62 protein-coding genes (1 of these 62 running past the window's edge) are annotated in these 57376 nt (G+C 50.7%); 59 read left to right on the forward strand and 3 right to left on the reverse strand.

Annotation, left to right across the window (positions count from 1 at the left end):
* Positions 1-313: 313 nt before the first annotated feature.
* The 35 genes from spoIVA (at position 314) to AC6ESO_RS10955 (ending at position 30820) form a co-directional block, all read left to right on the forward strand.
* Complete coding sequence (gene spoIVA, locus AC6ESO_RS10785; protein ID WP_494818943.1) at positions 314-1792, forward strand: stage IV sporulation protein A; 1479 nt, start codon at positions 314-316, stop codon at positions 1790-1792.
* 286 nt (positions 1793-2078) lie between these two features.
* Entirely contained in the window at positions 2079-2354 is a 276-nt protein-coding gene (locus AC6ESO_RS10790) for an HU family DNA-binding protein (protein WP_090976740.1), read from the forward strand.
* A 248-nt stretch (positions 2355-2602) separates the two neighbouring features.
* The gene (mtrB, locus tag AC6ESO_RS10795) at positions 2603-2824 is read left to right on the forward strand and encodes a trp RNA-binding attenuation protein MtrB (protein WP_091219013.1); all 222 of its coding nucleotides are present in this window, start codon (positions 2603-2605) and stop codon (positions 2822-2824) included.
* Between the two features lie 80 nt (positions 2825-2904).
* Entirely contained in the window at positions 2905-3438 is a 534-nt protein-coding gene (locus tag AC6ESO_RS10800) for a hypothetical protein (protein ID WP_497091339.1), read from the forward strand.
* Positions 3439-3693: 255 nt separating this feature from the next.
* On the forward strand, positions 3694-4563 hold the full coding sequence (locus AC6ESO_RS10805; protein WP_494818945.1) for a heptaprenyl diphosphate synthase component 1: 870 nt from the start codon (positions 3694-3696) through the stop codon (positions 4561-4563).
* Between the two features lie 10 nt (positions 4564-4573).
* On the forward strand, positions 4574-5293 hold the full coding sequence (locus AC6ESO_RS10810; RefSeq protein WP_494819233.1) for a demethylmenaquinone methyltransferase: 720 nt from the start codon (positions 4574-4576) through the stop codon (positions 5291-5293).
* Complete coding sequence (locus AC6ESO_RS10815; protein WP_497091340.1) at positions 5290-6165, forward strand: UbiA-like polyprenyltransferase; 876 nt, start codon at positions 5290-5292, stop codon at positions 6163-6165. Before AC6ESO_RS10810 ends, AC6ESO_RS10815 begins: the two co-directional genes overlap by 4 nt.
* A 29-nt stretch (positions 6166-6194) precedes the next feature.
* The gene (locus AC6ESO_RS10820) at positions 6195-6821 is read left to right on the forward strand and encodes a UbiX family flavin prenyltransferase (protein ID WP_497091630.1); all 627 of its coding nucleotides are present in this window, start codon (positions 6195-6197) and stop codon (positions 6819-6821) included.
* Entirely contained in the window at positions 6784-7650 is an 867-nt protein-coding gene (locus AC6ESO_RS10825) for a menaquinone biosynthesis protein (RefSeq protein ID WP_497091341.1), read from the forward strand. The genes AC6ESO_RS10820 and AC6ESO_RS10825 overlap by 38 nt, the downstream gene beginning before the upstream one ends.
* Positions 7647-8621: a heptaprenyl diphosphate synthase component II gene (hepT, locus tag AC6ESO_RS10830; RefSeq protein WP_497091342.1), complete on the forward strand. Its 975-nt coding sequence runs from the start codon at positions 7647-7649 to the stop codon at positions 8619-8621. Before AC6ESO_RS10825 ends, hepT begins: the two co-directional genes overlap by 4 nt.
* Before the next feature lie 21 nt (positions 8622-8642).
* Positions 8643-9086: a nucleoside-diphosphate kinase gene (gene ndk, locus AC6ESO_RS10835; RefSeq protein WP_494818949.1), complete on the forward strand. Its 444-nt coding sequence runs from the start codon at positions 8643-8645 to the stop codon at positions 9084-9086.
* Between the two features lie 45 nt (positions 9087-9131).
* On the forward strand, positions 9132-9914 hold the full coding sequence (locus AC6ESO_RS10840; protein ID WP_497091631.1) for a CheR family methyltransferase: 783 nt from the start codon (positions 9132-9134) through the stop codon (positions 9912-9914).
* A gap of 67 nt (positions 9915-9981) precedes the next feature.
* Positions 9982-10149, forward strand: a complete 168-nt coding sequence (locus AC6ESO_RS10845; protein ID WP_497091343.1) for a hypothetical protein — start codon at positions 9982-9984, stop codon at positions 10147-10149.
* A gap of 201 nt (positions 10150-10350) precedes the next feature.
* Positions 10351-11520, forward strand: a complete 1170-nt coding sequence (aroC, locus tag AC6ESO_RS10850) for a chorismate synthase (RefSeq protein ID WP_090976721.1) — start codon at positions 10351-10353, stop codon at positions 11518-11520.
* On the forward strand, positions 11520-12629 hold the full coding sequence (gene aroB, locus AC6ESO_RS10855; RefSeq protein WP_497091344.1) for a 3-dehydroquinate synthase: 1110 nt from the start codon (positions 11520-11522) through the stop codon (positions 12627-12629). Before aroC ends, aroB begins: the two co-directional genes overlap by 1 nt.
* Before the next feature lies 1 nt (position 12630).
* A complete protein-coding gene (aroH, locus tag AC6ESO_RS10860; protein WP_091218988.1) occupies positions 12631-12999 on the forward strand; it encodes a chorismate mutase in 369 nt (122 codons plus the stop codon).
* Positions 13000-13351: 352 nt separating this feature from the next.
* A complete protein-coding gene (gene trpE, locus AC6ESO_RS10865; RefSeq protein ID WP_494818951.1) occupies positions 13352-14902 on the forward strand; it encodes an anthranilate synthase component I in 1551 nt (516 codons plus the stop codon).
* A gap of 8 nt (positions 14903-14910) precedes the next feature.
* Positions 14911-15963 (forward strand): anthranilate phosphoribosyltransferase, encoded by a 1053-nt coding sequence (gene trpD / locus AC6ESO_RS10870; RefSeq protein ID WP_497091345.1) that lies wholly within the window; start codon positions 14911-14913, stop codon positions 15961-15963.
* Complete coding sequence (trpC, locus tag AC6ESO_RS10875) at positions 15953-16747, forward strand: indole-3-glycerol phosphate synthase TrpC (RefSeq protein ID WP_497091346.1); 795 nt, start codon at positions 15953-15955, stop codon at positions 16745-16747. Before trpD ends, trpC begins: the two co-directional genes overlap by 11 nt.
* On the forward strand, positions 16747-17460 hold the full coding sequence (locus AC6ESO_RS10880) for a phosphoribosylanthranilate isomerase (protein ID WP_497091347.1): 714 nt from the start codon (positions 16747-16749) through the stop codon (positions 17458-17460). Before trpC ends, AC6ESO_RS10880 begins: the two co-directional genes overlap by 1 nt.
* Positions 17457-18662, forward strand: a complete 1206-nt coding sequence (gene trpB / locus AC6ESO_RS10885; protein WP_497091348.1) for a tryptophan synthase subunit beta — start codon at positions 17457-17459, stop codon at positions 18660-18662. The genes AC6ESO_RS10880 and trpB overlap by 4 nt, the downstream gene beginning before the upstream one ends.
* The gene (trpA, locus tag AC6ESO_RS10890; protein WP_497091632.1) at positions 18658-19467 is read left to right on the forward strand and encodes a tryptophan synthase subunit alpha; all 810 of its coding nucleotides are present in this window, start codon (positions 18658-18660) and stop codon (positions 19465-19467) included. Before trpB ends, trpA begins: the two co-directional genes overlap by 5 nt.
* 193 nt (positions 19468-19660) lie before the next feature.
* A complete protein-coding gene (hisC, locus tag AC6ESO_RS10895; RefSeq protein ID WP_497091349.1) occupies positions 19661-20758 on the forward strand; it encodes a histidinol-phosphate transaminase in 1098 nt (365 codons plus the stop codon).
* A gap of 4 nt (positions 20759-20762) precedes the next feature.
* Positions 20763-21854 (forward strand): prephenate dehydrogenase, encoded by a 1092-nt coding sequence (locus AC6ESO_RS10900; RefSeq protein ID WP_497091350.1) that lies wholly within the window; start codon positions 20763-20765, stop codon positions 21852-21854.
* Between the two features lie 579 nt (positions 21855-22433).
* Complete coding sequence (locus AC6ESO_RS10905; RefSeq protein ID WP_090976703.1) at positions 22434-23030, forward strand: RNA polymerase sigma factor; 597 nt, start codon at positions 22434-22436, stop codon at positions 23028-23030.
* Positions 23027-23629, forward strand: coding sequence for an anti-sigma factor family protein (locus tag AC6ESO_RS10910; RefSeq protein ID WP_494818958.1), 603 nt, complete (start codon positions 23027-23029; stop codon positions 23627-23629). Before AC6ESO_RS10905 ends, AC6ESO_RS10910 begins: the two co-directional genes overlap by 4 nt.
* A gap of 50 nt (positions 23630-23679) precedes the next feature.
* Complete coding sequence (locus tag AC6ESO_RS10915) at positions 23680-24270, forward strand: histidine phosphatase family protein (RefSeq protein WP_497091633.1); 591 nt, start codon at positions 23680-23682, stop codon at positions 24268-24270.
* A gap of 146 nt (positions 24271-24416) precedes the next feature.
* Positions 24417-25673: a hypothetical protein gene (locus tag AC6ESO_RS10920; protein WP_497091351.1), complete on the forward strand. Its 1257-nt coding sequence runs from the start codon at positions 24417-24419 to the stop codon at positions 25671-25673.
* A 292-nt stretch (positions 25674-25965) separates the two neighbouring features.
* Entirely contained in the window at positions 25966-26148 is a 183-nt protein-coding gene (locus tag AC6ESO_RS10925) for an IDEAL domain-containing protein (protein WP_090976696.1), read from the forward strand.
* 163 nt (positions 26149-26311) lie between these two features.
* Entirely contained in the window at positions 26312-26734 is a 423-nt protein-coding gene (locus AC6ESO_RS10930) for a DUF2487 family protein (protein ID WP_497091352.1), read from the forward strand.
* Between the two features lie 254 nt (positions 26735-26988).
* Positions 26989-27519 carry a QcrA and Rieske domain-containing protein gene (locus AC6ESO_RS10935; RefSeq protein ID WP_497091353.1) on the forward strand — a complete coding sequence of 177 codons (531 nt, stop codon included), beginning with the start codon at positions 26989-26991 and terminating at the stop codon, positions 27517-27519.
* 16 nt (positions 27520-27535) lie between these two features.
* On the forward strand, positions 27536-28207 hold the full coding sequence (gene qcrB / locus AC6ESO_RS10940; RefSeq protein ID WP_090976689.1) for a menaquinol-cytochrome c reductase cytochrome b subunit: 672 nt from the start codon (positions 27536-27538) through the stop codon (positions 28205-28207).
* A 22-nt stretch (positions 28208-28229) separates the two neighbouring features.
* A complete protein-coding gene (locus tag AC6ESO_RS10945) occupies positions 28230-29111 on the forward strand; it encodes a c-type cytochrome (RefSeq protein WP_494818962.1) in 882 nt (293 codons plus the stop codon).
* Positions 29112-29288: 177 nt separating this feature from the next.
* Positions 29289-29861 (forward strand): DUF1405 domain-containing protein, encoded by a 573-nt coding sequence (locus AC6ESO_RS10950; protein ID WP_497091634.1) that lies wholly within the window; start codon positions 29289-29291, stop codon positions 29859-29861.
* A gap of 44 nt (positions 29862-29905) precedes the next feature.
* Positions 29906-30820: a hypothetical protein gene (locus AC6ESO_RS10955; RefSeq protein WP_497091354.1), complete on the forward strand. Its 915-nt coding sequence runs from the start codon at positions 29906-29908 to the stop codon at positions 30818-30820.
* A gap of 6 nt (positions 30821-30826) precedes the next feature.
* Here AC6ESO_RS10955 and AC6ESO_RS10960 read toward each other — a convergent pair whose 3' ends face one another.
* Positions 30827-31654 carry a YitT family protein gene (locus AC6ESO_RS10960; protein ID WP_494819239.1) on the reverse strand — a complete coding sequence of 276 codons (828 nt, stop codon included), beginning with the start codon at positions 31652-31654 and terminating at the stop codon, positions 30827-30829.
* A 203-nt stretch (positions 31655-31857) separates the two neighbouring features.
* Between AC6ESO_RS10960 and AC6ESO_RS10965 the strand changes: the two genes are divergently transcribed.
* From AC6ESO_RS10965 to AC6ESO_RS11080, 24 genes are all read left to right on the forward strand, one after another.
* On the forward strand, positions 31858-32178 hold the full coding sequence (locus AC6ESO_RS10965) for a MazG nucleotide pyrophosphohydrolase domain-containing protein (RefSeq protein ID WP_494819240.1): 321 nt from the start codon (positions 31858-31860) through the stop codon (positions 32176-32178).
* A 53-nt stretch (positions 32179-32231) separates the two neighbouring features.
* Entirely contained in the window at positions 32232-32777 is a 546-nt protein-coding gene (locus tag AC6ESO_RS10970; protein WP_497091355.1) for a tetratricopeptide repeat protein, read from the forward strand.
* Between the two features lie 7 nt (positions 32778-32784).
* Positions 32785-33591, forward strand: a complete 807-nt coding sequence (gene dapB, locus AC6ESO_RS10975) for a 4-hydroxy-tetrahydrodipicolinate reductase (RefSeq protein ID WP_497091356.1) — start codon at positions 32785-32787, stop codon at positions 33589-33591.
* A 64-nt stretch (positions 33592-33655) separates the two neighbouring features.
* Entirely contained in the window at positions 33656-34075 is a 420-nt protein-coding gene (locus AC6ESO_RS10980) for a methylglyoxal synthase (RefSeq protein ID WP_494818966.1), read from the forward strand.
* Entirely contained in the window at positions 34072-34770 is a 699-nt protein-coding gene (gene bshB1, locus AC6ESO_RS10985) for a bacillithiol biosynthesis deacetylase BshB1 (protein ID WP_497091357.1), read from the forward strand. Before AC6ESO_RS10980 ends, bshB1 begins: the two co-directional genes overlap by 4 nt.
* Before the next feature lie 121 nt (positions 34771-34891).
* Positions 34892-36052, forward strand: coding sequence for an N-acetyl-alpha-D-glucosaminyl L-malate synthase BshA (gene bshA / locus AC6ESO_RS10990; RefSeq protein WP_494818968.1), 1161 nt, complete (start codon positions 34892-34894; stop codon positions 36050-36052).
* A gap of 46 nt (positions 36053-36098) precedes the next feature.
* The gene (locus AC6ESO_RS10995) at positions 36099-37430 is read left to right on the forward strand and encodes a CCA tRNA nucleotidyltransferase (RefSeq protein ID WP_497091358.1); all 1332 of its coding nucleotides are present in this window, start codon (positions 36099-36101) and stop codon (positions 37428-37430) included.
* The gene (locus AC6ESO_RS11000) at positions 37427-38410 is read left to right on the forward strand and encodes a biotin--[acetyl-CoA-carboxylase] ligase (protein WP_497091359.1); all 984 of its coding nucleotides are present in this window, start codon (positions 37427-37429) and stop codon (positions 38408-38410) included. Before AC6ESO_RS10995 ends, AC6ESO_RS11000 begins: the two co-directional genes overlap by 4 nt.
* A 399-nt stretch (positions 38411-38809) precedes the next feature.
* Positions 38810-39778 carry a 3-methyl-2-oxobutanoate hydroxymethyltransferase gene (gene panB, locus AC6ESO_RS11005; protein ID WP_497091360.1) on the forward strand — a complete coding sequence of 323 codons (969 nt, stop codon included), beginning with the start codon at positions 38810-38812 and terminating at the stop codon, positions 39776-39778.
* Positions 39775-40743, forward strand: coding sequence for a pantoate--beta-alanine ligase (gene panC, locus AC6ESO_RS11010; protein WP_497091361.1), 969 nt, complete (start codon positions 39775-39777; stop codon positions 40741-40743). The genes panB and panC overlap by 4 nt, the downstream gene beginning before the upstream one ends.
* A complete protein-coding gene (gene panD / locus AC6ESO_RS11015) occupies positions 40658-41041 on the forward strand; it encodes an aspartate 1-decarboxylase (RefSeq protein WP_497091362.1) in 384 nt (127 codons plus the stop codon). Before panC ends, panD begins: the two co-directional genes overlap by 86 nt.
* A gap of 129 nt (positions 41042-41170) precedes the next feature.
* Entirely contained in the window at positions 41171-41959 is a 789-nt protein-coding gene (locus AC6ESO_RS11020; protein WP_497091363.1) for a hypothetical protein, read from the forward strand.
* 24 nt (positions 41960-41983) lie between these two features.
* Positions 41984-44890, forward strand: a complete 2907-nt coding sequence (dinG, locus tag AC6ESO_RS11025; protein ID WP_497091364.1) for an ATP-dependent DNA helicase DinG — start codon at positions 41984-41986, stop codon at positions 44888-44890.
* Positions 44887-45543, forward strand: coding sequence for a redox-sensing transcriptional repressor Rex (locus tag AC6ESO_RS11030; RefSeq protein ID WP_494818976.1), 657 nt, complete (start codon positions 44887-44889; stop codon positions 45541-45543). The genes dinG and AC6ESO_RS11030 overlap by 4 nt, the downstream gene beginning before the upstream one ends.
* The gene (locus AC6ESO_RS11035; protein ID WP_497091365.1) at positions 45524-46825 is read left to right on the forward strand and encodes an amidohydrolase; all 1302 of its coding nucleotides are present in this window, start codon (positions 45524-45526) and stop codon (positions 46823-46825) included. The genes AC6ESO_RS11030 and AC6ESO_RS11035 overlap by 20 nt, the downstream gene beginning before the upstream one ends.
* A complete protein-coding gene (locus tag AC6ESO_RS11040; protein ID WP_497091366.1) occupies positions 46825-47349 on the forward strand; it encodes a cell wall elongation regulator TseB-like domain-containing protein in 525 nt (174 codons plus the stop codon). The genes AC6ESO_RS11035 and AC6ESO_RS11040 overlap by 1 nt, the downstream gene beginning before the upstream one ends.
* A gap of 158 nt (positions 47350-47507) precedes the next feature.
* Positions 47508-48044 carry a hypothetical protein gene (locus AC6ESO_RS11045; protein WP_497091367.1) on the forward strand — a complete coding sequence of 179 codons (537 nt, stop codon included), beginning with the start codon at positions 47508-47510 and terminating at the stop codon, positions 48042-48044.
* Positions 48037-49557 carry an AAA family ATPase gene (locus AC6ESO_RS11050; protein ID WP_497091368.1) on the forward strand — a complete coding sequence of 507 codons (1521 nt, stop codon included), beginning with the start codon at positions 48037-48039 and terminating at the stop codon, positions 49555-49557. The genes AC6ESO_RS11045 and AC6ESO_RS11050 overlap by 8 nt, the downstream gene beginning before the upstream one ends.
* Before the next feature lie 158 nt (positions 49558-49715).
* Positions 49716-50591 carry a 3-hydroxyacyl-CoA dehydrogenase family protein gene (locus AC6ESO_RS11055; RefSeq protein WP_497091369.1) on the forward strand — a complete coding sequence of 292 codons (876 nt, stop codon included), beginning with the start codon at positions 49716-49718 and terminating at the stop codon, positions 50589-50591.
* On the forward strand, positions 50588-51787 hold the full coding sequence (locus AC6ESO_RS11060; protein ID WP_497091370.1) for an acetate/propionate family kinase: 1200 nt from the start codon (positions 50588-50590) through the stop codon (positions 51785-51787). Before AC6ESO_RS11055 ends, AC6ESO_RS11060 begins: the two co-directional genes overlap by 4 nt.
* A gap of 50 nt (positions 51788-51837) precedes the next feature.
* Positions 51838-53133 carry an asparagine--tRNA ligase gene (gene asnS, locus AC6ESO_RS11065; RefSeq protein WP_494818983.1) on the forward strand — a complete coding sequence of 432 codons (1296 nt, stop codon included), beginning with the start codon at positions 51838-51840 and terminating at the stop codon, positions 53131-53133.
* Positions 53134-53157: 24 nt separating this feature from the next.
* Positions 53158-54006: a DnaD domain protein gene (locus AC6ESO_RS11070; RefSeq protein ID WP_497091371.1), complete on the forward strand. Its 849-nt coding sequence runs from the start codon at positions 53158-53160 to the stop codon at positions 54004-54006.
* A 146-nt stretch (positions 54007-54152) separates the two neighbouring features.
* The gene (rfbG, locus tag AC6ESO_RS11075; RefSeq protein ID WP_497091372.1) at positions 54153-55232 is read left to right on the forward strand and encodes a CDP-glucose 4,6-dehydratase; all 1080 of its coding nucleotides are present in this window, start codon (positions 54153-54155) and stop codon (positions 55230-55232) included.
* 179 nt (positions 55233-55411) lie between these two features.
* Complete coding sequence (locus AC6ESO_RS11080) at positions 55412-55879, forward strand: Fur family transcriptional regulator (protein ID WP_497091373.1); 468 nt, start codon at positions 55412-55414, stop codon at positions 55877-55879.
* 25 nt (positions 55880-55904) lie between these two features.
* Here the strand turns inward: AC6ESO_RS11080 and AC6ESO_RS11085 are convergent, their stop codons facing one another.
* Both AC6ESO_RS11085 and AC6ESO_RS11090 read right to left on the reverse strand, forming a co-directional pair.
* Positions 55905-56663 carry an MBL fold metallo-hydrolase gene (locus AC6ESO_RS11085; protein ID WP_497091374.1) on the reverse strand — a complete coding sequence of 253 codons (759 nt, stop codon included), beginning with the start codon at positions 56661-56663 and terminating at the stop codon, positions 55905-55907.
* 219 nt (positions 56664-56882) lie between these two features.
* Positions 56883-57376, reverse strand: the final stretch of a protein-coding gene (locus AC6ESO_RS11090; protein ID WP_497091635.1) for a hypothetical protein. Its footprint extends 850 nt past the window's final position; only the last 494 of its 1344 coding nucleotides appear in the window; its start codon lies beyond the right edge, outside the window — the gene reads right to left on this strand; it ends in the stop codon at positions 56883-56885.

Below are 57376 nucleotides of genomic sequence, written 5' to 3' on the forward strand. Positions count from 1 at the left end.
CTCCTGTCCGTCCTGCGGCAGGAGTTTTTTTGTCGTTCAGGCATAGCTTCGGTCTTTCTCTCATATATCTCAATCTTGGAAGGCCGGGAGCGGAGAAGCTCATCGAAATCGAAAGATTTCATGGTTGCAGTCGTCATAATCGGGCTATGGACGCAATAAGCTATTACTAGTCCAAAATCATGTACGAGTTGCGTCGCTTGTTTGCAACTGTGGCAGGCGGGTAGCGGCGAACCCTGACGACGAACAGCAGGAGGAAAGCAGCAGTAACGGTACGTCCATGTACAGGCGAAATACGATTGGGAGGGGATATTCAGTGGAGAAAGTGGACATTTTCAAGGACATTGCCGAACGAACCGGCGGGGATATTTACCTCGGCGTCGTTGGTGCAGTCCGCACAGGCAAATCAACCTTCATCAAGCGGTTCATGGAGACGGTTGTGCTGCCGAACATCACGAACGATGCCGATCGGGTGAGAGCTATCGATGAACTGCCGCAAAGCGCAGCAGGCAAGACGATTATGACAACGGAGCCTAAATTCGTGCCTAACCAAGCTGTTCAGCTTCGTGTGGCCGAAGGGCTTGATGTGAATGTCAGACTCGTTGATTGCGTTGGTTATGCGGTAGTAGGCGCGAAAGGCTATGAGGATGAGAATGGCCCGAGGATGATTACTACGCCGTGGTTCGAGGAGCCAATTCCATTCCAGGAAGCAGCTGAAATCGGAACGCGCAAAGTCATTCAAGAGCATTCCACGCTCGGTGTCGTCGTGACGACGGACGGTACAATTGCGGAAATTCCGCGCAGCTCGTATATCGAGGCTGAGGAACGCGTTGTAAATGAGCTCAAAGAGGTCGGTAAGCCGTTCGTCCTCATTGTGAACTCCACACGGCCGAAGAGCGACGAAGCGCTGGCGCTTCGCAGCGAGCTTCAGGCTAAGTATGACATCCCGGTCATTACGCTCAGCGTAGCGACGATGGGTGAAGAAGAAGTCATGTCAGTGCTTCGTGAAGTACTCTATGAGTTCCCAGTGCATGAAGTGAATGTGAACCTTCCTAGCTGGGTGATGGTACTGAACGACAACCACTGGCTGCGCAGCAACTACGAGAATTCGGTTCGCGATACGGTCAAAGATATTCGCCGCCTGCGCGATGTTGACCGAGTCGTCTCGCAATTCATGGAATACGAGTTCATCGCCCGCGCGGGACTAAGCGGCATGAACATGGGGCAAGGGGTCGCCGAAATCGACTTGTATGCGCCGGATGAATTGTACGACCAAATCCTGATGGAAGTTGTCGGCGTCGAAATCCGCGGCAAAGACCATCTGCTGCAGCTGATGCAGGAGTTCTCCCATGCGAAGCGGGAATATGACCGGTTTGCAGAAGCGCTCGAAATGGTCAAAACGACCGGTTACGGTATTGCAGCGCCGACATTGGCAGAGATGGCGCTTGATGAGCCTGAGCTCATCCGCCAAGGCTCCCGTTTCGGTGTCCGCTTGAAGGCGACTGCTCCGTCCATCCATATGATCCGCGTGGATGTGGAGTCCGAATTCGCACCGATTATCGGTACCGAGAAACAAAGCGAGGAACTGGTCCGCTACTTGATGCAGGATTTCGAGAACGACCCGATCAAGATTTGGGAATCCGACATCTTCGGTCGCTCGCTTCACTCCATCGTAAGGGAAGGCATCCAGGGCAAAATTGCGATGATGCCGGACAATGCGCGCTATAAACTTCAGGAAACGCTGGGCAGAATTATCAACGAAGGCTCAGGCGGTCTGATTGCCATAATCTTGTAAAGCGAAAGAGACACGCGAACACAGCGTGTCTCTTTTTTGTCGTTTTCAGGGGCATTTCGCGTCAAAAAGCATGAAAAACCTAGAGTAATCCTCGGAAAAACTTGTATAGCCTCTTGAAATTCTATAGCCAACTGTATTACTATAAATCTGTTCATGGTTCAGTATGCAGGATTTGCACATAACGGAATTTCTTTGCACCAAGGCCTGCAGGTATATTTTCTGAGGTTTCGGTAAAACAGAATGATAATGATGTGCTTATGAACTGCCGTCAGGGGAGGTGAAAGAAATGAACAAAACGGAACTGATTGCGAAAGTAGCCGAATTGACTGACCTTTCCAAGAAAGATGCTTCCAAAGCGGTTGATGCCGTTTTTGATGCCATCTCCGACTCGCTGCAAGGCGGGGATAAAGTGCAATTGGTGGGTTTCGGTAACTTCGAGGTGAAAAGCCGCGAAGCCCGCAAAGGTCGCAACCCGCAAACGGGTGAAGAGATCGACATCCCAGCAAGCAAAATCCCGTCTTTCAAAGCGGGTAAATCACTTAAAGATCTTGTCTCCAAATAAGAAACGGTTTAGACCGTTGATGACGTCCGGGTGCTTGCTGCATCCGGACGTTTTTCGTCTCTCATGGCCGGTTCCGTTTCTATTGACAAGGTGAGTTAATTCCAGTAGACTTTTTCTTGCGGTTCTTGGGTTGAATATGAATCGCAGCGCTAACATACATAACAAGTCATAGCTGCTGTCCTGAGCACGACGTTCGGGAGGCAGTTTTTTGGATTAAAGGCCGAATGATCGAATAGGAGGCAGTGTACATGGAAGATAAGAATGGGGAATATATCGTCATTAAAGCGAAAGCCCAAGGTGTACAAGTCATCGGACTGACTCGCGGACAAGATACAAAGTTTCACCACACCGAGAAGCTCGATAAAGGAGAAATCCTCATCTGCCAGTTTACGGACCACACGTCAGCGATCAAAATTCGCGGAAAAGCAACTGTACTGACTAAGTACGGTACCGTCGATACAGAGGATTAAACCGAAAGCAGGCATAGCCTGCTTTTTTAGTTTGTACACTAGAGTAGCAGGACATTCTGTGCGCGAAAGGCGGATGGTAGATGTCGCATTACAAAAGACTACTCTATGCGTGTGCGGTAACGGCAGCTGTTACCGTGTTACTGTCTATACTCCCGTTAACGGATTCACGGATGAAGCAAACCAAAGGCGATATATCTGTCTTTCACCCCGTCCCGATCAAACGGCTGAGCGCAGGGGTGATCGTGGATTCGATGCTGGGACTTCATCTTGGGTTGGACGTTAAACGGGTCGATTGGAAAGGATCGGTGCTGTCGGTCGATTTATCTACAGAGCATTATGGGAATGCTGTAGAGGGATGGATGAGCGATTTGCAGCGACTTTTGGAATTTGCATTTGTACATACGGATAATGTGAGCCGTGTCTTAGTCCGATTCGTTACCCCCATGCAGCCTGAGAACGACGATGAGATTCCGGTTAACAGACTGCTTGCCGCGGTCGATGTCAGGCGGAGCGATACCTGGCTGTCCACAGAACTGTCAAACTTAAGCGCAGCAGAGCCATTTACGGACGAAATTTGGAGGCAGCGCCTGCGTTTGTCCATATCCCAGTTGTAGCGAAACGTCACACATAGTGCTATAATTATTTAGATTATTAACAGATGATTGGTTTGGGGTAATCTGCGATTGCCACAGCATTCATCTAAGATGATTGGTTTGGGTGGACCTATGGTCAACACAGCATTCATCCAGATGATTGGTATGGAGCGAAACCAAGGTTGACACAGCATTCATCTAAATTAAGATAATTGGCTCGAGACAGCCTATGGTTGACTCAGCAATCATCTAAGTTTTGTCCGGAGGCTAGGCCAAATGAAACCATATAAAATACCTGAGATCGCAAAAAAGTACCTGGAATACGATATGATTCAAATGCACACCGAGCTGCCCGATTTTCCCGATTCGAGGATCAGGCTGCTCTTCGCATTTCTGGCCAATCAACGCACGCCGCTGTTCCACAGTGAGCTCTTTTCGCTTGTCACTTCCCTGGTACAGATGGGGATGGACACGCATGATCTCATCGACTCCGACAGCGGTCGCCTTCAAGAACGCGAGATGCGCTCCCGTCAGTTGAAGGTACTCGCGGGCGACTACTACAGCAGCCGTTTCTATCAGCTGTTGTCGCAAGCCGGCCAGGTCGATATGATTCGCCGGATTAGCAACGGTGTATCTGAGGTCAATAAGCTTAAGGTGAACTTATACCTCCGAATGAAACAGCTGAAGCTGACGGCTGAAGAGTATCTGGGCCAGTGCGTACAGTTAAAGACAGAGTTGTTCCAAGCTTTCACTGAAAGTATGGATGAGAAGCTAACACGCGCTTGGACGGAGCTGCTTCAAGGCTTCGGACGATGTGAGGTCGTTATGGATGAGCTGATTCGCAGCGAGAAGCCAGAGCGGTTCACCGGCAGCTGGGCATACTGGCATGTGTGGAACAATGGTACCGACGAAGAGAAGCGCAAGTTATCCGATCTATCCACTGAGCCATCTTATGCACAGTCCTTGATCGCAAAATATGATATTCGCACTCAATTGGCCGAGAAGCTGAAACAATCTGCTCTGCATGTACAATCGGTCGTTTCGTGTCTTGATTCCGATAAGCTCGTCCGCGAGTTGATGGGCATCGCAGAAACGTTTACGCGTCCTCTTGTACCTGCGGCATCGGCCCAAGGCGAGAGAAGGTAAGGTGACTACCATGCAATCCAAATCCAAGGAACAGCATGTGCATGCCGTATTTGAAAGCATTGCACCAACGTACGACCTCATGAATGATTTAATCAGCTTCCGTCGACATAAGGCGTGGAGAAAATTTACGATGCGCAAGATGGATGTCAAACCCGGTGCTACGGCAATTGATTTATGCTGCGGCACTTGCGACTGGACCATTGCGCTTGCGAAGGCAAGCGAAAGCGGTGAAGTGGTAGGGCTTGATTTCAGCGCTGGTATGCTTGAAGTAGGGAAGAAGAAAGTGAAGAGCGAAGGACTTGATCGTCAAATCTCACTCGTGCAAGGCAATGCGATGGAGCTTCCATTCGAGGACAATCGTTTCGACTTTGCGACAATCGGATTCGGCCTTCGCAATGTACCGGATCTGGAGCAGGTGCTTCGTGAAATGATGCGCGTGGTGAAACCGGGCGGACAAGTCGTTTGCTTGGAAATGTCCAAGCCTACATGGCAGCCGTTCAAAGCGATCTATTATTTCTACTTTGAGCGCGTGATGCCAGCAATCGGGAAGATGGTCGCCAAGCGGTACGAGCAGTACAAATGGCTGCCGGAATCATTGAAAGCATTTCCGGACTCGAAGCAGCTTGCAGCAAAGTACCGTGAAATCGGCCTTCAAAATGTTCGCGTATTTCCGTTAGCAGGCGGAGTCGCGGCATTACACATGGGGACGAAGGGAACGGACAACACATGATTCGCAAATTTCGCATTATTCTAGAAATGATTAAGTTTGAACATACCATTTTCGCATTGCCGTTTGCTTTCATGGGTGCACTGCTTGGTGCCATTATCATGGAGAACCGGCTGCCGGAATGGAGTGAGATTGGCTGGATAATACTGGCGATGGTCGGTGCCAGAAGCGCCGCAATGGGGCTGAACCGCGTCATTGACCGTGTCATCGATGCCAAGAACCCACGCACCGCGAAACGGGCGATCCCGGCAGGCCTGCTGCGTGCAGGAGAAGTCGGCTTGTTCATTGCGGTGTCCTTTATTGTGTTATTCATTGCTGCATCGCAGCTGGATCCAATTTGTATGAAACTGATGCCGATCGCGGTATTCATGCTTGTGCTCTATTCCTATACAAAACGTTTTACATGGCTTTGCCACGTTGTGCTTGGACTGACAATCGGACTTGCGCCGCTTGGCGGATGGGTAGCCATTGCCGGACATTTCGAGCTGTCGGCTTGGGTGCTCTATGCAACCGTTGCTTGCTGGCTTGCCGGCTTTGATATTATCTATGCTTGCCAAGATTTCGAGTTTGACCGCAAGGAAGGCGTGTACTCGATTCCTTCGCGGTTTGGTATGGCCGGAGCATTGCGGCTATCGCGCGGGTTTCATCTGTTGACGAGTATCGGATTCATTTCATTATATTGGTTAACCCCGCTTAGCTGGCTGTATCTGATTGGCGCCATAATCTCCGTAGGCATGCTGTGCTACGAGCATATCTTGGTGAAACCCAATGATATGAGCCGTGTGCAAACCGCATTCTTCACCATGAACGGAACACTGAGTGTTGTCTTGTTTATCAGTGCGCTGCTCGATTTGGTGGTGCTTCACAAGTGGTAGAACAAGTTGCCGAAGTAACGCGCAAGAGTATGGTTGTCGGAATTACAGGAGCGAGCGGCGCGATCTACGGGATCAGGCTGATCAACAGCCTTCTGGAAGGCGGGCTGAACGTACATCTTGTCGTAACCGAAGCAGGTTGGCGCGTATTGAAGGAAGAGCTGGGATGGGATACAACGAAGCGTCAGCTGGCGCTCGCAGCCGTATTTCAAGAAGCGCTGGAAGCAGGACGGTTGATCCTGCATCCCAATGCGGATATCGGAGCTTCCATAGCAAGCGGCTCTTTCCGAGTAGAGGGTATGATTATTATGCCCTGCTCGATGGGGACATTGGCCTCAATCGCACATGGCATTTCAGATGATTTGATGACACGTGCTGCGGATGTTATGCTGAAGGAAGGACGCAAGCTGATTCTTGTGCCACGCGAAACGCCGCTGCATGCCATTCATTTGGAGAACATGCTGACACTGGCCAAACTTGGCGTTAAGCTGATTCCGGCGATGCCGGCCTTCTATCACGGACCGCAAACAATCGACGATATCATAAATTTTCTGGTCGGGAAAGTGCTTGATCAGCTTCCGCTGGATCATGATTTGTACAGAAGATGGGGAGATGAACAGCATGGGGTTAAGTCGCCCGATTACAGTCGGTCGCATTGACTATGCGAACGTTTGGCCTATTTTTCATTATGCGGAGGAGCAGCTGCCGCAGGAACGGTTCCGCATTGAGAAGCGTGTACCTGCAGCATTGAATAAAGCGCTTCGGCAGGGTGAGATCGATATTACCTCGATGTCCTCGTATGCATATGCGGAAAATGCCAGTGAATATTTGTTGCTGCCGGATTTATCGGTTAGTGCAATGGGGCGCGTCAATTCGATACTGTTGTTTCTAAAGAAACCGCTCGAAGAGGTGCTCCAAGGTCGGATTGCCATGACTGCAACGTCCGCAACATCCGTAAATTTGCTCAAAATTCTAATGAAGCTTTATTATAAAGCGGAACCTTCCTATATAACGATGGAGCCTAACCTGGATACGATGCTGGAGGAAGCGGATGCTGCACTCTTAATCGGGGATACAGCCATTCATGCTTCGTGGGCGAATAAGGAACGGGGCATGGCCGTTATCGATTTAGGTGAGCTATGGCGCAATTGGACAGGTTACGGCATGACTTTCGCGCTGGTAGCAGTCCGCAAAGAAATTGCCGCCGCAGATCCGGAAGCAGTTTCGACTGTTCTGCACGCGCTGACGGCAAGCAAAGAGAAAAGTCTCAGCGATCCGCAGCCTCTTATCGATAAAGCATGCGCATTGCTGGGCGGGGAAGCAGCCTATTGGAAACGATATTTCAAGGAGCTGCACTATAACTTCGGAACGGATGAGCAGGCAGGTTTATCGTTGTATTTTGACTATGCGCATCAATTAGGGTTGTTATCGCGCGAGGTTCAAATGCAATTTTTCGTAGACCAATCTGCCCTCAAGGTGAACAAATGAAACTACTCGATATCTATGCCAAAATGAAAAGCGATTTAGATGCGATCGAAAGCCAGCTGGCGCGCAGCGTTACTTCCGAACATACGCTGCTGACCGATGCTTCTACTCATCTGCTCAAAGCAGGCGGCAAGCGGATACGTCCCGTGTTCGTGCTGCTTGCCGGTAAGTTTGGCACATACCGCTTGGATGTGCTGCAGAAGATCGCGGTACCGCTTGAACTCATCCATATGGCTTCCCTTGTGCATGATGATGTGATTGACAATGCCGAGACCCGCCGCGGTCAGCTTACGGTGAAATCCAAATGGGATAACCGAATCGCGATGTACACCGGCGATTATATTTACGGCAAGGCGCTAACCATTGTAACGGAGCTTGAAAATCCGCAAATTCATCAGATTTTATCCAAAGCGATGGTCCAAATGTGTATTGGCGAAATGGAGCAAATCCGTGATTTCTTCAATACCGAGCAATCGGTACGAAACTACTTGCTTCGTATCCGGCGCAAGACGGCACTGTTAATTGCAATCAGTTGCCAGTTAGGCGCTGTAGCGGCAGGTGCGGACCGTAAGACGGCAAACTGTCTGTATCGGTTTGGGTATAATGTAGGAATGACCTTTCAAATTCGTGACGATCTGCTCGACTTGCTTGGCACCGAGAAGCAAATCGGCAAACCGCCGGGTTCCGACATTAAACAAGGTAATATGACGCTTCCGGTACTGCTCGCGATGCAAGAGCCATCCATTAAAGATGACTTGCTTGTAGAAATAAATAAAATCCGCGAGTCCAATGGAGCAGGTGAAACAAAAAAAGCGTTGAACATAATACGTAAGAGCGCCGGAATTCACACTGCGGATGCCATGGCGACAAGATATATGAATAAAGCGATTGAAGCTCTAAGCGGGCTGCCGAACATCACGGCCAAGAAAAATTTGACGGATATTGCGCATTTTATTGCAAAACGAAACTACTAAAGCGTTTGGGAGGGAATTCAGATGGAAAGAACATTTCTAATGGTAAAGCCAGATGGTGTACAACGCGGTTTGATCGGTGAAATCGTATCACGATTTGAGCGTAAGGGGCTAAAGCTCGTTGGAGCCAAATTCATGATGATCACGCCTGAACTGGCTGAACGTCATTATGCAGAGCACATCGGAAAGCCCTTTTATCCGCCGCTTGTAGCCTTTGTGACGTCAGGTCCAGTATTTGCAATGGTTTGGCAAGGGGATAATGTCATCGGTCTTACACGGGCGATGATTGGCAAGACGAATGCGCTGGAAGCAGCACCGGGAACGATTCGTTCCGATTATGCCGTACATACGAACTTCAACTTGATTCATGGATCGGATTCGCCGGAGAGTGCGGCACGCGAAATCGGCATTTTCTTCGCGCCGTATGAATTGGTGGACTACAATCATACGATTCAACAGTGGATTTAACTAACATCAGGCGGCCAAGTGTCTGCGACATCGGGGGAAAACATGATGGAGGACAAGGACTTTTCGCTTTTCATCAAGAAAATCAAAGAAAAAACAGCTATTGATCTTTCCCAGTACAAAGAAGCGCAGATGAAGCGGCGTTTGACGACGCTTAGGCAAAAGTACGGCTACAATACATTTGCAGCCTATTGGGATGGCCTTGAGAAGGATAAGAAGCTGATGAACGAATTTCTCGATCGGATGACCATCAACGTGTCGGAGTTTTGGCGTAATCCGAGCCGCTGGGAAGCCATGGAGAAGAAGTTTTTACCCGAAGTAATCAAAGGCAGCCCTCGCGTCAAAATATGGAGTGCCGCTTGTTCGACAGGCGAAGAACCATACACGCTATCCATGATTCTGGCAGAGCTTGGCGCGCAGGATAAGTCAACCATTCTTGCAACCGATCTGGACAATATCGTGCTGCAGAAGGCGGCACAAGGTATTTATCAGGATCGATCGATCCGCGAGGTACCACGCACTTATATGAGCAAATATTTTACGAAGCATGATGAAGACAATGTAGCTGTATTGAATCAGCTCAAGCGAAATATTACTTTTAAACAGCAGAACCTGCTTCATGACACTTTTGACACCGGTTTCGATGTGATCGTATGCCGGAATGTCATGATCTACTTCACGGAAGAAGCGAAACATCTGCTCTACCATAAATTTTCGAAAGCGCTTAAGCCCGGCGGACTGCTGTTTGTAGGCAGTACGGAGCAAATTTTCTCGCCGGCCCAATATGATTTCGATTCGGTTGAAACATTCTTTTATCGCAAACGGGCGTAGTAGGGTATATCGTTTTCCATCTTCTCCAATACTAAAGCTATAGATAGTTTGGCAATGGAGGTGCAGCATGGACAAACGCAAGGTTATTGCAGCATATAAGCGTGGATTCATCACAGTCCAGGAATGCGCCCAAATTCTCGGCATTGATACTAGGCAAATGAATGGTCTCATGAACGATCCGCAGTTGAATGAGGAAGCGGATCGTCTGCGCGGGAATCAATCTGTGAATAGTTAGTTTAAAAGAGGTGAAGCTGCCCTTGTCATGTCTTCTTCGGAAGGTGTGCAGGGCAGCTTTTTTATTGCGAAGTCCTCTAATAGGGGGCGTTCATTTCCTTGTCAAACCGGCGACGCTATACTATAATGAGCAAAGATATTTGGCAGACATACATAACCGGAATATGCGTTTGCGGTGTTCGGGATGAGGGAGGGCTTTACTGTGAGTTTACGTTATTTGACAGCAGGAGAGACACATGGTCCACAGTTGACAGCAATAATTGAGGGGCTTCCGAGCAATTTGCAGCTTGATTTTCAGGAGCTGAATTTCCAATTGCACCGTAGGCAGAAGGGTCACGGCCGTGGCCGCCGCATGCAAATTGAGAAAGATACCGCTAACATTGTCGGTGGCGTTCGTCATGGTAAAACAACCGGAGCGCCTGTAGCTCTGATCGTGGAGAATAATGACTGGAAGCACTGGACATCGGTTATGAACATCGAGCCGATTGAAGGCAGTGATGAAGAGAAACGCCGCGTTCATCGTCCGCGTCCCGGTCATGCGGATTTGAACGGCGGACTTAAATACAATTTGAAGGATTTGCGCAATGTGCTGGAACGCTCCAGTGCCCGTGAAACGGCAGCTCGCGTAGCGGTAGGGGCAGTTGCTCGCCAATTCTTAGCTGCATTCGGTATTAAAGTGGGCGGACAGGTTATTCGAATCGGCGAGATTGAAGCGCCGGCGAATCAATTGCCGCTGGATGAATTAGTCCGTTTGACCGAAGAATCTCCGGTTCGTGTCGTGGATAAGGAAACCGAAGAGAAAATGACCGCTTATATCGATCAAATTAAAGCTGAAGGCGATTCCATCGGCGGAATCGTAGAATGTATCGTGGAAGGCGTGCCGATCGGACTTGGCAGCCACGTACAATATGACCGCAAGCTTGACGGACGAATCGCGCAAGCGGTTATGTCGATCAATGCGTTCAAAGGCTGCGAAATCGGTATTGGCTTCGAGGCAGGCACAATTCGCGGCTCCCAAGTCCATGATGAAATCATGTACTCGGAAGAGCGCGGCTATTACAGAGCGACCAACCGTCTTGGCGGATTCGAAGGCGGGATGACGAACGGGGAACAAATCGTCGTGCGCGGCGTGATGAAACCAATCCCGACGCTGTACAAACCGCTGCAAAGCGTAGATATCGATACAAGAGAACCATTCACTGCGCAAGTAGAGCGCTCAGACAGCTGCGCCGTTCCGGCAGCTAGTGTTGTCATGGAGCATGTTGTAGCCTGGGAAGTAGCAAGAGCGTTTCTGGAGAAGTTCGGCGGCGACTCCATGGAAGAAATTACGGCGAACTACAACAACTACTTGGCACAGCTGAGGAGCTACTAATGAGCGGCGCTCATCGTGAACTGACAGTCGAGCTCGGCGAGCGCTCCTACCCGATTTATATCGGGGAAGGCGTGTTGGATGAAGCAGGTAACCTGTTTGCCGAGCGCGGCATCAGCAAGAAGTCGCCCCTTATGATAATTACAGATGCTAATGTCGCAGAGCGGCATTTGGGTCATCTGACTAGTGTGTTAACTTCGGCTGGTTTTACGGTTGTAACAGCTGTCGTACCGGCAGGAGAGGGATCCAAGTCCCTCACGGAATTGGAAAGATTGATTGGCATTGCGCTGGAGCATGGCCTTGATCGCAAATCGGCCATTGTAGCATTGGGAGGCGGCGTGGTCGGTGATCTCGCCGGCTTCGTTGCAGCTTCTTATATGCGCGGCATTAAATTCGTGCAGGTTCCAACGACGATTCTTGCTCATGACAGCAGTGTCGGAGGAAAAGTTGCGGTTAACCACCCGCTAGCTAAGAATATTATCGGTGCCTTTCATCAACCCGAGCTCGTGCTTTATGATTTGAAAACGCTGCAAACCTTGCCTGAACGCGAAGTAAAGGCTGGTTTGTCGGAAGTAGTAAAACATGGACTGATCTGGGATGCTGCTTTCGTGACCTGGTGTGACGAGAATGCCGATAAACTGACAGCACTAGATGCCGATGCGCTCGGCTATGCGCTTTACAAAGGCTGCAGCGTGAAAGCTGCCGTCGTCTCAAAGGATGAGCGGGAGAATGACCTGCGCGCGATTCTTAATCTGGGGCATACCATCGGTCATGCGCTAGAGGCGGTTGCCGGCTACGGAGAGCTTTTACACGGTGAAGCGATAGCGATTGGTATGGTTGGGGCTGCAAGGCTTGCGGTTCGTCTAGGGGCTTCTGAAGAGGTCTATACGGTGACCAAACATGTGCTGCAGCGAGTTGGTTTGCCGGTGCGGCTGCCCGCTCATCTGGAGACGGATGAAATTATGCGCGCGATGATGCATGATAAGAAGTTCCAAGAAGGTACGATGGTCTTTATCGTGCCGACTGCAATTGGCGTCGTGGAAATCAATAAATCGGTTTCGACCTCTCTCATCCGGGAGATCGTGGAACAATTGAAACAGGAGGCCATCTAGAATGAGTGTACGGGGAATACGCGGAGCGATCACGGTCGAATTGAATGAGGAACAGCCGATTTTACGGGCAACGGAGGAATTGTTACATACGATTGTAGCCTCTAATGCCATCGAGCCCGAGGACATCGCCAGCGTATTTATTACGGTGACCGGTGATTTGGATGCTACATTTCCGGCTAGAGCCATTCGTGTGATGCAAGGCTGGGAGCTAGTTCCGCTGATGTGCGCTGTTGAAGTGCCGGTCAAAGGAAGCTTAGCCATGTGCATCCGCCTTCTGGTTTCGGTCAACACGGAGAAGTCGCAGAAAGAAATCGAGCATGTTTATTTAGGCGGCGCTAAGGCACTGCGTCCGGATTTATCGAAATCATAGTAATCCAACGATTGAGAAGCTCATTTTTAAAGGATTGACGGATCCGTTTACGCTGGTGTATAGTGATTTCATACTTGAAGAATGAGCCGAGTTGAGCAGAGTAGTTAGTGAAGTTAGAAGAGATGAGTAGAGCTGAGCTGAGTTTTTAGTGCAAGATTGAGACGAGTGAAGAGATGACGCAGGTCGTAGTTTAGTGCACCTCTTGGATGGAATCCAGGCTATAGGTGTATCTATTGAGCTACAATCGACGTGATGTTCTATTGCCGTATCAATGCTCATTTTCCATCTTCTGACATGATCACTCCTGCTGCGGCAGGAGTTTTTTTATTTTCCGACAAGGGAGAGATTGGTTATGAATCAGGAGCTTCAAGGGGTTATTCGATTATCAAGCACGTATAATTTAATTCCAATTGTCAGACATGTGATGGCGGATACAGAGACGCCAATTCGTATATTCCAGCATTTCTACAAGGAGCGACGGGCCTTCTTACTGGAAAGCGTAGAAGGCGGAGTGAAATGGGCGCGTTATTCCTTCATCGGTACCGATCCCTTCATGCTCATTCGGGGCAAGAACGGTGAGATGGTTATCGAAGTGAACGGCAAAGAAGAGATTCTGCGCGAGAAACCAATTGAGCTGCTTAAAGCACATTTGCGCTCTTTCCGCAGCCCTTCAATTCCGGAATTGCCGCCGTTCACAGGCGGGGCGATCGGATTCTTCGGCTATGATCTGCTTCAGTATTATGAGAAGCTGCCGCCGCATCGTATTGATGATTTAAATATGAACGATCTGCAATTTATGTTTTGCGATCAGGTTATCGTCTTCGATCATTTCAAACAGCAAATCCAAGTGATCGGGAATGTACATATCCCGAATGCGGCGACAGACAGTGAAATTCAAGCTGTCTACGAGCAAACGGTCAGCCGAATGGAATCCACCATTGAACGGCTGCAGCAGCCACTGCCATCCACATTGATGGCGGCAGGAAGCATTCCGGCTGATCCCGAGCTAGGCGAAGTATCCTCGAACCTGACGAAGGAACAATTTCTAGCGAATGTCGACAAATCGAAGGAGTATATCCGCGCAGGCGATATTTTCCAAGTGGTGTTGTCGCAGCGGTTCAACATTGAAACCGAGGTTGATCCGCTTCATGTATACCGTGTATTGCGTACTATGAATCCTTCGCCTTATATGTACTATCTGAAAATGGATGACGAGGTCATCGTCGGCACATCGCCGGAAGCATTGGTGAAGGTTGATGGTGAACGAGTGGAGACTCGTCCAATCGCCGGAACGCGTCCGCGCGGCAAGACGCCGGAGCAGGATTTGGCGCTCGAGAAAGAACTGCTGGCGGATGAGAAAGAACGCGCGGAGCACTTGATGCTTGTCGATCTGGGCCGCAATGATATCGGTCGCGTATCGGAATTCGGTACGGTGCGCTGCGATTCCTATATGGAGATTGAACGTTACTCCCACGTCATGCATATCGTTTCGAACGTATCGGGCAAGCTGCGCGAGGATAAAGATTTCTTCGATGCTTTCGTATCCTGCATGCCAGCGGGTACGGTATCCGGAGCTCCGAAGCTCAGAGCCATGGAAATTATCGCGGAGCTGGAGAACGAAGCACGCGGCGCCTATGCCGGGGCAATCGGCTATCTCGGTTTTGGCGGCAGCCTCAACACCTGCATTACGATCCGCACACTGATCTTCAAGAATGGTAAGGCCTATGTTCAGGCTGGGGCGGGCATTGTTTGGGATTCCATACCGGAGAATGAGTATATGGAAACCGTTAATAAAGCGATGGCTATGCTCAAAGCGGTTCGAGCAGCGGAGGCAATCTTCGCCGTTCCGGATCGCAAGAGCAGCATGATCAATATGGATTACTATGCGGGTGCGAAAGGGTGAGCGGGGGCATGGCAGTTACGAATGAACTCATGACAATGCAGCGGGCGCTGAACGTAGTGGTGGGCGGGACGAACCTGACGCGGGAAGAAGCGCGCGGCGTAATGGAGATTATTATGAGCGGCGAAGCTTCCGGTGCACAGATCGGCGCAATCGCTACAGCGCTTCGAATGAAAGGCGAAACCAAAGACGAAATTACAGGCTTCGCAGAAGCGATGCGTTCGTTTTCCAATCATGTTCAAACGGAACGAAACGGTCTTCTGGACACCTGCGGTACCGGCGGCTCCGGTATTCATAAATTCAATATTTCGACTGCATCTGCTATCATAGCTTCAGCAGCGGGCGTCCGGGTTGCCAAACACGGCAACCGGGCGATGTCCGGCAAATCCGGCAGCGCAGACACACTTGAAGCGCTTGGAGTCAACATTACATTGTCACCGGAGCTGGCAGCACGCTGCCTGGATTCCATAGGGATTTGCTTCATGTTTGCCCAGCTATATCATCCATCGCTTAAACACGCAGCTGGCCCAAGACGCGAAATCGGTATCCGTACCATCTTTAATATGCTCGGTCCTTTAACGAACCCGGCAGGCGCTGACCGTCAGCTTCTCGGCATTTATGATAAATCCAGAACCGAGACCATAGCTTCCGTATTGGGTGAGCTTGGCTTGAAACGCGCGATGGTCGTAAGCAGCTTCGATGGATTGGATGAAATCAGCATCTCTTCCCCAACGCAAATTTCGGAGCTGCTGGGCGGCACTGTCCGCACGTATACGATCACACCGGAGGAGCTTGGTTTGACAACTCGCTCATTAAGTGAGGTTATCGGCGGCGATGCTGCCGAGAATGCACGTATTATCCGCTCGATCTTTAACGGCGATGACTTCGGCGCTTACCGAGATATTGTACTGGCGAACGCAGGAGCGTGTATCTTCGTCGGTGGCGGCGCGGACTCCCTGCAGGCAGGCGTCGCTGTGGCACGGACCGTCATTGATTCCGGCAAAGCAGCGATGAAGCTGCGGCAGTTGATTGAAACGACAGGAGAGTTGAGTCATGTTTCTTGATAAAATCGTAGCATCTAAACGGAAAGAAGTAGATGATCTGGCGGCCCATTTTTCTATTAAAACGGCTGAACGTCAGATCGCAGAATTAGCGCCTTGTCGAGGCTTCGAGCGCAGGTTAAGGTCCGGAACGAAGCGGGATCTGGGCTTAATCGCCGAAGTGAAGAAAGCTTCGCCTTCGAAAGGGTTGATCCGGCCGGATTTTGACCCAGTCGCGCTTGCCCGTATCTACGAGAATGCAGGCACAGACTGTATCTCCGTGTTGACGGACGAGGATTATTTTCAAGGTAAGAATGAGTATTTGACTGCCGTTTCGAAGGCTGTTCATGTCCCATTATTGCGTAAAGATTTTACGATAGATCACCGACAAATTTACGAGGCTCGTTTAATCGGAGCAGATGCGATCCTGCTGATTGCCGCTATTCTTCGCCCTTCACAGCTAGCGGATTTCTATGATACAGCCAAATCGATCGGGCTCGATGTCCTTGTAGAAGTTCATGATGAAGAGGAAATGGAATCTGTCCTTGGATTAGGCAAAGCAACACTGGTTGGCATTAATAACCGGAATTTGCACAGTTTTGTTACGGATATTAAAACGACGGAGCGATTGATTGGCGTTGTGCCTCCCGGTGTAACGGTTATTAGCGAAAGCTCGCTCTCTTCGCGTGAGGATATTGCGTTTGTGAAAGCTGCCGGTGCGAAAGGCGTATTGATTGGCGAGCATTTCATGCGTCAGCCGGATGTTGGCGCAGCTGTTGAGCAGCTCATGGGACCGGTGAACGCATAATGTCTGCAGCAGGGACCCGACAAGACCATACCAGTACCAATAAAGCCAATCCGACACGCATCAAAATATGCGGTTTGCGAGATGCAGCAACGATCCGCGAGATGAACGGGCTTGCCTTTGACGAGATCGGTTTCGTGTTTGCGCCAAGCAAACGTCAAGTGTCACCTGAGCTAGCCGGATCGCTTATCGAAGAGGCTCGTAAGCTTCATTTGCAAGAGGGTAAAGCTCCCTTGACGGTTGGCGTATTCGTTAATCCCAGCTTGCAAGAGCTGCAATACGTCCTGGCTGTTGCTCCGCTCGACGTTGTTCAGCTTCATGGTGAGGAGTCGCCTCAGTTATGCGCGCAGGTTAAAGAAACTTTGCACGTTCAAGTGTGGAAAGTATTCTCCGTTAAGGATATCGAGGGAGATAACTCCGCCGGGGCTTCAAGACTTGAAGGATACGCGGGAGTAGTGGACGGAATTCTCATCGATACAGCCGGCGGAGGCACCGGACAGACGTTTGCGTGGCATGTCATTGATCGGTATGTAGAAGCTGCATCGGCTATCGGCGTACCGCTTTATGTGGCAGGCGGGCTTCATCCGGATAATGTGGTGGATTTGTTAAGTCAGTTTTCCCCGAACGGTGTGGATGTGTCGAGCGGTGTGGAGACAGACGGCTTGAAAGATATACAGAAAATTCGATTGTTTGTGGAAAGGGTGAGAAGCGTATGAACCAAGTCCCGGACGTAAACGGGCGCTTCGGTAAATTCGGCGGACGTTATGTGCCTGAGACGCTCATGAACGCGCTGCTTGAGTTAGAGGAAGCTTACCAGCACTATTCGAAGGATCCGGAATTTATTGCAGAGGTTCGTTACTTATTGACCAAATATTCGGGCAGACCTACTTCGCTGTATCATGCACAGCGGTTGTCTGATCATCTGGGCGGCGCTCAAATCTATTTGAAACGCGAAGATTTGAACCATACCGGTGCACACAAAATCAACAATACGATTGGACAAGGCGTGCTTGCCAAACGCATGGGGAAAACGAAGATTATCGCCGAAACAGGAGCCGGCCAGCATGGCGTTGCATCGGCTACGGTAGCAGCGCTTCTGGGCATGGAATGTAAAGTGTTCATGGGTGAGGAAGATACGAAGCGCCAAGAGCTGAATGTATTCCGCATGAAGCTCCTCGGCGCAGAAGTCGTTCCCGTTACTTCTGGAACTCGTACACTAAAGGATGCTTGCAATGAAACACTTCGCTACTGGGTCAGCCATGTAGATGACACCTACTATATCCTCGGATCTGTAACAGGACCTCATCCATACCCGATGATGGTTCGTGACTTCCAGCGTATCATCGGCGACGAATCCAGAGAGCAAATTCTCAAAGAAGTCGGCCGTTTGCCGGATTATGTCGTCGCAGCTGTCGGCGGTGGCAGCAATGCAATCGGTATGTTCTATCCGTTCATCGGCGACGATGGCGTGAAGCTGCTCGGTGTTGAAGCAGCCGGCCGCGGCGTGGAAACCGAAGAGCATGCGGCAACGATGACGAAGGGACGTCACGGTGTATTCCAAGGCTCGCTCAGCTACGTGCTGCAGGACGAACATGGACAAGTACAGCCGGCTCATTCCATTTCCGCTGGCCTTGACTATCCGGGCATCGGACCTGAGCACGCCTACCTCAAAGATACTGGCCGTGCTAATTATGTGCCGATTACAGATGCGGAAGCACTCGAAGGGCTGCAGCTGCTATCGCGTACAGAAGGTATCATCCCGGCACTGGAATCCGCGCATGCCATCGCTGAAGTTATGAAGCTCGCTCCGACACTCAGCCGCGATCAAATTATCGTGGTCAGCTTGTCAGGACGCGGAGACAAAGACGTACAAGCGATTATGGGCTACTTGGGAGGCGACGAAAACCATGGCCATTAATGAAATAGATGCAGCGTTTCAGCGGCTGCGCGAAGAAGGCCGCACCGCGTTGATTCCGTTCCTCACAATTGGCGACCCTGATCTTGGCACTTCTGTGGACATCATTGGGGCACTGGAACAAGCAGGTGCTGATATGGTGGAGCTGGGCGTTCCTTATTCGGATCCGCTGGCAGACGGTCCCGTTATTCAACGCGCTTCCGAGCGCGCTTTGAAGAATGGCCGCGTGACGCTGGTTGATTGCATTCAGGTTGCCGAGAATGCCCGTCAAGCCGGCATCAAGCTGCCCTTCATTCTGTTCTCGTATTATAATCCTATCCTGCAATATGGACTGGAACGGTTCTTTGACCTCGTGACCGAGAAAGGCATCAGCGGTTTAATCATTCCGGATTTGCCGATTGAAGAGGATGCCGAGGTTCGCGCAATGGCAGAGGCGGCGGATATTCATCTCATCCCGCTTGTCGCTCCTACGTCCAATGATCGGGTGAAGCGCATTGCTTCCAAGGCACGCGGATTCGTATATTGCGTATCCTCGCTGGGAGTTACCGGCGTTCGCGCAGACTTCCACAGCGGAATCGACGAGTTTCTTGCAACGGTTCGCGAAGCAACAACAACGCCAATCGCGGTCGGCTTTGGGATTTCCAGCCGCGAGCAGGTGGAACGCTTCGGCAAACAGGCCGATGGCGTCATTGTCGGAAGCGCGATCGTTCGCAAGATCGAAGAGGTCGTACCGTTGCTGCAAGCAGAGGCTACGAAGCAGGAAGGCTTAGATCAAATCCGCGCATTTGTTCAAGAGCTGCGGGGCTAGTACTTTAAATCGATACCCTTTGGGCTGCCTCCGGCGGTCCAGAGGGTATTTCTTTTGTGAAAACGCTTCTGTACATAAAAGCTTAAAAGCGCGAAAGAAAATGGGGCAAAAAGCTTTTAAATGACCACGACTTGTGAGACAATGTTGAAATAGCAATTCTAAACTATACGCCACATATACGAGGTGATTATTGGTGCAACCCAAACAAAGTATCGTTCATTTGCCAGTGTACCAACCAGGCAAGCCGATTGAAGAAGTAAAGAGAGAGCTTGGCCTTAAAGAAGTGATTAAGCTCGCATCCAATGAGAATCCGTTCGGAAGCTCCGAGCACGCCAAGGCTGCGATTCAGAATGAGCTTAACAACATCAGCATCTATCCGGATGGCGGAAGCGTCGAACTGACGAACGATTTAGCACGATATCTCGGCGTGACGCCGAAACAGATTATTTTTGGCGCCGGCTCCGATGAAGTTATTCTCATGCTTGCCCGTGCGTACCTAACACCCGGCGACGAGACGATTATGGCGGACGAGACATTCCCGCAGTACAAACATAACTGCGAAATCGAAGGCGCGACGATCATCGAAGTGCCGCTGAATAACGGCACGCATGATTTGCCTGCGATGCTGGCTAAAGTCACGGATAACACGAAGATCATTTGGGTGTGCAACCCGAATAACCCGACAGGTACGATCGTACGTAAAGAAGAGCTAGAAGCATTCGTGCGTCAAGTGCCTTCGAACGTAATCGTTGTGCTCGACGAGGCTTATTTTGAATATGTAATGGATGCGGATTACCCGGATGGCATTACACTGCTTCCTGAATTTAAGAACGTCATCGTGCTGCGTACGTTCTCCAAAGTTTACGGACTCGCATCGCTTCGTATCGGTTATGGTGTCGGTCACGAAGAAGTCATTCGCTCGATTAATCAGGTTCGTGAGCCGTTTAACACATCCCGTTTCGGACAAGCCGCAGCTAAAGCTTCGCTTGCTGACTTGGAATTCCTAAATAGCTGCAAGGAACGCAATGTGGCAGGCATCCAGTACATGTATGAGCAATTCGACCGTCTTGGTCTAAGCTATTTCGAAGCGCATGGCAACTTTGTTATGGTGGATGTGAAGCTGCCTTCACAGCAGGTATTCGACGGATTGCTGCGCAAAGGAATTATCTCCCGTGCACGTTGGTCGTACTACCCGAATCATATCCGCATTACAGTAGGCAGCCAGGAGCAGAACGAGGCGTTCGTTCGCGCGCTGGAAGAAGTACTCTCAGAAGCGGCGGTGCTGGGTTAACATCATGACGAAAATTGCGATATTCGGCGTCGGTTTAATCGGCGGCTCGCTCGCGCTTTGTTTTAAAGGCAAACCGGGTATAACGGTCGTCGGTCATTCCGTACGTGAATCATCCGCAGCCAAGTACCTCGAGAGAGGCGTTGTCGATCATGCGACAACGTCTCTGCGCGAGGCGGCAGAAGGCGCGGATTTTATTTTTCTATGCGTGCCTGTAGGTTCGCTGGAGCAATATGTGCATGACCTAAGCGGGCTCGACTTAAAGCCGGGATGTATCATTACAGATGTAGGCAGTACGAAAGCATCTGTGGCGGCAACGGCTCGAAATGCTCAGCTAGGCAACGCCGTATTTATCGGAGGACACCCGATGGCAGGCTCGGAGCGCTCAGGCGTAGAAGCAGCCTCTTCCTATTTATTCGAGAATGCTTTCTACGTGTTGACGCCTGATGCCTCAACCTCGCAGCGTGATATCGACAAATTGACTGAGCTGCTCGCCTACACCAAAGCCCATATTGTACATGTGGGTCCCGAAGAGCATGATGAAATTGTCGGTGCGATCAGTCATCTTCCTCATATTATAGCGGTGGCACTTGTGAACCTGGTGCGCGGCTATAATGACGGCAATTCGCTATACAGCGTACTGGCAGCCGGAGGTTTCCGCGATATTACGCGCATCGGTTCCAGTGAACCGGTCGTATGGCGCGACATTCTGGTGAACAACCGTGACGTGCTGTTAAAGCTGCTGCAGGAGTGGCAGGATGGGACAAGCGCCTTCATCGAAATGCTGCAGAACGAAGATGGAGCGGGCATTGAGCAGGCTTTCCGGCAATCCGGACAATTTCGCAGCAAGCTGCCGGAGCGACGCAAAGGAATGATTCATTCCGTATATGAATGCTACATTGATGTGCCTGACCATCCCGGCATCATCGGCCATGTTGCGACAGAGCTGGGGAACAGCAATATCAACTTGAGCAATATCCAAATTATCGAGAGCAGGGAAGACGTACCCGGTATACTAAGACTCAGTTTCCGTAAGCAAGAGGACTTGGATCTTGCTGTCCATAAACTGGATCAAATTGGATATTCTGTCCATTTTTAAATGAGCTGGCGCTAAAATGAAAACGCTTATTGACAGAATGAAAACGTATACATATAATAAAGGTACAGTATGGTTTCTCTCCACTCCTATCCAAATCCATCGCATAATTTGCGGGGCCGCCTTATAGGCGGTCTTTTTTTTTGTGCAGAAACCCATTCTGCTGAAACATTCAGCGCGAACGATTCGTTACTAACAGAGAGAACAGGAACAAATGATGTGGCAGCCTTCGAACAGACACGCTCGCAATGTGTATGGAGAGCCGGCTGGCACCTACTATATGAAGCCTTACTACTACAACTCCCACTCGCAATTACTCCCATTTCACACGGTTGAATCGGATCTTTGTGAAAATTTTACCCTATCTCTCGGACAGCCATGTTACAATCGGTGTAGATTATGTAAAAAAGTGGGTCTATGCATTATGTCGAAAGAAGCAGGATTTTCGGTTTATATACCGAAATAATTAATGAATAATGCGAGGAAACATTTTTTTGATGATCGCGCAACTTTTCACTCTCGTGTCGGTACAATATAGTACCGAACCGGGAGCACTCCTAAGGCCAAGGAGGGTCGCCCGCGATGACGGATTCCCAGCTTATACGCGAAATCAAAGATGGTAACATACAGCTATATTCCGAATTGATGCGGCGCTACCAACGTAAAATCCTTGCCTTCATCTACCACATGTTAAAGAGCGCAAAGCTCGAGCTTCTGGCAGAGGATTTATGCTCGGAAACGTTTTACAAGGCGTACCGTAGTCTGCACTCATTCCGGGAAGTTGATGCTTCCTTCTCTACATGGTTATATACCATTGCACGAAATACGGTACTTAGCGAATTGCGCAAGCAGAAAGCAGGCAGCGTATCCTTTGACGAAGTCGGATACATCCCTATCGCACCGCCGGAAGCCGTTCCGGAGCAGCGTTTGCTGCAAAGCGAGCGGATGTCCATGGTTCGGGATGCGATTAACAGCCTGCCGGAGAAACAGCGATCAGCCCTTATATTACGGGAGTATGACCAATTGGATTATCAGGAAATCGCCAATATCCTCGGTCAAACCGTAAGTTCCGTAAAGTCGCTCCTGTTTCGTGCGCGCAGCAGTGTCAAAGTACAGCTTGAACCGTATTTCGGCGAATCGCCAATGCTGGAGGAATACGAGGGGATGAAAATGCGATGAAGTGCCTCGAAGTACAACAATCGTTTGGCGTCTATTGGGATTTGTCCGAAGATGATAGCGAACGAAAGTCAGTCAACGAACATCTTCTGACCTGCGAGACTTGCAGGGAGGAATTTCGTGTGTGGGAAGAAAGCGAGCAACTAATCAAGTTCTTCTCCGATCATTCCGATGAAATCGGCCCGATCGATCATTTAAATACCGGGGTCATGGACCGTATTTATACGGAACAATCTTGGTATATGCCTGTTGCTAATCGCAGCTACCAATTCACCAAATCATTCCGCAGGAATGTGACGGCGATCATTGCATGCTGCATGGCGATGTTCGTTTCCGGACTTTTCTACTTGTTGAAGGGAATCGGAGATTCCTCTTCGGTTGAGGTGGCAAAGCTGACAGGATTGCTCGAAACAGCCAACGCTGCCAGCGACAGTTCCGTCATCAGCGCCGACTTCTACGCAGATGTTCCTGTTGCCAGCATTAGCGATCCAATCGTACTGAATATAGTGCCGACGGTACCGCAATACTATGTGGCGTTATCGTTACTCGGCATTATTATTACTCTGCTTATTCTCAATTGGTTCTCCCGTACGCGGAATTAGCCAATACGTCTACATATACGATGACTTCTCAGTGAAAGAGGGAATTAATGTTGCGGATCGGACTCATACGCCATGGTAAGACAGACTGGAATGGACTTGGCAAAATCCAAGGACAAACCGATATTCCGCTAAACAGTGAAGGAATCAGGCAAGCACAAGCACTGGCTTACCGTTTGGTGCATGAACCGATGAAATGGGATGCTGTCGTTTCCAGCAATCTGTCCCGTGCGGTCGAAACCGCCCGTATCGTTGCTGACACACTAGGTATTCCGTTGTTACCGGGCGATGCTAGACTTCGCGAGCGATTCTACGGCGAGATCGAAGGAACGACAGAGCCTGAGCGTCTGGCCAAATGGGGACCGAACTGGAAACGATGCGACTGCGGACAAGAAAGCGATGCTTCCGTTCGAGAACGTTCTCTTGCATTCGTTGAGGAAGCCGCAGCTGCGGTACCTGCCAGAAACTTGCTTGTCGTGACTCATGGCAGCCTGCTTGCCCAGTTGCTGCAAGCGATGTGTGCTGAACTGGCGGACAAACCGATTCACAATTTATCTTTCTCCATCCTGGAGCGGGAAGGGGCAGCCTGGACACCGCTGCTTCATAACTGCACGCTTCATCTCGAGCAGCTTCAACAAAGCTGACGACATCGATATATCAGGTAAAGACAGCCACTGACCAAGATTTACAAGGTCGGTGGCTTTTTTTATCTCAGGAGGTTATAAAATTCGCCAATGTTCCCATAATGGTAGTAAACCTGCAAGCGGGGCCGGGAACGGAGGTTTGATAGATGAATTTAGCGGACATGCTTAGCTACGCAGACATTGGCCAGCTGAGCCGGATTGCGACAACCTATCAATGTGAGTGCAATGGAAACTCGAAGAATGATTTGATTCAGTCTATTTTGTCCACGGTGAATCGCAGGGATGTATTTGAAGCACAGATCGGGGCTATGAAGCTAGAAGATCTCCGGTTTATCAATTCCCTCTTGTTTGATGCTAGAGATGCGTTCAGTTTGGAGGAACTGATTGCACGCGTACAGCAGAGTAGATTCAGCAGCCCAGGAGCAGATACGCAGACGGAAACCGGGACTAGCCAAGCCGTTGCTTCTATTGAAACAGTGGTTGATCCCAAGAAAAGTCGTACTTCCAAAGCCAATGCCAAGGCCAAGCCGACCAGCAAGACCAAAGCAGCCAAAGAGAAACAACTGCCTGAACCTGGGCCGAGAGATACGATTTCGCGGTTTAAGCAATACGGGTGGTTGTTTAACGGATATGCCGGACCAGACCGTTATTTATTCCAGGTTCCGAGTGATTTGAAGGAACGGTTTAAAGAGACGATGGAACGCAGGCTTGTCTCGCAAGTTACGTATACGGACGAAGAGCCGCATGCTTACCGGGATGAGCAAATGTTAATGGGGGACGATGTCTCTCAGCTTCTGACCTACATTCACTTGAACGAAATCTCGCTGACATCTGAAGGCAACATGTATAAACGGAATATTTTGCAGCTGCTTGAGCTGTTTGGGGTGAAGGAACCACTTCCGGGCAAAGGGGAATGGCGCTTTGGTTACGGACGAAGAATCAAGGAGTATCCGAGCCGGATGTCGCTGCTGTACGACTATTGCTACTATAAAGGTTGGATTACAGAAACCGAAACGATGCTTGTATTGACTCCGGCAGGCAAAGAAAGACAAGTAGCGAAAACACCGGAGCCGCCGGACAAGCTATATCAATTCTGGCTTAGACTCTACAAAGGCCCAATTCCTAATATTCGGGCGATCGTACATTGGATTGATAAGCTCGGCAGCCGCTGGGTCAAAGCCGAAACCATCATGAGTACGCTGACCCCTTATATCAAACCTTTCTATTATGATCAGCCCGAAACGATTCTGGAACAGCGGCTGATTAGCATGATGATGCATTTGGGTCTTCTCAGAATTGGGGAGCATGCCGAATTTGGGCAAGTGATTCGCATGACACCGCTGGGCAGGACGATAGTAGCGGGGCAAAGTATTGACGATGAAGCGATTGTTCTGAACCGTTAGCAAGGCAATTGTACGGGAAACGGTAGGCATGAGCACATTCATGACCCGAAGAGGGCCATCGTCCTTAGCGGAGTTCATTGTGATGAATATGATTTAGTAGAGCCGGTTCGCTCAATGATGGGGTTTACACAGATGGAACCCACCTATACGCTTTCACTTATTCGCCTGCGGGAATCGTCACAACTTAAGACAAGAAAGACGATCGGCCTTGATCAACAATAGACGATGGAGAGCGGCTAACGTAAGGAAAGGAATATAGGATCTCTTAAACGCAGTGTTGGAGGTGTATCCTATGGACAAAATGAAAGTATCGTACGAAGTGATGCTCGGGCTTGCTGCAGAAATGTTACTTGATGAAGCTGTACTCAAATTCCGTAGGGATAAGCTTTATCAAGCTATTGATCAGGCGCTTGCCTCCGGCGACAAGGATAAATTCCGTCGCCTGACCGACGAGCTGAAATCTTTATACGCATAAACAAGCAGCTTTGCATGCTGCCTAAAGCCAAGTCTGCAGTCCGCTTCGGAGATAATCCGATAAGCGGCTTGCGGGCTTTTTTTTGTGGAGGTATGATAGGTTAAATGCTAGAATACCCTAAGTACGTTTGACGCATGCTTATGATGAAGGAATGGTGAGAAGAATGAAATTCAGCGAACTAAGCGCTGAGCAGTGGGCGGAACTGCAGCCTTATCTGGACACGGCAGTGCTCCCTGTCACAGGACTAACGGGAGCCGAAATGCCTCATGAAGCAACCGCTGCACTGGAACGGCTTCGAGATGTGCTAGATTTAATCGAAAACCCGTTCAAAGGAAGAATCGTTACATACCCGGCTTGTCAATACGGCGAATGGACGCCGGCATTCATAACTCAGCTAAAAGGAATTTGTGACCATTTACGCGGAATCGGTTTCAAACATGTCATCATTGTCACTGCATTTCATACCGCAAGTGAGGGTGTTGAAACTGGCGCAGACCTGATCGTCCAGCCTGTCGAAAGCGGTCTAATCCCAGGCGCAGCCGCGGTTAGCGACGCTGTTCGAACGCTCTGGCTCGGAAGGGCGTAGCAATCTTATGCTGCTATGGCATCCTATTGCATAAGGTGACAGCTCTTGGGGAAAAACAAATGCCAGACAAGGTCAATTGTGACAAAATGATAACAAATCTAAGAAGCGTTTTTGAACTGAACAGCAAATTGCCCGCCATATTCTTGACGCTCCAAATCACCTAGGCTATTATAGGTAATGTCCTAGTTCATCATATGTTTTGCCTTCTCCGGCAGAACACAAGATATGGCTCAGCAAAGGGGGTAGAACAGAAGATGAGTAACCATGAACAACACAATAATTCGCATCGCCCGGTGAAACAGAGCGGAATGTCAAGACGTCAATTTTTGTCGTATACGCTCGGAGGCGCAGGCGCATTCATGGCTGCAGGCATGTCACTTCCGATGATACGTTTTGCGGTTGACCCGATTTTGAAGAAAAAAGCCGGCGGTACATGGATTAAAGTTGTCGAGGCAAGCAAGCTTACAAACGAACCTCAGGAATTTAAATTCAAAATTCACCAGGTTGACGGATGGTATGTCAGCGACCCGGAATTGACAGCTTGGATTTCCAAGGATGATCAAGGAAAAGCATTCGCGCTTTCTCCGGTATGTAAACATTTGGGCTGCACCATTGGCTGGAACACAGAGAAAAACAATGAATATGTTTGTCCATGTCATGGAGCACACTACACCAAAGACGGTAAAAACTTGGTCGTAGCACCAAAACCACTCGACGAATACGATTTGAAGATCGAGAACGAGTGGGTATATCTTGGACCGGTTAAAGCAAATACACGGGTATAAGGAGGCGTAAGCTCAGATGTTAAAAGGTGTATACAACTGGATCGATGAACGTCTTGATATTACGCCGATGTGGAGGGACGTTGCGGACCATGAGGTTCCGGAGCACGTTAACCCTGCTCATCATTTCTCCGCATTCGTGTACTGCTTTGGCGGATTGACGTTTTTCATCACAGTCATTCAAATTCTGTCAGGTATGTTCCTGACGATGTACTTCGTACCGGATATTATCAATGCCTATAAGAGCGTTGACTATCTCCAGCACAAAGTGGCATTCGGCGGTATCGTTCGCGGTATGCATCACTGGGGTGCATCACTCGTAATCGTCATGATGTTCCTGCATACGCTTCGCGTATTCTTCACAGGTTCATACAAGGCGCCGCGCGAAATGAACTGGGTTGTCGGGATGTTGATTTTCTTCATCATGCTTGGCCTCGGATTCACAGGCTACCTGCTTCCTTGGGATAACAAAGCCTACTTCGCGACGAAGGTTGGTATCCAAATCGCGGAATCCGTACCGTACATCGGTACATATATCAAAGAACTGATGCAAGGCGGCGAGATCGTAGGCGCTGAAACGTTGACGCGCTTCTTCGCTATCCACGTCTTCTTCTTGCCAGGCGCATTGCTTGCGCTTCTTGCGGCACACTTCTTTATGATCCGGAAGCAAGGTATTTCGGGACCACTATAAGCCGAAAGGAGGCATTTTGCGAATGGCACACGGCCACAAATCAAACGAAAAAGTTGTATTCGTTGGTGACTCGCGGGTTCGTAAAAAAGCGGTAACTGGACCGATTACACCACCTGACTATTCCGCTTATCCAGGTAAATCGGAAGCATTTATTCCGAACTTCCTGCTTAAGGAGTGGATGGTTGGTGTTGTCGTACTCGTTGGATTTCTTGTTCTGACGATTTCAGAAGCAGCTCCGCTTGGTTATCCGGCGGATCCTACGAATGCATCTTTTATTCCGATGCCGGACTGGTACTTCCTGTTCCTGTATCAATTCCTTAAATTGCAATACGTATCGAAGGACTATGTCGTTCTCGGTACAGTAGGCGTTCCGGGTATTGCATTCGGTGCGTTAATGTTGGCTCCATTCTTGGATACGGGTAAAGAGCGTCGTTTCTACAGACGTCCGATTACTTCGATTCTAATGTTCATGTCGCTTATTTCTGTCTTCTACTTAACGAAGCAATCGTGGGATCACTACCAGCACGAGCTGAAGCTGACAAACACGATTCCTGAGCATATCATTCGTGAAGAGAAAGCGCGTGAAGCTGCTGAGAAAGCCGCAGAATCCGGCGGCGGCGGCGGAGAAGCAGCAGCTGTCGAAATCCCGCTCGTGGATAAAGACGACCCAGCTGTCGAGCTGACTAAGAAAGCACAATGCGTAGCATGTCATGGTGCGGATCTGAAAGGTAACGAAAGCGCTGGAATCCCATCTTTCCATGGTATCGGCGATGAATTCAGCAAAGAAGAGCTTGTTGATATCGTAACGAACGGTAAAAACAACATGCCTTCATTCAAAGACAAGCTGACAGCTGAAGAAATTGATCAGCTAACCACTTGGCTCTCGAAGCAAAAAGCAAAATAAACATAGCACAAACTAAACCTGATCGTACGTTGCGATCAGGTTTTTTTATAAACTAGGGGTGCGATTTTGGTTATACTTGTTACTGTTACCACCTTGTAGGAGAGTGATCTGGTGTTGAAGACTGCGGGATTCTTGTGGATTCGCACTTTGTGGACGAATCGGCTGTTTCTATGGCTGATGGTGTTAACGAATGCAGCAGGAACTGTATACGGTTACATCTGGTACGGCAAGCAGATGGAGTACACCTTGCAATTTCATCCGGTTTGGCGGGTTGTTTTTGTTCCGGACAGTCCGACAGCCAGCTTATTCTTTACGTTATCGCTGTTGTTTCTCCTATTTCCGGTGCTTGCGAAGCCGAACCCACTTTACATAGGACTGCGCTCCATCATTGAAGCACTCGGCGTCGTTACTTCAATAAAGTATGGCATATGGGCAGTCACAATGATTGCTGCAGGCGCGGCTCAAGGCGATCAGCTCGAATGGCAGCATTACATGCTGATTGTTTCCCATTTGGCTATGGCTGTTGAAGCGCTCATTTATATTCGGTTTATGCTATTTGGCCGTTTTGCTGCTTTTCTGGCGCTGCTGTGGCTGCTCCTGAACGATACGATGGATTATACCTATTTCATCTATCCGTGGCTTCCTGATGTGCTGGAGAATGATTTGCCGGCGATCCAGTCGTTTACCATGGGCTTATCCGTCGTCAGTTTGCTCGTAACTTGGCTCTTTATCTCATTTCGAAAGGTCTAAGTTTGGACATCCCCCCATACCTTGATAATGGGGGGGATGAGAGCATGCGTTCATCAACGCTATTCGCGCTGTTATGCAGTGTAGTGATTATCGTGTTGCTTTCCGGCTGCAATCTAGCTACTTACGCTGCCGGAAATTTGGCCAAGCCTGCATCATCGGCGCCTAGCACGGATCCGAGGTCCAATGCGATCGCACAGCTGAGTACATTGTCTGATCAAATTTACACGGCTGCGTATGGATCGAACCGCCAACTGGTGTATACGCTGCTGCAGCGGCTTGAAACGATTTCGGCAGCACCGATTGTACGCAAAAGCGGGACGTCAGCAGGCTGGACTGCCTTCGACGAAAGCATGGCTCTGGCGAAGGCTGCACTGTTACAGAAGCAAGCAAGCGGGTTATGGTATACGCAAGCAGCAAGGCTTAAGCTGGCCGCAGATGCGTTGAACAGGCCCAACGTGCCGCTGTGGCTGCAATATGAAGGCATACTGCGAGAAGATGAACAACGGATTCGAACAGCCTGGCAGATGCAGTCTGAGGGCCGTGCTGAAGCGGCAACTGTGACACTCGGCATTTACAGGGAGCATGTAGAACGTTTCGAGGTAGCTGCGTTGATGCAGCGGGATGAAGCCAGCTTACGTTTATTGAAGAAACAGATGACGTATGCGGAGCAGGTGCTTGCAGGGGTTGAAGGAGGTACGGTGAGTCCGGAAGCGGTACAAATTGCGCTGAGTGGGCTGGATCATGCCGCCAATCAATTATTTAGACGTTCGGATGGGGAAGTCGCAATCGCGGAAGTGATTCCGCCGGGAACGACCATTGGCAGTCTTCGCAATGGCCGCGCCCAAATCGCGGAAATGTTTATTGCCGCTTTCGTCATGGCGATTCTGGCACTGGCCGGCTGGCGCAAGTACAGGCAGCAGCCGAACGGGGTTCCTTTTCCACGAGAGCGTTTCAAATAAGTGAGGCTATTCTTCTTTGAACCCTTCACCGAGTACGTCATGTACTTCGGATATAACGATAAAAGCAAGCGGGTCTATACTGCGAACGATCGATTTCAACTGTCGGATTTCATGACGGGCGACGACGCAGTAGAGGACCTGCTTTTGTTTGCCCGAGTAGGCGCCTTTCGCCGGGAAGATGGTCACGCCGCGTTCCATTTCTTTCGTAATTTGCAGACCGATCTCATCGCCGGACTCGGTAATGATGGAGAATGCTTTTGCGGCATATGCACCTTCTTGGATGAAATCGATCATCTTCGATGCAATGAATACGGCCACGAGCGTGTATAACACTTTCTCCTTCGTGATGTACAGAAGTGAGATGCCGATAATGAGAATATCCAGCGATAAAATAACTTGTCCCATGCTCCAGCCTCTCAGCTTAGAGGCAATGCGGGCAATGATATCGACGCCGCCTGTGGTACCTCCGAAGCGGAACACGATTCCGAGGCCTGCACCGAGCGTTACGCCGGCATAAAGTGCTGCTAATATGTAGTCATTGGAAGTTTGAAACGGTACGATCCAACCTGCCGCAATCATTTTCTCCATTAAATAGAGAAACAAGGACAAGGACACGCTGCCGAATATGGTATAGCCGGTATGGGAGCGTCCGAGTACTTTCCAGCCGATGAAGTAGAGCGGGATATTGAGTACAAGTGTTGAGATGGAAAGCGGCCAGTCGAGCGAGTAGTTAAGCAAGATCGCGATCCCGGTGACGCCGCCTTCCATGAGCTGATTCGGGATGAGAAAGTAATGGAGCCCGAATGCATAGATGGCTGTACCCAGCATGACCATCGGAAGCGTGCGAAGCAGCTGTGCATAATTGGTTTTCAAAGGGTAATTCTCTCCTTTCCGCAAGGTCGTAAAATTATGAAGGCTTTAACATAGTATGTCTCTTTGCATGGATTGTCAAAAGCATTGTTTTCAAAAGCGCTTTGATATAACATATGAAAAGAACCTCATGTCAAGAGAGGATGTTTCATGTGTCAGAGAAATCAATGGCCGAGCTGCAGCGGGAAGTCGACGCGTATATCTCCCAGTTCAAGGAAGGTTACTTTAGTCCGCTGTCCATGCTGGCCAGAATGACGGAAGAAGTAGGCGAGCTTGCGCGCGAGGTCAATCATCAATTCGGCGAGAAACCCAAGAAAAGTGATGAAGCGGACAACTCCATCGAGAATGAGCTGGGTGACATTTTATTTATCGTCATTTGCTTCGCAAACTCATTAGGGATCGATCTTACCGAAGCGCATGACCGTATCATGCACAAGTTTAATACAAGGGATGCCGATCGCTGGACACGAAAAAACGTCGAACCGTAAGTCGTGTCCTTACATATGCTGTACCATCACCTGTGTACAAGGAGGATGGGCGGATGGACGGAGAGAGCAGTATTAAGAAAGCTTACGAAGCCATCCTAAGCGGCGATTTCGAACAGGCAATCCTGTTTTTTGAAGAAGCGATTGCGCTGGAACCGAGTAATGGAGCAGCTTACTATAAATGCTCGATCACTTGTGCCCGCAGCGGAAAATGGCAGAAGGCGCTCCAATATGCAGAACAGGCGGTACAGCTTGAACCTTTGCAAGTCATTTATCAGTTTCACCTGGAAACGGTAAAAGCTAAGGCGCTTGTACTGCAAGCAGAAGGATTGTTGTCTCGTTCGTCGACGCATACCGAGGATGCACTTGCCTTGCTTCATGAAGCATCAAGGCTGGATCCCCTCAATATTGAGGCGCTGCTTATGCTAAGCGCGGCCTACGCGACGATCAGCCGGTTTGAAGAGGCTTCCCTCTATGCTCGCGAGGCGGTAAGGCTTGAGCCTGAGCATGCGGCTGCACGCCGGTTATTCGCCGATATGAATCGCAAGCGGCGAATGCTGAGAGCGAACAGTCAACGTACTAAACGGAAAAGGAACAGGTGAAAGCAGGATGTCGACGGAATTGATTCGAGTTGCAGTAATGGGAGCAAGCGGCCGCATGGGTCGTGAGGTCGTGAAAATGGTACTACAAGATGAAATGCTTACGCTGGCGGCTGCGGTATCTCCATCAGCGGGTCCGATCGATGCCGGTACATTGGTCGGACTTCAGCCATGCGGCGTTATCGTAAGTGCAGATCTAGACGAAGCTTTGGCAGCAGCAAATGCGGATGTACTCGTTGATTTTACAGTACCAAGCGCCGCATACGGCAATACTACAACAGCAATTGCTCACGGTGTCCGTCCGGTTATCGGAACGACGGGATTAACGCCAGAGCAAATGGCTGAATTGGACGAGCTGTGCAAAGAGAGAGGCATCGGCGCTCTAATTGCTCCTAACTTCTCTATTGGCGCGATCCTTATGATGCGTTTTGCTGCCCAAGCAGCTAAGTATATGCCTCATGTTGAAATTATCGAGTATCACGGAGATCAGAAGCTCGATGCGCCGTCAGGGACTTCCATCAAGACAGCAGAGCTGATCTCAGCTGCACGTCAAGAGCTGCGTCAAGGAAATCCGAAGGAAGAGGAAATTATCGAAGGCGCACGCGGCGGCTATTACAATGGATTCCGCATACATAGTGTTCGTTTACCTGGCGTATTCGCTCAACAAGAGGTTGTATTCGGCGGTCATGGGCAAACGCTCAAAATTCGCCATGATTCCTACGAGCGTGCCGGTTATATGCCGGGCGTCAGCGCAGCTTGCAAGAAAGTAATGACTTATACGGGACTCATTTATGGCTTCGAGCATTTGATGGACTAAATAACCTAATAAACCGCGCAAATGACATCACATGCGGATATTCAGGAGAGGAGTGCGGCTGGTAATGAACATCGCGTTTATTGCGCACGATCGAAAGAAAGATGAAATGGTTAACTTTGTCATCGCATACGAGCATGTTTTTCAAGGCCATAAGCTCTATTCGACAGGTACGACGGGGACACGTATTATGGAGCAAACAAAATTGTCGATTCATCGCTTCATGTCCGGTCCGCTTGGCGGCGATCAGCAAATCGGAGCTCTTGTGGCACAAAATGAAATGGATCTCATCATCTTCTTGCGCGATCCCTTGATGGCGCAGCCGCACGAGCCGGACATCATCGCGCTACTGAGGCTTTGTGACGTACAAGGAATTCCGGTAGCAACGAATGTGGCTACAGGCGAGCTGCTGGTCAGAGCGCTGCAACGCGGCGATTTCGCGTGGCGTGAGCTTGTTCATAAGTATAAGCCAGGTGAAGCGGAATGATCGAAGCTGTAGATATTCTTGCATTCGGCGCCCATCCCGATGATGTTGAAATCGGCATGGGGGGCACGATTGCCAAACATACGTCTGAAGGCGTTAAGGTTGCCATTTGCGATTTGACAGAAGCGGAAATGTCCTCCAACGGCACCGTCGAAACGAGGCGGCAGGAAGCTGCCGAAGCTTCTAAGGTGCTTGGTTTATCTTATCGTTCGACACTGAAGCTGCCGGACAGAGGCTTAACCGGAGCAGCTGATCAAATCGAGGCCATTGTCGCCGAAATCCGCCGTTTGCGTCCGCGGCTAGTATTCGCACCTTATTGGTCGGACAGGCATCCGGATCACGTCAGCTGCAGCCGATTGATCGAAGAGGCTGTCTTCAATGCCAAGCTTCGCAATTACTTGCCGGAATTGCCGCCTGTACAAGTGGAACAGCTGTATTTCTATTACATAAACGACAGCAATGAAGTAAGTCTCATTACCGATATCAGCGAGCACATGGATACAAAGATTAAATCGCTCCAAGCTTACCGCTCGCAGTTTGCGCTGCCGCAGCCAGGGGAAGACCGTGTACAGACGCCGCTTACCGATCGTTATATTCAGCGTGTTGAAGCGCGGGACATGCTATTGGGACAGACAAGAGGCTGGGCTTATGCGGAAGGATTTGCAATAAAGCGCCCACATACGGTAACTTTATTTTAAAGAATGATCTAAAGTAGCGGAATTCGCCTAATTCGGGCATATAATTGAAAAAGTTCATCCACTCGAAGGATGGCGAAAACCGTTTATTCTTAATAGCGTTGTACAACAGGAGGTGGAAGACATGGCCAAACGCTTGAAAATCGGGATTACTTGTTATCCGACACTCGGCGGCTCCGGCGTTGTTGCAACGGAGCTTGGGAAGCTTCTTGCAGAGAAGGGGCATGAAATTCATTTTATTACACATAGCGTTCCTTTCCGACTTGGGCAATTCCAGAAAAACATCTTTTATCATGAAGTTGAAGTAAACGATTATTATGTGTTCCGTTACCCGCCTTATGATTTATCCTTAGCTAGCAAAATGGCGCAGGTCGTCAAAAATCAACAGCTTGATGTGCTTCATGTGCATTATGCGGTTCCGCATGCTGTCTGCGCGTTCCTCGCGAAGCAAATGGTCGGAGATCATCTGAAGACCGTTACGACGCTGCATGGCACGGATATCACCGTGCTTGCGCAGGATGAATCGCTCAAGGATCTAATCCGGATGGGCATTAACAAGAGCGATGCGGTGACGGCGGTTTCCAATGATCTTATTCATGAAACCCGCGAGCTGCTCGATATTACGAAGCCGATTGAGCTTACCTACAACTTTGTCGATAAACGCGTCTATTACCCGCGGGAATGCAGCTCCTTGCGAAGCGATTTCGCGAGTAAAGACGAGAAGATATTAATGCATATTTCCAACTTCAGACCGGTTAAGCGGCTTAGTGATGTCGTAGATATCTTTGCGAAGGTGGCAAAGGAAGTGCCAAGCCGTTTGCTGCTCGTTGGAGAAGGACCGGATTTACCGAAGGTACAGATGAAAATTCGTCAGCTTGGCCTGCAGGACCGGGTTCATTTCCTTGGCAAACAGGATGATGTCGCACAGGTGATTTCGATTGCGGACGTCATGCTGCTGCCTTCGGAGAAAGAGAGCTTCGGCCTGGTTGCACTCGAAGCAATGGCTTGCGGCGTGCCGACAATCGGATCGATTGCCGGCGGTATTCCTGAGCTTGTCACGCATGGCGAAACCGGCTACTTATCGCCAATCGGCGATACGGACAGCATGGCTGCCAATGCGATCAAATTGCTGCGCAATCCTGAACTGTATCGTCAAGTGCGCGAGGCTTGCCTTCACCGGGCTCGCCGCCAGTTCTGCAATGATTTGATCACAGCCGAATACGAGCGGATCTACTACAAGGTGCTCGGCATTGAAGCCGATATTCCGGTACCGGTTTGCGATTAATGAATGCTTAATTACGATGAAAAATAAACTTAGGAGGGGAGTGCCGATGTCGTGGAGTGATGCGCTGACAAGGGCGCTCCCTTTGCTTCATACACTTGAAGGCTTAGGGCATGAAACGGTGTTCGTAGGCGGCTGTGTCCGCGATACGATTATGGGACGGACGCTCAAGGATGTTGATATCGCAACCGCAGCATCCCCGGAGCAGGTTATTGCTGCATTTCCGCATACGATTCCTACCGGATTGCAGCATGGAACGGTTACGGTTGTGCACGAACGTGTAACCTACGAGGTGACGACGTTCCGAACGGAATCGGTATACGAGAAATTCAGGCGGCCAGCACAGGTTCAATTCGTAAAGAGCTTAGACGAGGACCTGCTGCGGCGCGATTTCACGATTAACAGCATGGCGATGCGTAGTGATGGATCTATCTATGATCCATTCGGCGGGCAGCGGGACTTGCGAGAAGGCGTTCTGCGCTGCGTCGGCGATCCGGATGCGAGATTGCAGGAGGATGCGCTTCGTATCGTCCGCGCGGTGCGGTTTGCAGCAGCCTTTGAACTGCGGATTGCGATGCAGACTTGGCGAGCCATTCTGCGCCATCGGCATTTGCTTGCGCATATTGCGATGGAACGAATCGGCCTGGAATTCGATAAAATGATCGGTGGCAGCGATCCTGGACGTGCAGCTGCCTATCTTGCGGTAAGCGGACTGCTCAAGCATACGAAAGAACCGCTGCCGCAGCTTATGGTGGAGTCGGCGGAACAATACAGACGTGAGCACAATGAGGCTTCAATGCAAGCTCATAGAAACGTCATGCAAGACATGATTCGGCTGGAAGCCAACGAGGATCGCTGGGCTGCGCTTTGCATGTCGCTTCGATTAGACCCGGGACAAGCCAACGAATTGTTCGCAAGACTCCGTTATGCAACAGCTCGCAGTGGGCAGTTGAAGGCTGTAATCGGCATTCACAACGAACTGCTGAGTGATCTTAGTCTGGACGAATCCGGGCGACGCATGTGGGTTCGTCTTATTTTGCAATATGGGAAACAAGCTGCTCAGCAGTGGCTGCGAATCGGGACAGCGATACCTGAGCTTGTTTCGACAGAGGCAGCGATGTCCAATAATATAGTAAAGCAGCTTCACGAGTGGCTGGGTGCCGTTCCGGCTTCTACGATCCGAGAGCTGGCAGTCAAAGGAACGGATATCCTAGCCTTCTCAAAACAATCGTCCGGGCCATGGCTCGGCAATTTGCTAAATAAGCTGTTGCATGCTGTGGCAGCTGGAGATATTCCGAATGACAAACAGGCTTTGCTGAAGGCAGCTGCCGATGCATTGCTCCATAACCATAGATCGGAAGTCCAAGAGGAGTTAACATGAATCGGATACTAGAGCTGTTAGAGCAGCAATCGGCTGAGGCGGGTTACCTCTCAGGCGAACTGCTAAGTCAAGAGCTCCAAATTAGCCGAACAGCGGTTTGGAAGCAAATTAAGAAGCTGGAGGCGGCCGGCTACCAAATTGAAGCCTCGAGGCGGTTAGGCTATCGTTTGATCGGCCGTCCTTCCAAGCTTACACCGCAGGAATTGACATTGAAGCTGCAAAGCAAAGGAACTTCGATTATACAGAAGATCCGCATGTTCGACTCCGTTGATTCCACGCAAAATATTGCGCAGCGATTGGCCGAGGAAGGTGCGGCAGAAGGCACGCTGATCATCGCGGAGCAGCAGACGAGCGGACGGGGCCGATTAGGACGCAAATGGGTGTCGCCATCAGGAAAAGGCATCTATATGAGCTTTATACTTAGACCGGGGATGCCGCTGCATTTTGCTCCGCAGCTTACGCTGTTAACGGCTGTTGCGCTCTGCCGAGCACTGCGAGCCATTGCTTCGCCGCTTGATATTGGCATCAAGTGGCCAAACGACCTGCTGATCGGCGGCAAGAAAATAAGCGGCATTCTGCTGGAATCCACCGCCGAAGAAGAACGGCTGCGCTACGTCATTGCCGGCATTGGCATCAGCGTCAACCTAACGGCGGATGATTTCCCGCAGGAGCTGCTGGATATCGCAACCTCGCTGCAGATCGAGCTTGGCAAGCCGCTTGATCGGGCTGAAATTATTGCAGCTTTCTTCGAACAGTTCGAACAGCTCTATACGATCTATCAGAAGGACGGCTTCGGCCCCATCCGAATGTTATGGGAGGCGCTGTCGGTTACGCTGAATAAACCGACAAGATTGATTCTCTCAAGCGGAGAAACCATCGCCACACCGGTCGGGCTTAACGAGCAAGGGGCTCTGCTTGTCCGGAAGAGCGATGGGACGATCGTACCGATATTTTCGAGCGAACAAGTGCCCCAAGGATAGGCGAAGGGTTCATAGACGCGGCATCGATTTTTTGATATACTCGCCTTACTAGCATGCTCCATTAATGGGTGGTATCGTCGCGTACGAACTGCACCGGAAAGTGGAGCTTCAGTTTGCGGATAGAATTGGATGTACCGTTAAGCAGTGCGCATTCTGCTCTGAGCCGTTAGGGACCGAGACAGAAGGAAGCTCTTCTTGAAACGCTTCTCCGCCAATAGGCCGGTGGCAGCCGTTTCACCTTGAAACAGGACGTTCCTTTTTGGATTGGACCTTTGTAGCGGGTGCTAGAAGGTTTTTTTGTGTTGATCACATAGGACGACCCGCGATCGTGAAAGCTTAAACTAAGCTTTACAGATCCACGAGAGGGAGTCGGACCAATCCCTGAAGGAGGACGGAGCAATGAAACAACCGTTGACTATTACGAAGCTTAAGAAAATGAAGCAAAGCGGCGAGCCAATTTCCATGCTTACCGCCTATGATTATCCTTCGGCTAAGCTTGCCGAAGAAGCCGGAATTGATGTGATTCTTGTCGGGGATTCACTCGGCAACGTGGTGCTCGGTTACGACACGACAATTCCGGTAACGTTGGACGACATGGTTTATCATTCCAGAGCAGTAGCTCGTGGTGCAACAAATACATTTATCGTCGCCGATTTGCCGTTCATGACTTACCGGCTTGGCAAGGAAACGACACTCCGCAATGCGGGCCGGTTGCTGCAGGAAGGTTATGCGCATGCCGTGAAATTGGAAGGTGGCGCAGATATCGCGGACGAAGTTGCCGCATGTGTCAGAGCGGGCATTCCAGTTATGGGACATATCGGACTTACACCGCAGTCCGTTCATCAGCTCGGCGGTTATCGCGTGCAAGGCAAGCTTGAGCGCGAAGCGCAGCAGCTCATTGAAGATGCCAAGGCACTTGAAGCAGCCGGAGCATTCAGTATCGTCCTTGAGCTTGTGACGGAACCTTTGGCTGAAGCGATCTCGTCGGCGCTTTCGATTCCGACCATCGGGATCGGTGCCGGCCGCGGCTGTGATGGTCAAGTGCTCGTATATCACGATATTTTGCAATATGCATCCCCCTATCGGGAGAAACGTTTCGTCAAAACCTATGCGGACATTGGAACAACGATCCGTAACGCTATCGGCTCCTACGTTTCCGAAGTGAAGTCCCGCGAATTCCCGCAGGAAGCGCATGCGTTTCCGATGGAGCAGGAACTGTTGAGGCAGCTTTATGGCTCAGGTTCGGGGCCGGCCACAGGATCAGGGGCAGCAGCTACCTCCGATAAAGGAGAAACAGCCGCAGCGGCATCATCCAAGCAAGCTGAGAAGCCTGTGGCAGATGCCGTCAAAGGAGGCGGACTGGCATGATTGTTTGTACCACGATCCAAGAACTTAGAGCTCACCTGGCAGAGCAGCGAAAGAACAAACCGGGTGGTCTTATCGGCATCGTTCCTACGATGGGATTTCTGCACGAAGGTCATGCAAGCCTGATGAAGCGGGCACGTGAAGAATGCAATTATACGGTTTTAACCCTATTCGTAAACCCGCTTCAATTTGGACCGAATGAAGATTTCGACCGCTACCCAAGGGATTTGGAGCGGGATTCCGCTCTTGCGCGGGCTAATGGAATTGACTTACTGTTTGCGCCCACCGTTCAAGAAATGTACCCGACTAAACCGCTGACTAAGGTGCTGATTACTGAAGTGACCGATCGATTGTGCGGTGCTTCGCGTCCGGGTCATTTTGACGGTGTCGGCATTGTCGTCAGTAAGCTGTTTAATCTGGTTCAACCGGATCGTGCCTATTTCGGCATGAAAGACGCGCAGCAGGTTGCAGTTATCGAACAGATGGTACATGATCTCAATATGCCGGTTCGAATCGTGCGCTGTGAAACGGTACGTGAAGCGGATGGTCTCGCCATGAGCTCGCGGAATGTGTATTTAAGCGTCGATCAGCGCAAGCAAGCCGTTATATTGTCGGAGACGCTTAGAGCGGCCGAGAGCTGGCTTAAGCAGCCTGGCATGACGCGTCTGAAGCTGTCTAAGCTCATCGCGGATTCCATTCAATCGGTTCCGCTTGCGGAGATTGATTACGCGGAATTACTTTCATACCCGAATTTATCGCCTTTGGATGCCAATACGGAATTATCAACTTTATCTCAAACCATAATAATTGCGCTTGCGGTTAAATTCGGCAGCACGCGCTTGATTGACAATCGTTTATTTCAACTCGGCGGAGGTGACACATATGTTCAGAACGATGATGAAATCCAAGCTTCACCGGGCGACCGTCACGGAAGCGAACCTCAATTATGTGGGCAGCATCACGATTGATGAGGACTTGATGGATCTTGCCGATCTTTGGGCTAATGAGAAAGTGCAAATCGTCAATAATAATAACGGTGCCCGTCTGGAGACATACGTCATTACAGGGCCGCGCGGCTCCGGCGTGATCTGTTTGAATGGCGCAGCGGCACGCCTAGTACAGCCTGGTGATAATGTCATTATTATCGGGTACGGCATGATGACCGAGGAAGAGGCTCGGACGTACAAGCCAAAGGTTGTCATCCTCGATGCAGGAAACAAGCCTGTTCAAATGCTTGAGCAGGAATTGCATGCCACTATTTTGTAAACCGCCGTCAACCGCACTGGATGCCAGCGCTGTGAAACGTCTGGGATAGGGTATGAAAAGCAGTCCCGGGGCAAAGAATGAGCATAACAAATTCACTTCTATCCTGGCGTGAAGGTGGGTGCGTACGATATGTTCAAACATGTATTTGCTACCATGCAGGAAATGCTCGAAGAAATTATTATCCATTATCCGCACGCAAACGGCGCACAACGCAAGCAGCTTGATGATCAGTTGTCCTCGCTTAAGCAGTTCAGCGATACGTTTATCGAGGAATGGCTTCAGTTTGAAGAAAAAATGGCGGATTTCCGAGATCTGCAGCTGGCACATTCGAAAGGCGGCTCTGTCGGCCAAGTACCGCCGCTTAAGCCGGCAGCACCTGCGCCCGGTTATCCCAAGATCATCTCGGCCGTCCCAGCACCATCCGTCCAGCAGCAGAAGCCTGCTGCAGCAAGCAAAGGAATTCCAAGCGCGGCAGCACCGATCGAGAAGTCAGATCCATTAGATGATGATGCCGCGTTCGAAATGCAGCAGGCGATGTCCAAAGGTCAGGGCTATTTTAAATTATTTATGTTTAAGGATGCGTTCAAGCATTTCCAAGATGCGGTCAGAAGATCGCCGGATGATAATCGTGCAAGGCTGTTCCTAGGCATGACCTGCATGCATTTACAGGAATGGCATGAAGCCCAGCGTCACTTCCAGCTGCTGGTCGAAGTTACCGAGCATCCGAAGTGGAAGGCGCTCGGCCTTAATGCACTGGGCTGCATACAAGCGGTTCGCATGAATTTAGAACAGGCGGCCATTTACTTCGAGAAGGCCCATGAAGCGGATCCTAATTTTACCGATCCATTGTCGAATATGAAGTCATGCGAGCAGCATGCAGGCCAGTTATCCTTGTTATTCGGGAGTGGCCAGCTTTAGTTTTTGTGAGAGGATACTTACCGGATGAATTATGCCGTACTGGATTTGGAAACGACCGGTCATAGTGCCGGCGATGAAATGATACAAGTTGGTCTTGTGCTGCTGGATGAAGAATTAAACGTTGTTCATTCCTACAGTACGTTTGTCAAACCTTCAATTGCGATTCCGCCGTTCATTACGCAGCTAACCGGCATTGATGAATCGATGGTCGCGGATGCGCCTGAGCTTGATGAGGTACTGCTTGAGCTTATACCTCTTCTCAGCGATGCCGTGCTCGTTGCGCACAATGTCGCCTTTGATGCGGGCTTCCTCAATTCGGCGCTTGATCGCTGCGGTTATTTGCCTTTTGACGGAAGAAGGCTCGATACAATCGATTTATTGCGCATTCTTTATCCAACCTTAACGACCTATCAGCTGGGCGCGGTGACGGAATTGTTCGGTATTGAACATGACCAGCATCACCGCGCGGACAGCGATGCGATGGCAACTGCAGAACTGTTCAGCAATTGCTATAACAAGCTGAGAAGCCTGCCGCTGTTAACGCTGCAGCGACTGGCTAGTCTGCTCGGCGATGATTTGGATGATCTGGGCTGGTTTGTTTCCCAAATGGCCTTCCTGAAAGAAACGCAAACCTCCATCGATCCGGATGCTTATCATTATTTCCGTCAATTTGCCATGAAAGCAGGCGATTGGTCGGAGGAGCAGCATCCAAGGGAGAACATGGACGAGGAATCCGGAATGTCTGTGACAGACTGGACGTTCCCACAATTTCTGACGCATATCAAGAATGAAATTGCTGCCCTTGTTCCCGGTTATGAAGAACGAGAGCCGCAAAATATGATGTTTCAAGAAGTGATTGATGCGCTGGAAGAGGAGCGTCATTTGCTTATAGAAGCGGGAACAGGCACAGGAAAGTCGCTGGGCTACCTGATCCCGGCTCTGTACTATGGTGTCCAGCATAACAAGAAGATAGTCGTCAGCACGCATACCATTAACCTGCAGGAACAACTGCGGGCACGCGATCTGCCGCTGCTGCAGGCTGTCATGCCTTATCCATTCCGAGCCGCCGTCTTTAAGGGACGCGGCAATTATTTATGTTTACGCAAATTTGAAGGTAAAGTAAATATGCGTGATTTCGCTTCGCCGGCGGAAGATCGAATTACGGCTTCGCAGATGGTCGTATGGCTGAGCGAATCGAATCATGGGGACCAGGAAGAGTTGAATTTCGGTAATCGCGGCGCTGATTTCTGGAGTACGGTTGCAAGTGACACCGATTCCTGTCTCAACCGTGCTTGTCCATGGTTTAAACGCTGCTACTATCACCGGGCCAAGCAGGAAGCGAATATTGCGGATGTCGTGATTACGAATCACTCGATGCTTTTCACGGATATACGGGCCGATCACCGTTTGCTTCCGGGTTATGAGCATCTCATCTTGGATGAAGCCCATCACTTGGAAGAGGTTGCGGGTAAACATCTGGGTACGCAGGTTTCTTACTATTCCGTTCAGCATCCTGTTATCAGGCTTTGCAAAGATGCACGCAATGGTCAATTGATTGCACTGAAGAGCAGGCTGGCGAACGAAAACGTCGAGAAGACCCAGAAATGGCGCGAAGAAATTGATGAGGTTGTTCCGGTATTCGGTGATTTGCGCGACGAATGGGATCGTTTGTTTGAAATGCTGTACACCTTGATGGGTAACAGTGCATCGGGTACGAAGAGCTCTGGAGATGCTTCGAGCGGCGAAACCGGACAATTCGTGCTCAGGCTCCGCAGCGGTAAGCTGCCGGACTATTGGTCGGATGCACAGCTCATTGAGGAAGCGATCAACGGCTATTTGAGCCAGATTATTCGTCCGCTTGATAAGGTGTTCGCCGCTATCAAAGAAGAAATCGATGATCCGGGCATCGCCGCGCTGGTGACAGACTTAAGCGGGACAATCAAGGATTTGTCCCGCGCCAGAGATGATTTGCGTCAGTTTATGAAGGCCGATAAGACGGATACGGTATATTGGCTTGAAGCGAACAGCAACTCCAGAGCGAAATCGATTCAGCTTTACGCTGTCCCTGCGGATGTAAGCAGCCAGCTGCGGACTTATTTCTTCGATATTAAGAAAAGCGTCATTCTCACTTCAGCGACCTTATCCGTTCAGAAATCGTTTCAATATGCCTGTGAGCAGTTAGGTTTAACGCAAGATGAAGAGCAGGGACGTCTTAAGACGGTTCAATTGCCTTCGCCCTTTAATTACAGAGAGCAAGCGCTAGTCATCATTCCGCGCAACTTCCCTGTACTGAAAGGTGCCGCCGGAGATCCCCAGTTCAATGAAATGCTGGTGAAGTCATTGACAGAGGCGGCCATTGAAACAAAAGGACGGATGCTCGTTCTCTTCACGTCTTACAGAATGCTGAAGCAGGTGTATGATCCGCTCAAGGAAGCGCTGGCTGCAACCGGTATTCATGTTCTCGGTCAGGGAATCGACAGCAGTAATCGCAGCAAGCTGACCAGAAGGTTCCAACAGCAGCAAGCTTCTGTTCTGCTCGGGACAAGCAGCTTCTGGGAAGGCGTAGATATTCCCGGGGATGCGCTGACATGCCTTGCGATTGTGAGACTTCCTTTCCAGCCGCCTAACCATCCGCTGGTTGAAGCGAAGTCTGAGCTGCTGCAGGAGCAGAAGCAAAACCCGTTTATGAAGCTTTCTATCCCGCAAGCGGTCATTCGCTTTAAGCAAGGATTTGGCCGCCTGGTACGGACTGCAAAGGATCGCGGCATCGTTCTTATTTACGATACTAGAGTGATTGATACGTATTACGGCAAATATTTTCTGTATTCCTTACCGGGGCCGAAGATCGAGCATATGCATTTAGAGCAGATTGTGCCGCGTATACGTGAATGGCTTGCACCAAGTCCAAGTGAAGAAGAGGTGGAAAAATGAAGCCGATGAAAATATCCGAGGCGGTCGTTCGCAGACTACCGGTTTATCTGCAGGTCTTGAACGATCTGAACATGCGGGATGTCCAGACGGTTTCATCACAAGATCTTGGCAATAAGCTGGATCTGAATCCGGCACAAATCCGAAAAGATCTGGCTTATTTTGGCGATTTTGGCCGAAAAGGGATCGGTTATGACGTCACTTATCTCATCGAGAAGATCCGTCAAATTTTAAAGCTGGACCAGCCGCTGAATGTAGGGCTGGTCGGTGCCGGTAACTTAGGCCGAGCGCTGTGCAACTATAATACGTATTTAAAGGATAATATGAAGATTACAGCCGTATTCGATGTTCATCCTTCTATGGTTGGCGCCTCCATTAACGGGTTGACGGTATTGCCGATGGATAAGCTGAAGGAAACGGTAGCTGCGTGTAACATTCGCATAGGGATCATTACCGTGCCTGCGATTGAAGCGCAGAATGTTGCAGATAAGTTCGTAGAAGCGGGCGTGGACGGTATCTTGAATTTTGCCCCGACGATTCTTCGGGTGCAGGAGCATGTACGCATCCATTATGCGAATTTTACCACGGAGCTGCTGAGTTTAGCGTATTACTTGGACGAAGAAGGGGACGACGAGAATGAAACGGTTGTGGATTGAGAATGGTACTTTCGTCACGATGGACGAGCAGCGTCCTGTATTAAAGGGGCATATGGTTGTCGAAGGCGATACCATTTTGTATTTGGACGAATTATCGCCGGATCCGGCTCCTGAAGGCGCGGAACGTATAGATGGCCAAGGCCTTGTATTTATGCCCGGCTTAATTAACACGCACGGACATGCTGCGATGTCTTTGCTTCGCGGTTATTCCGATGATGAAGCACTGCAAGTATGGCTGGAGCAGAAGATGTGGCCGATGGAAGGCAAATATACGGATGAAGATGCACGCTGGGGAACGGCGCTCGCCGTTGCTGAGATGCTGAAGTCCGGAACGACAACTTTCGTTGACATGTACGACCGGATGCACATCGTAGCTGAAGTTGTAGAGCAATCCGGCATGCGCGGACTGCTGACGCGGGGCGTAATCGGACTTTGCCCGCCGGATGTTCAAACAGCGAAGCTGGATGAAGCGAAGAAATTTGCTCAAGAGTGGAACGGAAGAGCTAACGGTCGTATTCGGACGATGCTTTCTCCTCATGCTCCGTACACATGCCCACCGGACTATATTGCTCGTATCGTAGAGGCTGCCAAAGAGTTAGATTTGCCACTGCACACGCATATGTCGGAAACGGCTGCGGAAGTGCAATTCAACGTCAATGATTATGGCTGCCGTCCTGTCGAGCATCTGGACAAGCTTGGTTTCTTCTCTCGTCCGGCTTTGGTTGCGCATGCCGTGCATTTGACGGATGAAGAGATCGCGCTCCTTGCTGAACGCGGCGTAAGCGTCTCCCATAACCCTGCAAGCAATCTGAAGCTCGCGAGCGGGATTGCCCGTGTACCGGATATGCTGAAAGCCGGCGTAACGGTATCGCTTGGTACGGACAGTGCGGCAAGCAACAACAATCTGGATCTGTTCGATGAAATCCGGTTGGCAGCCCTTATCCACAAAGGGATTTCGGGCGATCCTACAGCCGTTCCGGCCTGGGAAGCACTCAAACTCGCTACCGTATATGGTGCGCGTGCGATCTGGCAGGAAGAGCGTCTAGGTGCGCTTAAACCGGGTATGAAGGCAGACTTTATCGCCTTGAATATGGAACAGCCGCATTTCTATCCGAAGACGGAGATTGTCTCGCATCTTGTCTATTCCGGATCCGGACGCGACGTTGTACATGTTTGGGTAGATGGCGTTCAAGTGGTGAAGCAAGGCGAATGTGTCTTCTTGGATGAAGCGCAAATTCGCGCTGAAGCGCAGCGCTGCTTCGAAAGGCTGCTCTCCAGCTAATGCGTGCCAATCGACGCAAAAGACCGCCGGTAATGACAGCAGGCCGATGGATTGCGCTTAGCGCGACCTTAATCATCCTAATCTTGATAGCGCTAAATTGGTATTATCGGTCTGTGCAGTCTCCTGTCTGGAAAGAAGAACAAGCGGTAGAAGCCGAGGCCAAGGATCGAGGCAGTTTAAGCAGTGTGGACAGTTCTTATCATTATGTTTGGGACGAACCGGTCTGGATCGTGAAAGGGAAGGACCATAACGGCGACACTACATATGTATGGTTAAAGCCAAACGAGTCGTCCATTACACTGCGCGCAGATGAAGGTGTCGCTAAAGACGATATGAAGGAACGGTTTCTGCTCGGGAAGCCGGATGCCTCCATCTCCCATTTGAAGCTTGGTTTATTCGGCGGTGAGCCGGTGTGGGAAGTATTCTACGCTCGCAATCAAGCCGGTGTTACGAATCATTATTACGAATTTTACCGTTACCGGGATGGCACGTTCCTGATTACGTATAAGCTGCCTGCCAGATAGCGTACGGTAAACGCGGCAATTGAACAGGCAGTAAGTTTGACCATAGTTCCCTTTTATTACACGCTCTCTGCATCAGCAGGTTGTGATATACTTTCGTATAGCAGCAAGTGATAGACGAAAGTGCACCGCAAATTGTTCGATGAAGGGGGCTTTTTGCTATGAAAATACGTTTGCTTCCAGCCATTATAACCGCTGTTATTTCCGCCGGACTGTTAGTTGGCGGCTGGTATATACACCGTAATGTGGCGACTATTGGTCCACTGGAACGAATCGTTGCTGAAACACCAGGCGTCATAGAAGGCGAGCCGGTTATCGACCGCAGCTCGGTTACGATAGCATTGAAACTGGACCGCGATGCGAGTCTGCGGGACGTTTATGATACTATTGCAACGAAAGGCGATAACATGATCGGAAAGCGCGAGCTGAAGCTTGATTTCCGAAATGATCAACCGACAAAGCAGCTGGATGAGGTTTGGTCTTCGATGCTCTTTGATGTCGCGCAGGCGATGGAGCATCGCAATTATGCGGATATTCCGGCAACCTTAAAGCAAGTTCAGAACAAATTCGCCGGTGTTACAGCGGAATCCGAGATGGACGATGTGAATGTGTATATAACGCTGAAAGACAGCAAATCCGAGAAGCATATCGTACTGCCCCGTACGCCAAATACGTTGGGAGCGTGGCCGAATGTTTAAGTATGGAAAAGAAATGGCGATCGGCTTCGTGCCGGTCTTTATCTTATTTTTACAGTTTTACGTTGGCGTGAACACCATCCCGCTCGTCATGCTTGCGGTTATTGTTGGCGGATTGCTCTATATGGCAAAGACGCGCGGCAATTTAGCCACGGTAGGCGGCGGGAGCAGAGGGAAGACAAGACCGACGAAGCCGTTTTCGTTTGAGCAAATAGGCGGACAGGATCGGGCGAAGCAGGAGCTCGTCGAAGCGCTGGATTTTCTAATCCATGTCGATCAAATTTCGAAATTCGGTATTCGTCCGCTTAAGGGTATTCTGCTCACAGGTCCTCCGGGAACAGGCAAAACACTGCTGGCGAAAGCGGCAGCCCATTATACGGATTCGGTCTACGTGGCTGCGTCGGGCTCTGAGTTTGTGGAAATGTATGTCGGCGTCGGCGCAAGCCGTATTCGTGAATTATTTAAGGAAGCCCGTCAGAAAGCGGCTAAGCAAAACAAGGAAAGTGCCGTTATTTTCATCGATGAGATCGATGTTATCGGGGGCAAACGTGACGGCGGACAGCAGCGCGAGTATGATCAAACGCTAAATCAGCTGTTAACAGAGCTGGACGGGATTCATACGTCGGATACACCGCGTATTCTGCTAATCGGCGCGACGAACCGCAAGGAAATGCTGGATAACGCACTGCTTCGTCCGGGCCGATTCGACCGCCATATCGCCGTAGATTTGCCGGATAAGAAAGGCCGCGCGCATATTCTCAATATTCATGCGGAGAACAAACCGCTAAATGCCGAGGATGTAAATCTGGACAAAATTGCGGAAGAATCGTTCGGTTTCTCCGGTGCACAACTTGAGAGTGTCATGAATGAAGCCGCCATCTATGCGATGCGCGAAGAAGGCGAAATGATTAGCCAGCGTCATCTGTCCATGGCGATCGATAAAGTGATGATGGGTGAGCGTACGGATCGTGAAGCGACGAGTGAAGAGCGTGAGCGTGTTGCTTTACACGAATTGGGCCATGCGATTGCAGCAGAGCTTATTCGTCCGGGAAGCGTCTCTCAGGTAGCTCTGCTGCCTAGGGGACAAGCGCTGGGCTATGTACGTCACAATCCGCAGCAGGATAAATATTTGTATACGAAGCCATTCCTGGAAGGTCAGATTATGATTGCCCTTGGCGGAGCTGCCGCGGAAGAGATGTTTTATGGCGGACGCAGCACAGGCTCAAGAGGTGACTTCGATCAGGCTATGAGCATCGTTCGTTCTATGGTGGAATCAGGTCTTACCGACCTCGGTATTATCGACAGCTCGATGATGACGCCTGACAAATGGGCCGACGTGAACGGTCGTATCCTGAATGAGCTGATGGAACGCGTGAAGCGCATGCTGGAGAGCAATCGCGAAGTGTTCACGTCCTCTTTGAGCGTACTGACTACGGAAGAAACCTTAAGCGGTGACCGATTCCGCTCATTGCTCGGCAATGCGGTTCAGGAAGAACAATTGCTTGTCGCACAATAACTGATAGGACGAAGAAGGCGGAGCCTATCCGCCTTCTTTTTTGGCATTTTCTATGATGGCTATCGAAGAAACGTACTGCACTTCAAAGGACGATGACAGTCGTTTCTTCTTGGTTTAAAAAAATGTATAATAGACGCAGAACTGTGGAGGTGTGAAAGTTGACAGCGGTACGTAAAGCAGGCGTCGTCGGCGCCGGTACGATGGGACAGGGCATTTGTGAAATGCTGGCCTTTAATAGTCTTGAGGTCTACATGGTAGAACAAGACAATGCACGGCTGAATCATGCGATCGGCATGATTGAGCAAAGCTTAGACAAGCAGATGGAGCGTTGGGCGCTTACGTCAGCGGAGAAGAAGCTGGTGATGAACCGGATTCATCCGATGGCGCAGCTCAGCGATTTAGCGGATTGCGAGCTTGTCATTGAAACGATTACAGAGGATTTGGACAGCAAGCTGGACATCTTCAGACAGCTGGATCAAATTTGCGAGCCGCATGTTATTCTGGCGAGCAATACGTCAACACTAAGCTTAACGGAGCTTGCAAGTGTGACGAATCATCCGGAGCGCATAATCGGCATGCATTTCGTCTATCCGGTCAGCAAGACGGATTTGGTAGAGATCGTGCGCGGTCTGAGAACCTCGGATGAAACCTTCGAGCTAACCAAACATTTTGTTGAGGAAACGATACATAAGAAGGGCGTTATGGTGTTTGAGTCGCCCGGATTCGTCACCACGCGGCTCATTTGCCTGTTCATAAATGAGGCGCTTCATGTGCTTGAGGAAGGCGTTGCCTCGGCGGACGATATCGACAGCGCCATGCGGATCGGCTACTCGTTTCAGCATGGGCCATTTGAAATGGCGGACCGATTCGGTCTGGATGCGGTACTCGCAGCGCTTGAGCGGATGTTCCGAGAGTACGGGGAGCTTAAATACCGGCCATCCTTCATTCTTAAGAAAATGGTGCGAGGCGGGCAGCTCGGCGTGAAGAGCGGTGCCGGCTTCTTCAGCTACGATAAAGATGGAGGCCGAGTATGATTGTTCTCGTAATGAATGCAGGCAGCTCTTCTCTGAAGTATCAGCTGTACAATATGGAGGATGAATCGGTCCTCGCCCAAGGCCGCGTGGAGCGAATCGGCATGGATGATTCGATTCTGACGCATGAGCCCACCGGCGGCATTGAAGTGAACCGGGTTAGCGAAATTCTCGATCATAATGAAGCTGTGCGCAAAGTCATTAACATGCTGACGCACCGTGAGCACGGCGTATTGAAAGCGATCGAGGAAATCAAAGCCGTCGGACACCGGGTCGTTCATGGCGGTGAAAGCTTCAAGCAATCCACGCTCGTTACAGTTGAGGTAAAGAAAGAAATCAGACGTCTGTTCGACTTGGCGCCGCTTCACAACCCGCCTGCGATGATGGGGATTACCGCGGTTGAGCTGAACCTGCCGGATGTGCCGCAGGTTGTTGTATTCGATACGGCTTTCCACCAATCGATGCCGATGGAGACTTTTCTGTATCCGATCCCAATGGTGCTGTACAGACGCCACAAAATCAGACGTTACGGCTTCCACGGCACCTCGCATAACTATGTGAGCAAGCTGGCCGCTCAGAAGCTGGGAAGGCCGCTGAATGAGCTCAAAATCGTCACCTGCCATATCGGCAATGGCGCCAGCTGCGCGGCAATCCTGAACGGGGAGTCTTATGACACCAGTATGGGATTGACGCCTCTGGAAGGGCTTATGATGGGCACGCGGAGCGGGGATTTGGATCCGGCGATCGTACCGTTTACGATGAACAAAGAAGAGCTGACGCTGAACGAAGTCAACTCTATGCTCAATAAGCATAGCGGACTCATGGCGATTAGCGGCATCAGCAGCGATATGCGTGAAATCGTAACCGCGATGGATGACGGCGATAAGCACGCGAAACTCGCTTTCGACATGTACACGTACCGCCTTCGCAAGTATATCGGTGCATATGCCGCCGGTATGAATGGTTTGGATGCAGTCGTATTTACGGCAGGAGTAGGCGAGAATTCCGTTGCTGTCCGTAAAGCAGTCTGCGAACAGCTGACGTTCCTGGGCATCGAGCTGGACGAAGAACGTAACGCGGAGCGATCCAAGGAAGCGCGCTACATCACGAAGGATGGCTCACGCGTGAGCGTGCTTGTCATCCCGACGAATGAAGAGCTGTTAATTGCAAGAGATACGTATGAGATCGTGAAAGAATAGATAGTACCCGAATACTAAGATCCGTATAGACGGAAAGGACGGAATGAACGATGAAAACATTAACGACGATCGCACAACTGAAGGATTTTGCCGGGCAATCGGTATGGATTGGCTGCTGGCTGAACGGGAAACGCTCAAGCGGTAAAATCCAATTTTTACAGCTTCGCGATGGAACAGGCTATGTGCAAGGCGTTGTCGTGAAGAGTGAAATTGAGGAAACCATCTGGAACTCGGCGAAGGAATTGACGCAGGAGAGCTCCCTTTACGTGAAAGGGATCGTGCGTGAAGAGCCGCGCAGCCAGTCCGGCTACGAGCTGACAGTCGAAGATATCGAAGTGATTCAAATCGCGCAGGACTACCCGATTACGCCAAAGGAGCATGGCGTCGACTTCTTGATGGATCGTCGTCACCTCTGGCTGCGTTCGCCGAAGCAGCGGGCGATTCTCGTCATCCGTGCAGAGATTATCCGCTCGATTCAGCAGTTCTTCGATGATCGTAACTTTACGCTCGTGGATCCGCCGATTCTGACGCCTTCCTCCTGTGAAGGTACGACGAACCTGTTCCACACGAAATATTTTGACGAAGATGCTTACTTGACGCAAAGCGGTCAGCTGTACATGGAAGCAGCAGCGATGGCGCTAGGCAAAGTGTATTCCTTCGGACCGACATTCCGTGCGGAGAAGTCGAAGACTCGCCGCCACTTGATCGAGTTCTGGATGATCGAGCCGGAAATGGCGTTCGTGGATCATGAGGAAAATCTGCGCGTACAGGAGCAGTTCGTGTCCTTCGTGGTGCAAAATGTCGTCAAAAACTGCCGCAAGGAGCTTGAAACGATTGGCCGCGATATTAGCAAGCTGGAGAACATCGTAGCGCCGTTCCCGCGTATTACGTACGATCAAGCGATTGAGTTCTTGCAGGAGAACAAGCATGAAATTCAGTGGGGCGAAGATTTCGGTGCGCCTCATGAAACGGCGATTGCGGAGAAATACGATCGTCCGGTGTTCATCACGCATTATCCGGCATCGTTCAAAGCGTTCTACATGAAGCCGGACCCGAACCGTCCGGAGGTTGTACTTTGCGCGGATATGATTGCGCCTGAAGGCTATGGCGAAATTATCGGCGGCTCGCAGCGGATCGACGATCCGGAGCTGCTGGCGGAGCGTTTTGCCGAGCATGAATTGTCTACGGAAGCGTACCAATGGTACTTGGACCTGCGTAAATACGGCACAGTGCCGCATTCCGGCTTCGGTTTGGGGCTAGAGCGCACGGTAGCCTGGATTTGCGGCTTGGAGCATGTACGTGAAACGATTCCGTTCCCTCGTTTGCTGTACCGTTTGTATCCGTAAGCACAAGGGAAGGGAGGACGAACGGTGAAAACCGAAATGTGGAAGGCCTACGCACGCGGAATGGCTGCCGCCATGAACGGCGGCGGCGTCGTGGTGCCGGCCGGTCTGCTCCGTGCTTATCGCGGCGTCGGATTAACGGATACGGAGATGCTGCTAATGCTGCAGCTGATGACGTACCGGCAGGTCGAGGGCGTCGATTTTCCGACGCCGGAGCAGTTGGCCGAGCGGCTTGGCATTCTGCCTAACGCAGCGCATCAGCTGCTTAGCCGCTTGATGAAAGAAGAGCTGCTCGCCATCGATGAGGAAGTCGATCCGGTGAGCGGCATGCAGTTCGAACGCTACAATTGGAACGGCTTCATCATCCGCAGCGCGGAATGGCTGGCCGAAGAGGCTCGGTTATCGTTCGAGAGCGAACGGGAGCTGCAGCGGGCCGGTGCAGGGACTGCAGGAGTTGGAGTCGGTTCCGGTGCGGGAGTAGGTTCGGGAGCGAGTTTTGGAGCAAGTACAGGAGCGAGCGGTGGGGCCGGTACGGGAGCGGGAAGCGGAGCCAGTATGGGAGCGTCTAACACCCGGAACTCGAGCGTTGGGATCGAAGGCGAGTGGCCGAAGCAATCGGATTTATTTTCTGTATTCGAGCAAGAATTCGGCCGCCCGCTATCCCCGATGGAATGCGAGACGATCAGCGCCTGGGTCGATCAAGATCGTTATCCGGACGAGCTGATTCGTTTTGCGTTGAAGGAAGCCGTTTTCGCAGGCAAGCTGCATTTCCGCTACATCGACCGCATTCTCATCGAATGGAGCCGCAACCGCGTTACCAACACCGATGAAGCCAAAGCGCATACTCAGAAATTTCGCGGTGGCCGCGGGTCTTGATGACCTGCGGTTTTTTTTGCGTGTTTGGGCGCTGAGATTCGTGCATGTTTGTCCGCAAACGAAATAGGGCGAAGTTGCATAAGCTGTTGTCATAGCTGTGAGAGTAGGCTTCACCCTAGGAAAGCGGAGAGGATGACTGGACAGCAATGCCGGATTATTCGTTTTGGCAAGGTAAACAGGTGTTTGTGACGGGGCATACCGGGTTTGTGGGAACATGGCTTTGCTTATGGCTGCACCGCTTAGGTGCGGTTATTACAGGATACAGCGATGAATTGCCGACGACGCCATCGATGTACCGGCTGTGTGGACTAGAGCACATTATACCGTGGACACGAGGCGATATCAGGGATTCCGCGAAGCTGACGGCTGCACTGCGGGATGCAAAGCCGGAGGTGGTTTTTCATCTGGCAGGGCAGTCGGAACATCAAGGCAAGCATAATACGGTTGAAATCTTCGATGTGAATGTCGCGGGGATGGCCGCGCTGCTGGATGCGGTGCGTACGGTGCACGAGGATCACCCGATCCGTGCCGTCGTCGCGATAACCGCGGCAGATTGTTACGCGCCGCGGGATTGGGTGCTCGGCTATCGCGAAGCCGACGGCCTCGGCGGAGCGGAGCCCGGCTCCGCGAGCAAAGCCTGCGCGGAGCTTGTCGTGTCCTCCTTCCGGCGCGCATACTTCGCCGGAAGCGCTGACGGGCCCGCGGTTGCGACCGTCCGCGCGGGCCATCTCATCGGCGGCGGCGACTTCGCAAGCGGCCGCCTCGTCCCGGACTGCGTGCGCGCCGCTGCCGGCGAGCGCGCAGCGCAGCAGGGCCAGCAGCCATGGCCGAGCGGCTTCCGGCCATGGCTGCACGTGCTCGAAGCGCTCGCGGGCTGCCTCGCGCTCGCGCAGCGGCTGTTCCCGCCCGGCGGCGGCGACTTCGCCGAGGCGTGGAACCTGGGTCCGCGCACATGCGAAGCGCGGACCTCGGCCTGGCTGGCCGAGGCGCTGCGCGCTCGCCTCGGCGGCCAGCAGCAGGCTTCGCCGGGGCCGGCTGGCGCGGCTGCAGCGTCAGCGGCGCCGATGCTGCTGGACACGACGAAGGCGGCCTCGCGCCTTGGCTGGCGGCCTCGGTGGGATGCGCAGCAAACGGCGCAGCATACGGCCGACTGGTACGCGGCATGGATGCAAGGCGCACCGATGCGTGACATCAGCGTTTCGCAGATTGTCCACTATGAAACGTGAATATACGCAGCAAAGAACAGCCGCAGGGCTGCTCTTTGCTGCTGGATCATGCCAGCGAATGGATGAAATTGCGCAAACGGGATGAAATTCGGGAGAAATATGCTAAACTAAGGGTATCACTTCCGAAAATGCAGCTGTAGGCAGCGTGAACCTTCGGAATATTGGAAGGACGTTTATCGATGTCAGAACTTCATTCCCATACGGATACTCATAAATCGCAAGATACGGTCAAGCAAATGATTGAAATCATGTCGCAAAGCGGCTGGCGCATTACAGAGCAGCGCCGAGAGCTGGCTGAGATTTTCGCCAAGACAGAAGGGTATTTGTCTCCGAAAGACGTATACGATCATATGTCACGTGCTTATCCCAGCGTGAGTTTCGATACGGTTTATCGGAATTTGCGTCTGCTGAGTGAGATGGGGGCGCTGGAGCAGTTTTATTTTATGGACGGAGGCTTGAAATTCCGTGTGAGCTGCCTGTCGCACCATCATCATCACTTAATTTGCATCAATTGCGAGAAGACGCTCACGTTCGAATATTGTCCGATGGACCAGTCGCTCGATTTGCCGGGTTCGTTCAAAATTATGAATCACCGATTTGAAGTGTATGGCGTATGTGAAGCTTGTCAGCGGGAATCGGGTACATGATGTTCATGTATCCGGCTCCCGTTTTTTATTTGGAGCTAAGCAGCGCTTGAAGCTGGGCTTGGACATCCCCGCGGAACAGGCCGCCATGGTAGCAAATGATCTGGTCGATCGGATACGAAGCTAATTGCTCCAAGGAGCGGAGAGCTGCGGCATTGTCAGCGTTTAAACGGGAATCCGCCATCTGCAGCACGCCTTCATGAAGAACGAGGGCATCTCCTGCAATCAAAGTACGGCTGGGTTTATGGTACAGGCTGATGTGACCGGGCGTATGGCCGGGCGTGTCCAAGATGATCAGACCGTCGAATGAAGATAAACGGTCACCATCGCCATAACCAATAAGTCGCGTAACATTTGCTTTAGGCGGATGCTCAAGTGCGTACCGAAAGGCTTGGCGTTTCTCTTCAGACACCTCGGGCGGGAGCGAGCGAACGGCTTGATCAATGGCATCCGGAGAGATCTTGATCAGCATCTTTTCCCCTTGAATATAGGGCTGCTCAATCCGCGATGCCCACACTTCGAGCGTGGATTCGGAGGTCTGAAGAATGGATGGCAAACTGCCGATATGATCGATATCTTGGTGCGTAATGATGATGTCGGTCAGCTGATTAAGCGAAAAACCGTACGCCTTCAATGCTTCTTGAATAAGTGGCAGCTGGCCGGGATAACAGGTGTCGATTAAAACGGCTTCGGACTCGTTCCATATCAAAGTTGGATGTAAAGTGTCCTGTCTTCCCATGACGATTGCGGTGATTTCGAGCATTGCAATTCCTTTATCGATAAGCAATGTTACCCCTCCAATAGGTTGGTAAGGAGTATCATATCTGAAGCATTATTATTTGTAAATAAAATATTTTATTATATCAAACAATATAAAAAATGTCAATATAAATATTTTTGAGAGTAAAATGAGCAGAATATTAGTCAAAATAGGCCATAACAAAAAAGGCATAGCCGGCGCTTCAGCAGCCGGTTATGCCTTTTTCACGATAAGCTCGCTGCGCTTTTACACAATAAACATCGCAACGACCGTTGTCACGGCCAGCCCGAACAAAACCGGCTTCAAGTTGCGTCGTGCGAGCTCGAACGGATCAACGCCGCATATGGCAGCGGCGGGAATGAGTGCCCATGGAATCAAGGTGCCTCCGCCGACCCAGATTGCGGCTACTTGCCCAAGAGCTGTGAGCGTTGCCGCACCGGATCCGATCGCGGACGCGAAGAGCTGGGCGATGGAGCCGGCAAGCGATATCCCCGAGAAACCGGAGCCATCAAGCCCGGTGATAGCGCCGGTAACGGCCAAAGTCACGGCTCCGACCGCTTGGTTAAGCGGCACGTGATTGGCGAGCGCAACGCCTAAGTCATTCACGATCCCATGGGAGCCGTCCGGCAGCCCGCTGCCGAACAGTTCTGTAAACGCCGAATCTCCCAAGTAGAAGAATGCGGCGATCGGTATAACAGGACCGAATACTTTAAAACCAAACTGAAAGCCCTCGATGAGGT

Source organism: Paenibacillus rhizoryzae, from assembly GCF_059686995.1.

Bases quoted from the DNA above. Each gene is read 5' to 3' on its own strand.
- AC6ESO_RS10790 (WP_090976740.1), top strand. From the start codon at position 2,079: ATGAACAAAACGGAACTGATTGCGAAAGTAGCCGAATTGACTGACCTT.
- mtrB (WP_091219013.1), top strand. From the start codon at position 2,603: ATGGAAGATAAGAATGGGGAATATATCGTCATTAAAGCGAAAGCCCAA.
- AC6ESO_RS10800 (WP_497091339.1), top strand. From the start codon at position 2,905: ATGTCGCATTACAAAAGACTACTCTATGCGTGTGCGGTAACGGCAGCT.
- AC6ESO_RS10805 (WP_494818945.1), top strand. From the start codon at position 3,694: ATGAAACCATATAAAATACCTGAGATCGCAAAAAAGTACCTGGAATAC.
- AC6ESO_RS10810 (WP_494819233.1), top strand. From the start codon at position 4,574: ATGCAATCCAAATCCAAGGAACAGCATGTGCATGCCGTATTTGAAAGC.
- AC6ESO_RS10815 (WP_497091340.1), top strand. From the start codon at position 5,290: ATGATTCGCAAATTTCGCATTATTCTAGAAATGATTAAGTTTGAACAT.
- AC6ESO_RS10820 (WP_497091630.1), top strand. From the start codon at position 6,195: ATGGTTGTCGGAATTACAGGAGCGAGCGGCGCGATCTACGGGATCAGG.
- AC6ESO_RS10825 (WP_497091341.1), top strand. From the start codon at position 6,784: ATGGGGTTAAGTCGCCCGATTACAGTCGGTCGCATTGACTATGCGAAC.
- hepT (WP_497091342.1), top strand. From the start codon at position 7,647: ATGAAACTACTCGATATCTATGCCAAAATGAAAAGCGATTTAGATGCG.
- ndk (WP_494818949.1), top strand. From the start codon at position 8,643: ATGGAAAGAACATTTCTAATGGTAAAGCCAGATGGTGTACAACGCGGT.
- AC6ESO_RS10840 (WP_497091631.1), top strand. From the start codon at position 9,132: ATGGAGGACAAGGACTTTTCGCTTTTCATCAAGAAAATCAAAGAAAAA.
- AC6ESO_RS10845 (WP_497091343.1), top strand. From the start codon at position 9,982: ATGGACAAACGCAAGGTTATTGCAGCATATAAGCGTGGATTCATCACA.
- aroB (WP_497091344.1), top strand. From the start codon at position 11,520: ATGAGCGGCGCTCATCGTGAACTGACAGTCGAGCTCGGCGAGCGCTCC.
- aroH (WP_091218988.1), top strand. From the start codon at position 12,631: ATGAGTGTACGGGGAATACGCGGAGCGATCACGGTCGAATTGAATGAG.
- trpE (WP_494818951.1), top strand. From the start codon at position 13,352: ATGAATCAGGAGCTTCAAGGGGTTATTCGATTATCAAGCACGTATAAT.
- trpD (WP_497091345.1), top strand. From the start codon at position 14,911: ATGGCAGTTACGAATGAACTCATGACAATGCAGCGGGCGCTGAACGTA.
- trpC (WP_497091346.1), top strand. From the start codon at position 15,953: ATGTTTCTTGATAAAATCGTAGCATCTAAACGGAAAGAAGTAGATGAT.
- AC6ESO_RS10880 (WP_497091347.1), top strand. From the start codon at position 16,747: ATGTCTGCAGCAGGGACCCGACAAGACCATACCAGTACCAATAAAGCC.
- trpB (WP_497091348.1), top strand. From the start codon at position 17,457: ATGAACCAAGTCCCGGACGTAAACGGGCGCTTCGGTAAATTCGGCGGA.
- AC6ESO_RS10900 (WP_497091350.1), top strand. From the start codon at position 20,763: ATGACGAAAATTGCGATATTCGGCGTCGGTTTAATCGGCGGCTCGCTC.
- AC6ESO_RS10905 (WP_090976703.1), top strand. From the start codon at position 22,434: ATGACGGATTCCCAGCTTATACGCGAAATCAAAGATGGTAACATACAG.
- AC6ESO_RS10910 (WP_494818958.1), top strand. From the start codon at position 23,027: ATGAAGTGCCTCGAAGTACAACAATCGTTTGGCGTCTATTGGGATTTG.
- AC6ESO_RS10920 (WP_497091351.1), top strand. From the start codon at position 24,417: ATGAATTTAGCGGACATGCTTAGCTACGCAGACATTGGCCAGCTGAGC.
- AC6ESO_RS10925 (WP_090976696.1), top strand. From the start codon at position 25,966: ATGGACAAAATGAAAGTATCGTACGAAGTGATGCTCGGGCTTGCTGCA.
- AC6ESO_RS10930 (WP_497091352.1), top strand. From the start codon at position 26,312: ATGAAATTCAGCGAACTAAGCGCTGAGCAGTGGGCGGAACTGCAGCCT.
- AC6ESO_RS10935 (WP_497091353.1), top strand. From the start codon at position 26,989: ATGAGTAACCATGAACAACACAATAATTCGCATCGCCCGGTGAAACAG.
- qcrB (WP_090976689.1), top strand. From the start codon at position 27,536: ATGTTAAAAGGTGTATACAACTGGATCGATGAACGTCTTGATATTACG.
- AC6ESO_RS10945 (WP_494818962.1), top strand. From the start codon at position 28,230: ATGGCACACGGCCACAAATCAAACGAAAAAGTTGTATTCGTTGGTGAC.
- AC6ESO_RS10950 (WP_497091634.1), top strand. From the start codon at position 29,289: ATGGTGTTAACGAATGCAGCAGGAACTGTATACGGTTACATCTGGTAC.
- AC6ESO_RS10955 (WP_497091354.1), top strand. From the start codon at position 29,906: ATGCGTTCATCAACGCTATTCGCGCTGTTATGCAGTGTAGTGATTATC.
- AC6ESO_RS10960 (WP_494819239.1), bottom strand. From the start codon at position 31,654: ATGGTCATGCTGGGTACAGCCATCTATGCATTCGGGCTCCATTACTTT.
- AC6ESO_RS10965 (WP_494819240.1), top strand. From the start codon at position 31,858: ATGGCCGAGCTGCAGCGGGAAGTCGACGCGTATATCTCCCAGTTCAAG.
- AC6ESO_RS10970 (WP_497091355.1), top strand. From the start codon at position 32,232: ATGGACGGAGAGAGCAGTATTAAGAAAGCTTACGAAGCCATCCTAAGC.
- dapB (WP_497091356.1), top strand. From the start codon at position 32,785: ATGTCGACGGAATTGATTCGAGTTGCAGTAATGGGAGCAAGCGGCCGC.
- AC6ESO_RS10980 (WP_494818966.1), top strand. From the start codon at position 33,656: ATGAACATCGCGTTTATTGCGCACGATCGAAAGAAAGATGAAATGGTT.
- bshB1 (WP_497091357.1), top strand. From the start codon at position 34,072: ATGATCGAAGCTGTAGATATTCTTGCATTCGGCGCCCATCCCGATGAT.
- bshA (WP_494818968.1), top strand. From the start codon at position 34,892: ATGGCCAAACGCTTGAAAATCGGGATTACTTGTTATCCGACACTCGGC.
- AC6ESO_RS10995 (WP_497091358.1), top strand. From the start codon at position 36,099: ATGTCGTGGAGTGATGCGCTGACAAGGGCGCTCCCTTTGCTTCATACA.
- AC6ESO_RS11000 (WP_497091359.1), top strand. From the start codon at position 37,427: ATGAATCGGATACTAGAGCTGTTAGAGCAGCAATCGGCTGAGGCGGGT.
- panB (WP_497091360.1), top strand. From the start codon at position 38,810: ATGAAACAACCGTTGACTATTACGAAGCTTAAGAAAATGAAGCAAAGC.
- panC (WP_497091361.1), top strand. From the start codon at position 39,775: ATGATTGTTTGTACCACGATCCAAGAACTTAGAGCTCACCTGGCAGAG.
- panD (WP_497091362.1), top strand. From the start codon at position 40,658: ATGTTCAGAACGATGATGAAATCCAAGCTTCACCGGGCGACCGTCACG.
- AC6ESO_RS11020 (WP_497091363.1), top strand. From the start codon at position 41,171: ATGTTCAAACATGTATTTGCTACCATGCAGGAAATGCTCGAAGAAATT.
- dinG (WP_497091364.1), top strand. From the start codon at position 41,984: ATGAATTATGCCGTACTGGATTTGGAAACGACCGGTCATAGTGCCGGC.
- AC6ESO_RS11030 (WP_494818976.1), top strand. From the start codon at position 44,887: ATGAAGCCGATGAAAATATCCGAGGCGGTCGTTCGCAGACTACCGGTT.
- AC6ESO_RS11035 (WP_497091365.1), top strand. From the start codon at position 45,524: ATGAAACGGTTGTGGATTGAGAATGGTACTTTCGTCACGATGGACGAG.
- AC6ESO_RS11040 (WP_497091366.1), top strand. From the start codon at position 46,825: ATGCGTGCCAATCGACGCAAAAGACCGCCGGTAATGACAGCAGGCCGA.
- AC6ESO_RS11045 (WP_497091367.1), top strand. From the start codon at position 47,508: ATGAAAATACGTTTGCTTCCAGCCATTATAACCGCTGTTATTTCCGCC.
- AC6ESO_RS11050 (WP_497091368.1), top strand. From the start codon at position 48,037: ATGTTTAAGTATGGAAAAGAAATGGCGATCGGCTTCGTGCCGGTCTTT.
- AC6ESO_RS11060 (WP_497091370.1), top strand. From the start codon at position 50,588: ATGATTGTTCTCGTAATGAATGCAGGCAGCTCTTCTCTGAAGTATCAG.
- asnS (WP_494818983.1), top strand. From the start codon at position 51,838: ATGAAAACATTAACGACGATCGCACAACTGAAGGATTTTGCCGGGCAA.
- rfbG (WP_497091372.1), top strand. From the start codon at position 54,153: ATGCCGGATTATTCGTTTTGGCAAGGTAAACAGGTGTTTGTGACGGGG.
- AC6ESO_RS11080 (WP_497091373.1), top strand. From the start codon at position 55,412: ATGTCAGAACTTCATTCCCATACGGATACTCATAAATCGCAAGATACG.